The following is a 42,249-nucleotide window of genomic DNA, read 5'->3' as shown; positions in this document are numbered from 1 at the left end:
CATCCTGCGGGAGGACCGCGCGAAGGACCTTCAGGCCCTGAGCCACGACTTCCCGGCCGATGCCGTCACCGGGGATCACTGCGAGATTGATGCTGCGAGACATGTCGGCACCCTACTCCCCGTCCCATAGCCTGACACTCACGGTCCACCATGTGGACGCGGTCGTGGTGGGTCCCTCCGGCGCCGGCTCAGTGGCCGGTGGCGCCGCCGTTGTCCCGGCGGTCGAGGGCGCGCTGGAGCGCGGCGGCGGCGTTCTCGCGCTCGGTGTCGGTGGGGCGGGGGGCGGCGTGACGGACGCGACGGCGGGCGGTCTCAGCGGCCATGGTGGTCGACTCCTCGGGATCAGAGCGAGATCAGAGCGGGATCAGAGCTGATCGGAGCGCCGGAAGGGGCGGGGAGCGCTGCCGCAGGGGTGACCTGCCGGGGGCACGCGCGCTCTCGACCGCCATTCGCTTGATGGAGCGAGACGTTCGGCTCCTACAACGCTACGCGCGGGCGGAGTCTCTGTCTCCACAATTACTCGGACTTCCTACTATCTGAGACGGCACCTGCCCTGACCTGGGCAAGCCGTTGTCACAGCACGTCGCCGTCGCGCCAGTCGAACACCAGTGACCCGCTTTCCGGACCCGGCAGCGCCCGCCCGGCCGCCGGGCGCAGATACGTCGAGTCCTCCTCGTCCGGCAGGTGCGCGACGCCGCCCGGCCCGTACACCTCCACCCGGCCGTTCCACAGCTGCCAGCCGCGCGCCCGGTACAGCTCGGCGCCCTCCTCCGACGCGGACAGCGCGCCGAACGCGTACGCCCCGTCGACGACCTCCTCCAGCGCCGCCATCACCCGGCCGCCCATCCCCTGCCGGCGCCGGTCCGCGCGTACCGCGACCGCCTCCACGTACCCGACGCGGTACGCGCGCCCCGCGTGCACCACGCGCCGCATGATCACGCTGCCGTGCGCGGCGATGCCGTGCTCGTCCTCGACGTAGGCGTGGACGCCGCCGAGCCCGTGGTCCCAGTCCTCGTCGCCGAAGTCCCCGTCGTACGCGGCGGTCAGCATCTCGCGTATCGCGGCGAGGGTGGCACGGCTGAGCTCGTAGGTGTGGGCGGTGCGCAGTGACTCGGTCATACGGCCACTCTGGCAGCACGGGTACTCGGAGGTCATGCGAGTACGCGGCGCGTGGTGGTGATCCGGCCGTCGGTCGGGGGTTAGGGCATGCCCACGAACGGCCTCTGCGCCCTCAAGCCCTGGTACGCGGACCGGCCCGCCGGAGCGCGCGGTGCGCTCGCCCGCCGCGCGGTGTCGCCCGACGCCCTCACCGCGGCCGGTCCCGGGTGCACGCCGGGCCGGTCACTGATCGTCGCCGGCCGGCGGTGACACGAAGACCGCCCCCGCCCGGCGTGGGGGCCGGAGGGGGGCGGTGCTCGGAGGGGCCGTGGCCCGGGGGGGGCGTCAGCCCATGTGCGGGTACGTGTAGTCCGTCGGCGGGACCAGCGTCTCCTTGATGGCGCGGGTCAGCGTCCAGCGCATCAGGTTCTGCGGGGCGCCCGCCTTGTCGTTCGTACCCGAGGCGCGGCCACCGCCGAAGGGCTGCTGGCCGACGACGGCGCCGGTCGACTTGTCGTTGATGTAGAAGTTGCCCGCGGCGTACCGCAGCTTCTCCATCGTGTACGCGGCGGCGGCGCGGTCGCCCGCGATGACCGAGCCGGTCAGCGCGTACGCCGACGCCGACTCCATCTGCTCCAGCATCGCGTCGTACCGGTCGTCCTCGTAGACGTGGACGGCGAGGATCGGGCCGAAGTACTCCGTGGTGAAGACCTCGTTCTCCGGGTCCGTGCACTCGATGACGGTCGGGCGGACGAAGTACCCGACCGAGTCGTCGTAGGTGCCGCCGGCGACGATCGTGCAGGACGGGTCGGCCTTGGCCCGGTCGATGGCGGCCTTGTTCTTGGCGAAGGCACGCTCGTCGATGACGGCGCCCATGAAGTTCGTCAGGTCGGTGACGTCACCCATGCGGATGGAGTCGACCTCGGCCGCGAACTCCTCCTTGAAGCCGGAGTTCCAGATCGAGGCCGGGATGTACGCGCGGGAGGACGCCGAGCACTTCTGGCCCTGGTACTCGAAGGAACCACGGGTCAGCGCGGTCTTCAGGACGGCGCGGTCGGCGCTCGGGTGGGCGACGACGAAGTCCTTGCCGCCCGTCTCACCGACGATGCGCGGGTAGGAGCGGTACTTCTCGATGTTGGTGCCGACCGTCTTCCACAGGTGCTGGAAGGTCTTCGTCGACCCGGTGAAGTGGATGCCGGCGAGCATCGGGTGGTGCAGGGCCACCTCGGAGACGGCGATGCCGTCGCCCGTCACCAGGTTGATGACGCCCTTGGGCAGCCCGGCCTCCTCCAGCAGCCGCATGAGCAGCACGGCTGCGTGGGTCTGCGTCGGGGACGGCTTCCAGACCACCACGTTGCCCATCAGGGCGGGGGCGGTGGGCAGGTTGCCCGCGATGGCCGTGAAGTTGAACGGCGTGATCGCGTAGACGAAGCCCTCCAGCGGGCGGTGGTCCAGGCGGTTCCACACGCCCGGCGAGTTCGCCGGCGGCTGCTCCGCGAGCAGGTCACGGGCGTACTTGACGTTGAAGCGCCAGAAGTCGACGAGCTCGCACGGGGTGTCGATCTCGGCCTGCTGGACGGTCTTGGACTGGCCGAGCATGGTCGAGGCGGCCATGGTCTCGCGCCACGGGCCGGCCAGCAGCTCGGCGGCGCGCAGGATGATCGCCGCGCGGTCGTCGAAGGACATCGCGCGCCACGCCGGGGCGGCGGCCAGCGCCGCGTCGATCGCGTCCTGCGCGTCCTGCCGGGTGGCGCCGGCGAAGGTGCCGAGGACCTTGGCGTGGTTGTGCGGCTGCACGACGTTCACGCGCTCACCGCCGCCCATCCGCTTGACGCCACCGATGGTCATCGGGAGGTCGATGGGGTTCTCGGCCAGCTCCTTGAGCCTGGCCTCCAGACGGGTGCGCTCGGCCGAGCCGGGGGCGTAGGTGTGGACCGGCTCGTTGACGGGAGCGGGGACCTGGGTCACAGCGTCCATGAGTTCCGTAACTCCTTCAGTTCTTGGTGATCATCGAGCGGACGAAGAACAGCAGGTTGGCCGGCTTCTCCGCGAGGCGGCGCATGAAGTACCCGTACCAGTCGGTTCCGTACGCGGTGTAGACGCGCATCCGGTGACCTTCGGCGGCGAGCCGTACGTGCTCGTCGCTGCGGATCCCGTACAGCATCTGGAACTCGTACTCGTCCAGTTTGCGCCCGGCGCGGCGCGCGAGCTCCTGGGTGATGGCGATGAGCCGCGGGTCGTGCGACCCGATCATGGGGTAGCCGTCGCCCTCCATGAGGATCTTCAGGATGCGGACGTACGCCTTGTCGATCTCGCCCTTGTCCTGGTACGCGACGGAGGCGGGCTCCTTGTAGGCGCCCTTCACGACGCGGACGCGGCTGCCGTTCGCGGCGAGGCGGCGGGCGTCCTCCTCGGTGCGGAAGAGGTACGCCTGGATCACGCAGCCGGTCTGCGGGAAGTCCTTCCGCAGCTCCTCGTGGATGGCGAACATCGAGTCGAGGGTGGTGTGGTCCTCCGCGTCCAGGGTGACCGTGGTGCCGATCGCGGCTGCCGCGTCGACGACCGGGCGGACGTTGGCGAGCGCCAGTTCATGGCCGCCCTCCAGCGCCTGGCCGAACATGGACAGCTTCACCGACATCTCGGCCTTCGGCCCGTAGCCCAGGTTCTTGAGGTGCTCGATGAGCTCCAGGTACGCGTCGCGAGCGGCGAACGCCTGCTCCCGGGTGGTGATGTCCTCGCCGACCACGTCCAGGGTGACCTCCAGGCCCCTGGCGATGGTCTCCCGCACGATCGGTACCACCTGCTCGACCGTCTCCCCCGCGATGAAGCGGTCGACGACCTGCTTGGTGCCCGGCGCGGCAGAGACGAAACGGCGCATTCTGTCGCTGCGCGACGCGGCGAGGATCACGGGACCCAGCACGGGGCACCTCCACGGAACAGGTGTCGAAGGGGGCTGAACGGAACGCGTCCGAAACAGCACGGAGAACCACCGTGAAACCTAAGGATCGCTCCGATGCTCTGCCATCGACACCTGTCACGCATCCGTGCCACTCATCTCATACAGATGTATGAAGACCTGTTCGTCCGGTGCGAGAATGTCCGGGTGAAGGCGGATTACCAGGACCTGGTCGACGAGATCTCGGCGCTGCTCGGCGCTCCCGCCACGCTGGAGAACCGGGACTTCGGGCTCATCGCCTTCGGCGCCCACGACAGCGACGACGACACCGCGATGGACCCCGTCCGCACCCGGTCGATCCTGACCCGGAAGTCCACCCCCGCGGTGCGCGCCTGGTTCGAGGGCTTCGGCATCACCCGGGCGCCCGGCCCGGTCCGCATCCCGGCCGCCCCCGACGCGGGCGTCTTCCGGGGCAGGATCTGTCTGCCGGTACGCCATCGGGGCGTCGTCCTCGGGTACGTCTGGCTGCTGGACGCCGACCCCGGGCCCTCGCCCGACCGGCTGACGGCGGCGATGGAGGTGGCGTCGCGGATCGGGGCGCTGCTGGCGGACGAGGAGCGGGCGGGCGCGGACCTCTCGCGCGAGCTGCGCGCGGTGCTGACGGCCGAGCGGGGCTGGCAGTACGACATGGCGCTGACCGCCCTGCGCACGGCGCTCGGCCCGGACGCGGACGGCCTGCACGCCCTGGTGTGCGTCGCCCCCTGGCCGGACGGCGACAGCCCTTCGGTGCGTACGGCCCCGGGGGCGGCGGCCCTGTGCGCGGTGGAGTGGCGATCCCCGGCGACGCACGCCCTGGCGGCCCTGATCCGCCTCCGGTCGGCCGACGCCCTCTCCCCCGCCCTCACCGCGGCGGACCGCCTGCGCGACGCGGCGACGGGCACGGGGCCCGCTCCCGGCCCCGTCGCCGGGATCGCCGAACCGCGGCGCGGGCTGGCCGGCCTCGGCGACGCGTGGCGCGAGGCCGGCTCCGCCGCCCGCGCGGCCGTGGCCCAGCCCCGGCTCGGGCCGGTCGCGCGGTGGTCGTCGATCGGGCCGTACCGCCTCCTGACCGCACTCCCCCCGGCCCCTGACGACGACCCGGCGGTGCGCGCCCTGCTCACCCCCGCCCACCGGGAACTGGCCCGCACCGCCGAGGTGTTCCTCGACAGCGCCGGCCAGGCGGGCCGCACCGCCGCCGCCCTGGGTATCCACCGCCAGACGCTCTACTACCGCCTCTCCCGCGTCGAGCAGCTGACCGGCCTGGACCTCGACGACGGCGAGGACCGGCTGCTCCTCCACATGGCCCTGAAGTCCGCCCGGCTCTGACGCCCCGCCCCGGCCGCCCCCGGTTCTCACGCCCCCGCATACGCGCCGGCCCCCGGACGACGGGCGTCCGGGGGCCGGGGGAGTTGCTGGTGTACGGGCGTCAGACGAGGTTCACCGAGCGGGCCGACGTCGCGCCGACCTCCTCCGCGACCTCCGCCAGCACGTGCGGCGGGACCGTGTCGTCGACGGTGAGGACCGCGAGCGCCTCGCCGCCCTCCTCCGCGCGGGCGACCTGCATGCCCGCGATGTTGAGGCCCGCCTCGCCGAGGATGCGGCCGACGGTGCCGACGACACCGGGACGGTCCTCGTACCGCAGGACGACCATGTGGTCGGCGAGGGCGAGGTCCACGTCGTAGTCGCCGACGGCGACGATCTTCTGAAGGTGCTTCGGGCCGGCCAGGGTGCCGGAGACCGCGACCTCCTCGCCGCCCGAGAGGGTGCCGCGGACGGTGACCACATTGCGGTGGTCCGGGGACTCCGAGCTCGTGGTGAGACGGACCTCGACACCGCGCTCCTGCGCGAACAGCGGGGCGTTGACGTACGACACCGTCTCGTCGACGACGTCCTCGAAGACGCCCTTGAGCGCGGACAGTTCGAGCACCTTGACGTCGTGCTGGGTGATCTCGCCGTACACCTCGACGTCGAGCCGGACCGCGACCTCGCCCGCCAGCGCGGTGAAGATCCTGCCGAGGCGCTCGGCGAGCGGCAGACCCGGCTTGACGTCCTCGGCGATCACCCCGCCCTGGACGTTGACCGCGTCCGGGACGAGCTCACCGGCGAGGGCGAGCCGCACGGAGCGGGCGACGGCGATACCGGCCTTCTCCTGCGCCTCGTCCGTCGACGCGCCCAGGTGCGGGGTGCAGACGACCTGGTCGAGCTCGAACAGCGGCGAGTCGGTGCAGGGCTCCTTGGCGTACACGTCGAGGCCGGCGCCGGCGACCCGGCCCTCCTTGAGCGCCGCGTACAGCGCCTCCTCGTCGACGATCCCGCCGCGCGCGGCGTTGACGATGCGGACCGTCGGCTTGACCTTGTGCAGCGCCTCGTCACCGATGAGGCCGAGCGTCTCGGGGGTCTTCGGCAGGTGGACGGTGATGAAGTCGGAGACCTCCAGCAGCTCGTCCAGCGAGAGCAGCTTGACGCCCATCTGCGCGGCGCGCGCCGGCTGGACGTAGGGGTCGTAGGCCACGATCTTCATGCCGAAGGCCGACATGCGCTGGGCGACCAGGACGCCGATGCGGCCGAGGCCGACGACGCCGAGGGTCTTCTCGCTGAGCTCGACGCCGGTGTACTTGCTGCGCTTCCACTCGCCGTTCTTCAGGGCGGTGTTGGCCTGCGGGATGTTGCGCGCGGTGGCGACGACCAGGCCGCAGGCGAGCTCCGCGGCGGTGACGATGTTGGACGTCGGGGCGTTGACGACCATGACGCCGGCCTTGGTGGCGGCGGGGACGTCGACGTTGTCCAGACCGACGCCGGCGCGGGCGACGACCCTCAGCTTGTTCGCGGCGGCGATGGCCTCGGCGTCGACCTTGGTGGCGGACCGCACCAGGATCGCGTCCACATCCGCGATGGCGGGGAGCAGTTCGGCCCGGTCGGCGCCGTTGCAGTGCCGGATCTCGAAGTCCGGGCCCAGCGCGTCGACCGTGGCGGGCGACAGCTCTTCAGCGATCAGTACAACCGGCTTTTGGGGGGGATGCGAGCTCACGTGGGTCCTCACAAGTCCAGTGCGGACGGCCGTCCCGACGGCCGCAGGCGGTGGAGGGGGCTTGCCGCGTGGAAGACGCACGACGCTGTGGGCCTGACGCGTTGTTGTTGAGAAGTGTAGTGCGGGTGGGTGGGATCTTTTCCGCCATGGCGGAAGGATCACCCGTCCGTGGTTGGCCTGGGTGTCCAACGACGGGGGCGGCGGGTCCGGACGTGTTCCGGACCCGCCGCCGCGAGGCTTACGCCTCCTCGTTGTCCACCCAGCTCATGAGCTTGCGCAGCTCCTTGCCGGTGGTCTCCAGCAGGTGCTCGGAGTCCTGCGTCTTGTACTCGTTGTACTTCTTCAGACCGCCGTGGTACTCGTCCATCCAGTTCTTGGCGAACGTGCCGTCCTGGATCTCGGCGAGGACCTTCTTCATCTCGGCCTTGGTGGCGTCCGTGATGATGCGCGGGCCGGTGACGTAGTCGCCCCACTCGGCGGTCTCGGAGACCGACCAGCGCATCTTCTCCAGGCCGCCCTCGTACATCAGGTCCACGATCAGCTTCAGCTCGTGGAGGCACTCGAAGTACGCGATCTCCGGCTGGTAGCCGGCCTCGACCAGGGTCTCGAAGCCCGCCTTCACCAGAGCGGACGCTCCACCGCACAGCACGGCCTGCTCACCGAACAGGTCGGTCTCGGTCTCCTCGGTGAAGGTCGTCTTGATGACACCCGCGCGGGTGCCACCGATGGCCTTGGCGTACGACAGGGCCAGCGCGAACGCGTTGCCGCTGGCGTCCTGCTCGACGGCGGCGATCGCGGGGACGCCGCGGCCCTCCTCGTACTGACGGCGGACCAGGTGGCCCGGGCCCTTCGGGGCGACGAGGGCGACGTCGATGCCCGCGGGGACCTTGATGAAGCCGAAGCGGACGTTGAAGCCGTGGGCGAAGAACAGCGCGTCGCCGTCCTTCAGGTTGTCCTTGATGGACTCCTCGTAGACCTGGGCCTGGATCGGGTCCGGGATCAGCACCATGATCAGGTCGGCCTCGGCGGCGGCCTCCGCCGGCGTGACCACGCGCAGGCCCTCCTCCTCGGCCTTCGCCTTGGACTTGGAGCCCTCGTGCAGACCGACGCGGACGTCGACACCCGAGTCACGGAGCGACAGCGCGTGGGCGTGGCCCTGGCTGCCGTAACCGATCACCGCGACCTTGCGGCCCTGGATGATGGACAGGTCGGCGTCGTCGTCGTAGAACAGCTCGGCCACTGGGTTTCTCCTTGTTGACTGGTCTTGCTGGTTGTGCGCCCCACCGTACGGTGGGGAGGGAGGACGGGGTTGGGGGGTCTCGCCACGCGAGAAGCGCCGTGGCTACGCCGACCGGTCGAGGGCGCGCAGGCTGCGGTCCGTGATGGACCGGGAGCCACGCCCTATGGCGATCGTGCCGGACTGGACCAGCTCCTTGATGCCGAACTGCTCCAGCATCTTCAGCATCGCGTCCAGCTTGTCACTCGAACCGGTGGCCTCGATCGTGACCGCCTCGGGCGACACGTCCACGGTCTTGGCGCGGAACAGCTGGACAATCTCGACGATCTGGGAGCGCGTCTCGTTGTCGGCGCGGACCTTCACCAGGACGAGCTCGCGCTGGATCGCGGCGCTGGGCTCAAGCTCGACGATCTTCAGGACGTTGACCAGCTTGTTGAGCTGCTTGGTCACCTGCTCCAGCGGCAGGTCCTCGACGTTGACCACGATGGTGATGCGGGAGATGTCGGGGTGCTCGGTGACGCCGACGGCGAGCGAGTCGATGTTGAACCCGCGGCGGGAGAAGAGGGCGGCGATCCGGGCGAGGATGCCGGGCGTGTTCTCCACCAGGACGGAGAGCGTGTGCTTGGACATGTTCTTTGACTCAGCTCTCTCTCAGTCGTCTTCGCTGTCGCCGAAGTCGGGACGGACACCACGGGCGGCCATGACCTCGTCGTTGGAGGTGCCGGCGGCGACCATGGGCCAGACCTGGGCGTCCTCGTGGACGATGAAGTCGATGACGACCGGGCGGTCGTTGATGGCGTTGGCCTCGGCGATGACCTTGTCCAGGTCCTCCGGGCGCTCGCAGCGCAGGGCCACACAGCCCATGGCCTCGGACAGCTTGACGAAGTCCGGGATCCGGGTGCCCGCGCTCGGCTCCCGGCCGGTCGCCTCCGGGCCGGAGTGCAGCACGGTGTTGGAGTAACGCTGGTTGTAGAAGAGGGTCTGCCACTGGCGGACCATCCCGAGGGCGCCGTTGTTGATGATGGCGACCTTGATCGGGATGTTGTTCAGGGCGCAGGTGACCAGTTCCTGGTTGGTCATCTGGAAGCAGCCGTCACCGTCGACGGCCCACACGGTGCGGTCCGGCATGCCTGCCTTGGCGCCCATGGCGGCCGGCACGGCGTACCCCATCGTCCCGGCGCCGCCGGAGTTCAGCCAGGTGGCGGGCTGCTCGTAGTCGATGAAGTGGGCGGCCCACATCTGGTGCTGGCCGACGCCGGCCGCGAAGATCGTGCCCTCGGGGGCGAGCTGCCCGATGCGCTGGATGACCTGCTGCGGGGCGAGCGAACCGTCGTCGGGCTGGTCGTAGCCGAGCGGGTAGGTCTCGCGCCAGCGGTTGAGGTCCTTCCACCAGGCGGTGTAGTCGCCGGTGTTGCCCTCGGTGTGCTCGGCCTGGACGGCCTGGACCAGGTCGGCGATGACCTCGCGGGCGTCGCCGACGATGGGCACGTCCGCCGCGCGGTTCTTGCCGATCTCGGCCGGGTCGATGTCCGCGTGGACGATCTTGGCGAAGGGGGCGAAGCTGTCCAGCTTGCCGGTGACGCGGTCGTCGAAGCGGGCGCCCAGGGCGACGATCAGGTCGGCCTTCTGGAGGGCGGTGACGGCCGTGACGGCACCGTGCATGCCGGGCATGCCCACGTGCAGCGGGTGGCTGTCGGGGAACGCGCCCAGCGCCATCAGGGTGGTGGTGACGGGCGCCTGGGTCAGCTCGGCGAGGACCTTCAGCTCGGCGGTGGCGCCGGCCTTCAGGACGCCGCCGCCGACGTACAGGACGGGGCGCCTGGCCTGGATGATCAGCTTGGCGGCCTCGCGGATCTGCTTGGCGTGCGGCTTGGTCACCGGGCGGTAGCCGGGCAGGTCGAGCTGCGGCGGCCAGCTGAAGGTCGTACGGGCCTGGAGGGCGTCCTTGGCGATGTCGACCAGGACCGGGCCGGGGCGGCCGGTGGAGGCGATGTGGAACGCCTCGGCGATCGTCTTCGGGATGTCCTCGGCCTTGGTGACCAGGAAGTTGTGCTTGGTGATCGGCATGGTGATGCCGCAGATGTCCGCCTCCTGGAAGGCGTCCGTGCCGATCGCCTTGGAGGACACCTGACCGGTGATCGCGACCATCGGGACGGAGTCCATGTGGGCGTCGGCGATCGGGGTGACCAGGTTGGTGGCGCCGGGACCGGAGGTCGCCATGCAGACGCCGACCTTGCCGGTGGCCTGGGCGTAACCGGTCGCGGCGTGGCCCGCGCCCTGCTCGTGGCGCACCAGGATGTGACGGACCCTGGTGGAGTCCATCATCGGGTCGTAGGCCGGGAGGATGGCACCGCCGGGGATGCCGAACACCGTGTCGGCACCCACTTCCTCGAGAGAGCGGATGAGGGACTGCGCACCCGTGACGTGCTCAACGGTGGCGGAGTGCTGTCCGCCGCTACGGGCCCGCGGCTGCGGATGGTGGGCCCCGGTGGCCTGCTCGGTCATCGGCATTCTCTTCTCGAAGCTGAGGGTTTTCGCTGGGTGGTTCGCGAGGTTCGACTGGTGTGGCGGGGTGCCAGTGCAACAAAAAACCCCTCGTGCCGTGAGGCAAGCGAGGGGAGCGCGCCGGTGTGGGTCCGCACGGCCATCAAGAGGCCGTGCTCAGCCGACGCGCTTTCCAAGTACGAGAATTCGGGTGCGCATGGCATTGACCCTCCACCCGGCGCGCTACCAGTGTCAAGTGGGTGGGACGCGCGTCTCATTATGTGAGCGCATCGAGGGAAGCCCGGCGGGCAGTGGGGCCGGCAGGCGGCCCGGCCCGGTGCAGCCGGCGAGGACGGGCGGGGTGACGCCGTCGGGGACGGTGAAGGCGTTCCTCGCGAGCACGCGGCGCAGCCGGTACTCGTCGAGCGGCCCCGCGAAGGCCGTTCCCTGCCCATGTCCGCATCCCATCGCGCGCAGCGCCAGCACCTGCTCCGGTGCGTCGACGCCGTCGGCCACCGACTGCATGCCGAGGTCGCGGGCGATCCGGAGCAGCCCGCTGGTGATCTTGTGCAGTCGAGCGGACTCGGCCACACCTTCGACCAGACCTCTGTCCAGTTTCAGTATGTCCACCGGGAGGCGGCGCAGCGCGGTGATGGCGGCGTAACCACTGCCGAAGCCGTCCAGGGCGATGCGTACGCCCAGCCTGCGCAGGGCCACCAGGCGCTGTTCCAGCCCGTCGAAGGAGATCCGCGGGTCGCTGTCGGCGAGCTCGACGATGAGCGCGCCGGGGGGCAGCGCGTGGTGGGTGAGCAGGGCTTCGACGACCGGGACCGACAGCGACCGGTCGAGCAGCCCGCCGGCGGTGAGACGGACGCTGACGGGCGCGTGGTGGCCCAGCCGGCGGCGCTCGGCTGCCTGCTCGACGGCCTGCTCCAGCAGCCACGGGGCGAGTTCGCCGACGCGCTCGCCCTCATCGGCCGCCCGGAGGAAGTCGGCGGGGCTGAAGAGGATGCCCTGGCTGGAACGGCGGCGCGGATGGGCGGCGACGGCGGCGACCCGCCCGGTGGCGAGGTTCACCACGGGCTGGTGCAGGAGCGTGAAGTCGCCGCTCCCCAGGGAGGTGCGCGCCGCGTCGTCCCCGAGCGCGGCACGGGGGATCTCGCCCTTGAGGGGGGTGCGCGGCCGGGCCTCGGCCTTCGGGCGGCGTCCCGCCTCCGCCTGCATGTGCGGGGCGTACAGCTCCACCCGGTTCTTGCCGCCGGCCTTGGCCCGGTACATGGCCAGGTCGGCGTTGCGCAGGAGGTCCCCGGCGCTGATGCCGGGCTCGGCGAAGGCGACGCCGATGGAGGCGGCGATGCGCACCTCGCGGCCTTCGACGCGGTAGGGCTCCGAGAGCGTGAGCCGGAGCCGGTCGGCGATCTCGTGGACCTGGAGCTCGCGGGCGACCTGGTCCTGGCCGCCGTCGCCCACGATGAGCGCGGCGAACTCGTCGCCGCCGAGGCGGGCGGCGGTGTCCCCGGCCCGTACGGAGTCCTGGAGGCGGCGGGCCGCCTGGACGAGCAGCTCGTCACCGGCCTGGTGCCCGAGCCGGTCGTTGACGCCCTTGAAGCCGTCGAGGTCGATGAAGAGCACGGCGGTCCCGGAGTCGCCGGAACGGCGCCCGCCGAGGGCCTGGCGGACCCGCTTGGTGAACAGGGCCCGGTTGGGCAGTTCGGTGAGCGGGTCGTGTTCGGCGTTGTGCTGGAGCTGGGCCTGGAGGCGTACCCGTTCGGTGACGTCCCGGCTGTTGAAGATCAGGCCGCCCTGGTGCCGGTTGACGGTCGACTCGACGTTGAGCCACTCGCCGGTGCCGGACTTGAAGCGGCACTCGATCCGGGTGGTGGGCTCCTCCGCGGGGGATGCGGCGAGGAAGCGGCGTACCTCGTGGACCACGGCGCCGAGGTCGTCCGGGTGGATGAGGGAGGCGAGCTCGGAGCCGATGAGCTCGTCGGCCTCGCGTCCGTACACCCCGGAGGCGGCCGGGCTGACGTAGTGCAGGACACCGGTGGGCGCGGCGATCATGATGACGTCGCTGGAGCCCTGCACGAGGGACCTGAAGTGGTTCTCCTTCTGGGCCAGTTCGTGGGTGAGGGCGATGTTGTCGACGAGCATGATGCCCTGCCGGACGACGAGGGCGAGCACGACCGTGCAGCCGGTGAAGACCACGACACGGTCCACGCGGCGCCCCTCGATGACGTTGTAGAGGATCCCGAGGGTGCAGACGGCCGCCGCCAGGTACGGCGTGAGGGCGGCGAGCGAGCCCGCGACCGGCCGGCTGGGGTGGCGGGGATGGTGGCGCGGGCCGCGGCGCGGGGCCGCCCTGTCCACGGTGCGGCGCGCCCCCCAGGGGGCGTACGCGAGGAGCAGCGACCCGGCGAACCAGCCGGCGTCCAGGAGCTGGCCGGAGCGGTAGCTCTCGCGCAGCAGCGGCGAGGTGAACAGGGCGTCGCACAGGACGGTCAGGGCCAGGGCCGCGATGGCCGTGTGGACGGCGGAGCGGTTGGCCTGGGAGCGCCGGAAGTGCAGCGCGAGCACCATGCTGACCAGCACGATGTCGAGCAGCGGGTACGCGAGGGAGAGCGCGGCCCGGGCGACGCTCTCGCCCTGGAAGCGCGCCGTGTGGGTGAGGGCGAGGCTCCAGGAGAGCGTGAGCAGGGAGCCGCCGATGAGCCAGGCGTCCAGCCCGAGGCACACCCAGCCGGCCCGGGTGACCGGGCGCTTGGCGAGCACCAGCAGGCCGACGATGGCGGGCGGCGCGAAGAGCAGGAAGAACAGGTCGGCGACGGAGGGGCTCGGGACCGGCCGCTCCAGGACCACTTCGTACCAGCCCCAGACGCCGTTCCCCGCGGCGGCCATGGCGGAGGAGAACGAGAACAGCAGCCAGGCCGGCCGGAAGCGGCTGCCAGGCGCGCGTGCGTAGAGGAAGCACGAGACGGAGGCGGTGAGGGCGGCCAGGCTCAGGCCGAAGTCCCCCATGACCAGGGCCGTTTCCTCGGAGCCCCAGCCGACCGCGGCCCCGGTGGCGTAGGCCGCGCTGGCGAGGGCGAGCGCGAGCTGCCAGAGCAGCGCCCTGGGCGCCGCACCGCCGGCCGGGCGGCCGGTTCCCCGTCCGGGCCCGCCGCGCGGGGCGGGCGGTCGCTCGATGAGCGCTCCCGGGGCGTTCACCGGAACGCCCCGGTGAACGCCTGCCGCCGGGGCCGCCGCGCCACGGGGCGGGGCGCTGTCCGCGTCCCCGCGCCGGACGATCGCAGCCGAGTGCCCCGTCGCGTCGGTTCGTTGGTCCATCGACCGTGCATCGCCCGTCGCCCCCCTCGGTTTCTGATCGCAATCACGTCGCTCCCCCGCGTCGTTACTGGCTCGACGCGTCCCCCCAGATCGGGACGATACACCAGATCCGTCACTCAGGGACAGGGGTTCTCTACGCTCCGTGACGATCATCGGAGTTACGGCCGCGTACCGCGCGCATTCGGCTCCGGAGCGTGGTCATGTGGTAGTGAGCACCTCGTTCCGCAGCGGCTCTGCCTGTGCGAATCGGGTGAGCTGCGCGGCGAGCAGCCGCTTGGCGCGCGGCATGAAGGCCGACGTGGAGCCGCCGACGTGGGGGCTGATCAGCACACCGCGCGCGTGCCACAGAGGGTGGCCGGCGGGCAGCGGCTCCGGGTCGGTGACGTCGAGGGCCGCCGTGATCCGGCCCTGCCCGGTCTCGGCGAGGAGCGCCTCGGTGTCGACGACGGGGCCGCGGGAGACGTTCACCAGCAGCGCGCCGTCCTTCAGCCGGGCGAGGAACGCGGCGTCGGCCAGGTGGCGGGTGTCGGGGGTCAGGGGGGTGGAGAGGATCACCACGTCGGCGCCGGGGAGGAGCCCGGGGAGGTCGCCGAGCGCGTGGACGGGGCCGCGCTCGGTGGCGCGGGCGGAGCGCGCGACGCGTACGACCCGCGCGCACTCGAAGGGCGCGAGCCGGTCCTCGATGGCGGCGCCGATGGAGCCGTACCCCACGATCAGGACGGACTTGTCGGCCAGCGCCGGGTAGAAGCCGTCCCGCCACTCCTCGCGGTCCTGGCCGCGCACGAAGCCGGGGATGCCGCGCAGCGAGGCCAGGATCAGCGCCAGGGTGAGCTCGGCCGTGCTGGCCTCGTGGACGCCCTTGGCGTTGCAGAGCGCCACGCCGGGCGGCAGGGAGCCGAGGCCCGGGGTCACGTGGTCTATGCCGGCCGAGAGCGTCTGGACGACGCGTACGGAGGTCATGGCGGCGAGCGGGCGGACCGCGACCCCCATGGGCTTCATGTACGGCACGACGTAGAAGGCGCAGTCGGCGGGGTCGGCGGGGAAGTCCGGGTCACCGTCCCAGAAGCGGTAGGTGAGGCCGGACGCGGCCGGGTCGGGGAGCCCGTCGATCTCGTCGGCCGGAATGGGGAGCCACACGTCGGTAGTCATGGTCAGGAGGTTAGTTTGGGGAGCGGCACGAGGAGGGGTACGGGGAGTTGGAGCGCAGGACAATCGGGGCGACGGCGCTCGAAGTGGGTGCGATCGGCCTGGGCTGCATGCCGATGAGCTGGGCCTACAGCGCCTCTCAGCAGCGCGGCGACCGCTCCGTGCGTACCGTGCACGCCGCGCTCGACGCCGGTGTGACCCTGCTCGACACGGCCGACATGTACGGGCCGTTCACCAATGAGCTGCTGTTGGGGCGGGTGCTCAAGGAGCGGCGCGGGGAGGCCTTCGTGTCGACGAAGTGCGGGCTGCTCGTCGGGGATCAGCACATCGTCGCCAACGGCCGTCCCGGGTACGTGCGGCGGGCGTGCGACGCCTCGCTGCGACGGCTGCAGACGGACGTCATCGATTTGTACCAGCTGCACCGCGCCGATCCGGAGGTGCCCGTCGAGGAGACGTGGGGCGCGATGGCGGAGCTGGTGACGGCGGGGAAGGTGCGGGCGCTCGGGCTGTGCGCGATGGGGGTGCGCCCGGTGCGGCGCGGCGGGGCGGACTCCGGTGCGGACTTGTATGACGGAACGATTCGCCAGCTGGAGCGGGTGCAGCAGGTGTTCCCGGTGAGCGCTGTGCAGGCGGAGCTGTCGGTGTGGTCCCGGGAGGCGCTGGGGCGGCTGCTGCCGTGGTGCGATTCGCGGGGCGTGGGCTTCCTGGCGGCGATGCCGCTGGGCAACGGTTTCCTGACGGGGACGCTGACACCGGGCGGCGGTTTCGAGCCGCAGGACCTGCGGGCCCGGCACCCGCGTTTCACGGCCGAGATGATGGCCGCGAACCAGCCGGTGGTGGCGGGCCTGCGGCGGGTGGCCGAACGGCACGGCGGCGCGGCGGCGGGGGTGACACCGGCGCAGGTGGCGCTGGCGTGGGCGCTGAGCCGTGGGCGGCACGTGGTGCCGGTGCCGGGTACGAAGCGGGAGCGGTGGGCGGTCGAGAACGCCGGTGCGGCGGCCCTGACGCTGACGGCCGAGGACCTGGCGGAGATCGGGGCGCTGCCGCCGGCGCGGGGTTCGTGGGACTGACGGCCGGCCGATCGCGTGGGGACGGGGCCCCGGTCCGCGTGAGCCGTGTATCAAGAGTGTCATGCAGCTCGCACCGCCCCGGCGGAAGGGATTCGTACTGTGCAACGTCCTGCTGTGACGGCCGTGTTGGCCGCAGCCGCGCTGGTGTTCGCGGCCGGTTGTTCGGGTGGCGGCGAGGAGAGACCGGAGGACGGCCGGAGCGCCGCGTCGCGGACCGCCTCCCCTTCCGCCGCGCCGGCTTCGCCCTCCCCCACGGCGCCGCCCGCGAAGGGTGCCGTGAAGGTGGTGCGGACGCTCACCGAGGGGCTGAAGTCGCCCTGGGGGCTGGCGGCGCTGCCCGACGGGGACCTGCTGGTCTCCTCGCGCGACGAGGGCACGATCACGCGCGTCGACGGGGAGAGCGGCAAGCAGACCGTGATCGGGTCCGTGCCGGGGGTGGCCCCGGCGGGCGAGGGCGGCCTGCTGGGGCTCGCGCTCTCCCCCTCGTACGCCTCCGACCACCTGGTCTACGCGTACTTCACCACCGAGTCGGACAACCGCGTCGCCCGCATGCTGTACGACGAGAAGAAGCCGGCCGGGCAGCAGCTGGGCGCGCCGGACACGGTCCTGCGCGGCATCCCCAAGGGTGTGGTCCACAACGGCGGGCGGATCGCCTTCGGGCCCGACGGGATGCTGTACGCGGGCACGGGCGAGACCGGTGAGACGGGGCTGGCGCAGGACAGGGCGTCCCTGGGCGGCAAGATCCTGCGGATGACCCCGGACGGGCGGCCGGTCCACGGCAACCCGTCCGCGGACTCCGTCGTCCACTCCTGGGGGCACCGCAATGTGCAGGGTCTGGCGTGGGACGCGGACAAGCGGCTGTGGGCGGCGGAGTTCGGGCAGAACACCTGGGACGAGCTGAATCGCGTCGAGCCCGGCAAGAACTACGGCTGGCCGGAGGTGGAGGGCAAGGGCGGCAGGTCCGGGTTCGTCGACCCGGTGGCCCAGTGGAGGACGGCCGACGCCTCACCGAGCGGCATCGCGTACGCCGCGGGCTCCATCTGGATGGCGGGGCTGCGGGGCGAGCGGCTGTGGCGCGTCCCGCTGGCCGGAGCGGAACCTTCCGCGGAGCCCCAGGCGTTCCTCGGCGGGGAGTACGGCCGGCTGCGCACGGTGCTGGCCGCGGGCGGGAACAAGCTCTGGCTGGTGACCAGCGAGACGGACACCCGGGGCACCCCGGGACCGGGCGACGACAGGATCCTCCTGCTGGAGGTGGTCTGAGAGGCGGCAGCCGGTGTTCAACCCGATCGAAGAGCTCTTCGCGCCGGGGCGCAAGCACACGGACGACGAACAGCGCCGCACCGCGCTCACGAGGGAGGACGCCGGCGACGGCGACCCCTCGCGCGGCCCGATCGACCTCGCCTCGGGCACGGTGACGATCCGCGTCGCTCCCCCGCCGCAGGAGCCTTGACGGGCCCGGCGCCGGCACCCGGCCGGCACCCGGTGGCCAGGAGAGCCCCTCCCACCGTGGCTAGCAGCTAGCTCCGCACCGCCGCCGGGAGCAGGTGGAGGCGGTGGGCCAGGGCCGCCGCCTCACCGCGGCCGGAGACGCCCAGCTTGGCGAGGATGTTGGAGACGTGGACGCTCGCCGTCTTCGGCGAGATGAACAGCTCCTCCGCTATCCGACGGTTGGTGCGGCCCGCCGCGACCAGGCGCAGCACGTCCAGTTCGCGCGGGGTCAGGCCGAAGCCGTCCCCCGGCTCGGGGTCCGGCTCCGGCTCGGCGGCCGGTGCCGTCAGCGAGAGACGGGCGCGGGCCGCCAACAGCTCCACGTCCTCGCACAGCGGGCGGGCACCGAGGTGGACGGCGACCAGGTGGGCGTCGCGCAGCAGCGCGGCGGCGCGGTCGCGGTGACCGCCCCCGGCGAGCAGGGCGTCCGCCCAGCGGTGCCGGACGCGGGCGAGGTCGTACGGGCGCTCCAGCGGGCCGAAGGCGACGGTGACCTCCGCCCAGCGGTCGGCGTCGGCGCTCCCCTCGGCGCGGGCGAGTTCGGCGGCGACGAACAGCGCGTGGGCGTGCCACACCGGGACGGGCGTGGCGAGCTGTTTCGCGTACGTGCGGATGAGCTCCAGCGCCTCGGGGCGCCCCTCCGCCGCGGAGGGCAGACCGCGGGCGTCCGCCTCGGCGGTGGCGGCGACGAGCAGCAGCGGCCACGCGTACCGGTGGCTGCCGGTGGGGAACCCCGCCTTCGCCGCCTCGGCGAGACCGGCCCGTACGGCGGTGATGCGGCCCTCCGCGGCGGCGACGCCGAGCTCGACCTGGGCCATGGGCAGCAGGTACTGCATCATCGGGTCGTGCGTGCCGTACGCCTCGCGGGCGAGCGCCAGGCGTTCACGGGCCACCGCCGGCTCGCCGCGGAGCCAGGCCAGGTGGGCGCGCTTCAGGTGCGCTCCGGCCCGTGGCTTGGAGCTGTAGGCGATGCGCTGGAGGCGGTCGGCGCCCTCGCTCGCCCGGTCCCAGTGGCCAAGGGAGATCCGTGACTCGACGAGGTTGTTGAGGACCCAGCCCTCGCTGTCCAGGAGGCCGCTGCGCTGCGAGTAGGCGATGCCCTCGGCGGCCACGTCGGCGGACTCCCGGGAGCGCCCGACGGCCTCCAGGCAGGAGGAGATGTTGGTGTACGAGCGGCCCGCCTCATTGCGCAGGCACAGCTCGCGGGTGCGGTCCCGTACCGCGTACATCTCGGCGAGGCCCGCCTCGATGTCGCCCGCGTCGACCATGAGGCCGCCGAGGGTGAGGCGGGCGTTGAGCTCGATCGGCTCTGCCCTGACGAGGCGGGCGTACTCGACGGCCCGTTGGGCGGCGGCCAGGCTCTCGCGGCCGGGCGCGTGCAGCATGCCCCAGCCGGCCGCGACGGCCAGGACCTGGGCGTGGACGGCGGACGGTGGCAGGCCGCGGACGAGCTCCTGCGCGGTGGCGATCTCGGCCCAGCCGTCGCCGCGGCCCAGGTTCGACATGAGCCGGGAGCGCTCGGTCCAGAACCAGGCGGCGCGCAGGTGGTCGTTCTCCTCCTCAAGGAGCCGCAGCGCGCGCTTGACGATCTTCAGGGCCCGTTCCCGCTCGCCGCACAGGCGGGCGGCGACGGACGCCTCCGCGAGCAGGTCGAGGTAGCGCAGCGCGGTGGTGTCGGATTCGCAGCCGCACGCCGGGTACGCCTCCGCGTGGTCGATGGGCCGCAGGGACTGGCGTACGTCCCCGGGGACGTCGTCCCACAGCTCCATCGCCCGCAGCAGCAGGCCCAGTTGCTCGGCGTAGGCGTGCCTCTTGCGGGTCTCCACGGCGGCGCGCAGGACGACGGGCAGGGCCTTGGCGGCGTCATGGGCGTGGTACCAGTAGCTGGCGAGCCGGGCGGTGCGCACGTCGGCCCGTACGAGCGCGGGCTCCGCCTCCAGCGCCTCGGCGTAGCGCCGGTTGAGGCGGGAGCGCTCGCCGGGCAGCAGGTCGTCGCTGACGGCCTCGCGCACCAGGGAGTGGCGGAAGCGGTAGCCCTCGCCGTCGGGGACGGCGAGCAGGATGTTGGCGTTGACGGCGGCCCGCAGCGCCTCGATGAGGTCGTCCTCGGGCAGCCGGGCGACGGCGGCGAGCAGACCGTACTCGACGGTGGAGCCGCCCTCCGCGACGATCCGGACGACCTTCTGGGCGTCGTCGGGGAGCCGTTCGACGCGGACGAGCAGCAGGTCGCGCAGGGAGTCGCTGAGCTCGCCCCCGTCGCCGCTCTCCTGGCAGACGACGAGCTCCTCGACGAAGAAGGCGTTGCCGTCGGAGCGGCGGAAGATGTCGTCCACGAGGGCGGGGGCCGGCTCGGCCCCCAGGATGCCGGTGAGCTGGCGGTGGACCTCGGTGCGGGTGAAGCGGGCCAGCTCGATCCGGAGCACGGTGCGCGTGCGGTCCAGCTCGGCGAGCAGGGGCCGCAGCGGGTGGCGGCGGTGGATGTCGTCGGCGCGGTAGGTGCCGACGACGACGAGCCGGCCGCGCCGCAGCGTGCGGAAGAGATAGGCGAGCAGGTGGCGGGTGGAGGCGTCGGCCCAGTGCAGGTCCTCCAGGGCGAGGACGACCGTGCGGTCGGTGGCGACGCGCTCCAGGAGACGGACGGTGAGCTCGAAGAGCCGGGCGGTGCTGTCCTCGTTGTGCGGCTCGTGGCCGCCGGCGTCGGCGCTCAGTTCGGGCAGCAGGCGGGCCAGTTCGCCCTCCTGGCCCTCCGCGGCGGCGGCCAGTTCGTCGGGCAGCGTGCGGCGCAGTGAGCGCAGCGCGGTGGAGAACGGCGCGAAGGGCAGGCCGTCCGCGCCGATCTCGACGCAGCCGCCGACGGCGACGACCGCGCCCTGGCGGCGGGCCTCGTCGAGGAACTCCTCCAGGAGCCGGGTCTTGCCGACACCGGCCTCGCCGCCCACGAGCAACGCCTGCGGCTCTCCCGCGGCGGCGCGGGAGAGCGCATCGGTGAGCGCGGTCAGTTCACCGGCTCTGCCGACGAACACCGGGCTGACGGACCTGGTTTCCACGCCGCCGAGCATCGCACAGCCCTGCGACCACGCGGCACCCCATTTCGGGACGGTCGGCGCCGGCGCGGGTCTCACGCGGCCCGGACGAGGCGGCTCCGGGTGGTGTTCACCCGCCCTTCGGGGTCGTTGCCGCCGGACCGGCGGGCGGTGCGGCGCGCCTTGCGCCCGGCCCGCGCGAGCCCGGCCAGCCGGCGCGCGTCGGCCTCCCGGACGAGCTCGGCGTGGCGGGTCAGGTGGAGTTCGTACGCGAACATCGTGTGCTCCCTGGTTGAGGCGGGACGTGCTGTGTGCCTCAACTCTCGCTCTGCGAGGGCACCTCCCACATCGGGAGAGTGACGCATCCTGGGCCCCCGGGGGGCCTTAGGGAGGTCGGCGGGGCACCCGGGGGGCGTCTTGGGGAGTGCCGTAGGAAGGGTGGTCCGGGGGGAGGGCCGCTCAGGGGTGGCGGCCCCGGGGGGCGCGTCGTTCGGGGTGGAGGCGACCGGACCTCCGTGCCGAGGCGCTCAGGGGTGGCGGCCCCGGGGGGCGCGTCGTTCGGGGGTGGAGGCGACCGGACCTCCGTGCCGAGGCGCCCGGCGACGTCGGTGCTCACCGTGGTGCGCGGGGGCAGGAGGCGACCGGTCATGCGACGCGGCGCGTGCCGGGCGCGTCAACCGCCCGGGGCATCGCGCGGGCCGCGCGGGTGACCGGGCCCGCGTCCGGCGGCGGAGGGTTCCGGCCGGCAGCCCGCCCCACGGCACGAGCTCGCCGCCCTCGCTCGCGGGCTGTCCGGCGGTCCTCGCCGGGAGGTCGCACGGCGCTCGGGGGCTTCGACGCTGAGGCGCGGCGGGATGCGGTCGAGCCGGCCCGGCAGCCACCGGTTGGCGCGTGAACGGTGGGCCCGGCGGCCGGTACACGCCAGGCAGGCATGATCCATCGAACACCGGGCAGGAGCACCTCACCCCCCACGGGACGGAACCGGTCCCGCTGATGGCCCCGCCGCCGCCTTCGAGGACGCGGCGGGGCCATCACCACGAGAGGGCTCGGCTCAGGTGCGCGGGTGCTCGCCGGGCCCGGTGGGGGTCGGGGCGAGCGGCGTGGGCGACAGGGCGCTGTCCTCCTCACCGGGCTCCAGCAGGGTGTCCGCGGCTCCGACGATCAGCGGGTCGGGCTTCCCGACGACCGCGGGGTCCTTCCGCGCGTAGTCGACGCGCCACAGCAGATGCCGCATGGCCTCCAGCCGCGCCCGGCGCTTGTCGTTGCTCTTGACGACCGTCCACGGCGCCTCGTGCGTGTCGGTCGCCCGGAACATCGCGACCTTCGCCTTGGTGTAGTCGTCCCACCGGTCGAGAGAGGCGAGATCGGTCGGGGACAGTTTCCACTGCCGCACCGGATCCACCTGCCGTATCGCGAAACGCGTACGCTGTTCCGACCGGGAAACCGAGAACCAGAATTTGACCAGGATGATCCCGTCGTCGACCAGCATGCGCTCGAATTGCGGGCATTGCCGCAGGAACAGCTCGTACTGCTCCGGCGTGCAAAAACCCATCACCTTTTCCACCCCGGCCCGGTTGTACCAGGAGCGGTCGAAGAAGACGATCTCGCCCGGAGCGGGCAGATGGGCGACGTAACGCTGGAAATACCACTGCCCGGTTTCCCGCTCACTGGGTTTGTCCAACGCGACGACGCGGGCGCCGCGGGGGTTGAGGCGTTCCATGAACCGCTGGATCGTCCCGCCCTTGCCCGCGGCGTCCCGGCCTTCGCAGATCACGATCAGCCGTCCACCGGTGTCCTTGACCCACCGCTGGAGCTTCAGCAGCTCTATCTGCAGCACCCGCTTGGTGCGCTCGTACTCGGCGCGCCGCACCTTGCGGTCGTACGGGTAGTTCTCCCGCCAGGTCCGGATCGGCTTGCCCTCTCCGTCCAGCAGGATCGGCTGCTCGGGCCGGCTGTCGTCAACGGACAGACCGTCCAGCAGCTCGTTGTCCCGGTCCACCGGAATCGCCTACCAGCGATACCAGCGGCCGCGTGTCCCACTGGGTCCTGTGGAGCGCATCACGAAGCCGAGCAGCCAGACCACCAGAACGATCACGGCGATCCACCACAGAGCCTCCAATGCGAATCCCGCACCGAAAAGGATCAGGGCCAGCAGAAGAACGAGAAGCAAAGGAACCATTGTTGTCCACCTCCGCTCCGCCTTATGCCCCGGAAGGGTGACGACACACCTTGAGAACATTCTGTTTGATGACGCCGTCGACGGCTACACGAACGGTGTTCATCGATCCCCCGTCGAAGGAGTGGTCCTCGTGTCCGCAAGCGAAAAGGCCAAGGCCAAGACCGAGCAGGGCAAGGGCAAGCTGAAGGAAGCCGCAGGCCGGGTGTCGGGTGACGAGGAGCTGACCGCGGAAGGCCGGGCCGAGCAGTCCAAGGGTGACGTCCGTCAGGCGAAGGAGAAGGGCAAGGACGCCTTCAAGCGGTAGCCGGACGATTTCCCGTATGACGCGGGCATGACCCACGCGATACGGGGCACAAGCACGGCACCCCCCTGGGACAGCGAGCTGTCCCCCCTCGGCCCCCTGCCGCCCTCCCCCCCCTCGGCGGCAGGGGGCCGTGCGTGTGCCACCGCGTCGGTGGGACGCGCCCGGCCCCCGTACGTGTGACGTACGGGGGCCGGACGGCGTGTGCGCGGTGGGCGTCAGCCCTCGCTCACACCCAGCTTCTGAAGGATGAGCTCACGGACGCGCGCCGCGTCCGCCTGGCCCCGGGTGGCCTTCATCACCGCGCCCACCAGGGCGCCGGCCGCCGCGACCTTGCCGGCGCGGATCTTGTCCGCGATGGCCGCGTTGGCGGCGATCGCCTCGTCCACGGCCGCGCCGAGCGCGCCCTCGTCCGAGACGACCTTCAGGCCGCGCTTCTCGACGACGGTGTCCGGGTCGCCCTCGCCGTTCAGCACGCCCTCGATGACCTGGCGGGCCAGCTTGTCGTTGAGATCGCCGGACGCGACGAGCTCGGTGATGCGCGCGACCTGGGCCGGTGTGATGGGCAGCGCGTCCAGCGACGTGCCGGATTCGTTGGCGTTACGCGCCAGCTCACCCATCCACCACTTGCGCGCCTGGTCGGCCGGGGCGCCCGCCTCGGTCGTGGAGACGATCAGGTCGACCGCGCCCGCGTTCAGAATGGACTGCATGTCGTGCTCGGAGACGCCCCACTCCTCGCGCAGCCGGTTGCGGCGCACGCGCGGCAGCTCCGGCAGGCCTGCGCGCAGCTCCTCGACCCACTCGCGGGACGGGGCGACGGGGACGAGGTCGGGCTCCGGGAAGTACCGGTAGTCCTCGGCCTCCTCCTTCACACGGCCGGACGTCGTGGAGCCGTCGTCCTCGTGGAAGTGGCGGGTCTCCTGGACGATCGTGCCGCCCGCGTTCAGCACGCCGGCGTGGCGGCTGATCTCGAACCGTACGGCCCGCTCGACGCTGCGCAGCGAGTTGACGTTCTTCGTCTCCGAACGCGTGCCGAACTTCTCGGTGCCGTGCGGGCGCAGCGACAGGTTCACGTCGCAGCGCATCTGGCCCTGCTCCATGCGGGCCTCGGAGACGCCGAGCGCCTTGATGACCTCGCGCAGCTCCGCGACGTACGCCTTGGCGACCTCGGGAGCGCGCTCACCGGCGCCGACGATCGGCTTGGTGACGATCTCGATCAGCGGGATGCCGGCGCGGTTGTAGTCGAGCAGGGAGTGGGACGCGCCGTGGATACGGCCGGTGGCGCCGCCGACGTGCGTCGACTTGCCGGTGTCCTCCTCCATGTGGGCACGCTCGATCTCCACGCGGAAGACCTCGCCGTCCTCCAGCTGGACGTCCAGGTAGCCGTTGAAGGCGATCGGCTCGTCGTACTGCGAGGTCTGGAAGTTCTTCGGCATGTCCGGATAGAAGTAGTTCTTCCGGGCGAAGCGGCACCATTCGGCGATCTCGCAGTTGAGGGCGAGGCCGATCTTGATGGCGGACTCGACGGCGGTGGCGTTGACCACCGGCAGGGAGCCCGGCATGCCGAGGCAGGTGGGGCAGGTCTGCGAGTTGGGCTCGGCGCCCAGCTCGGTCGAACAGCCGCAGAACATCTTGGTGCGGGTGCCGAGTTCGACGTGCACCTCGAGGCCCATGACGGGGTCGTAGGCGGCGAGGGCGTCCTCGTACGACACCAGCTCAGTGATGACGGTCACGGTGAAACTTTCCCTCTCAGCCGAACAGGACGTCGTCGTCGCCGACGCGCTTCAGCTCGCGCACCAGGATGGCGAGGCCGGTCGCGATGGCGGCGGCGGACACGACGGCGTCCAGCAGCAGAAGCGTGTCGCTCTCGGTGCGGGCCTTGCGGGCCTGCTTGATGATGCTGAGCGCGCCGAACGCGGTGGTGCCGATGGACAGATACGTTCCGGCCCTCGACTTCTTGAAGCCCTTGGCCTTGGTCAGTGCGCTCACTGTGCTCCTCCGTTCTCCCCCAGAGCTGACGCCCGGGAGGGGCCCCCGTCTCCGCCCACGCGGCGCGGAGGTGCGGCTTTCGTCGTCGTCTGCGGCCCGGAGGCCGCGTGTGCGTCGCTCACAGCGACGGAGCCTCCTCCAGCAGCGGGTGTCCCCAGCGTGCCACGAAGGCCGCTTCGACGGCCGCACCGACCTGGTACAGACGCTCGTCCTTCAGGGCGGGGGCGATGATCTGCAGGCCGACCGGCAGGCCGTCCTCCGGCGCGAGGCCGCAGGGCAGGGACATGGCGGCGTTTCCGGCCAGGTTGGTCGGGATGGTGCACAGGTCCGCGAGGTACATCGCCATCGGGTCGTCGGCGCGCTCGCCGATCGGGAAGGCGGTGGTGGGCGTGGTCGGCGAGACGATCACGTCGACCTGCTCGAAGGCCTTCTCGAAGTCCCGCGTGATGAGGGTGCGGACCTTCTGGGCGGAGCCGTAGTACGCGTCGTAGTAGCCGGAGCTGAGCGCGTACGTGCCGAGCATGATGCGGCGCTTGACCTCGTCGCCGAAGCCCGCCTCGCGGGTGAGGGCGGTGACCTCCTCGGCGGAGCGCGTGCCGTCGTCGCCGTTGCGCCGGCCGTAGCGCAGGCCGTCGAACCGGGCGAGGTTGGAGGAGCACTCGGACGGGGCGATCAGGTAGTACGCGGAGAGGGCGAGGTCGAAGGACGGGCAGTCCAGCTCGACGATCTCGGCGCCCAGCTCCTTCAGCAGCTCGACGGACTCGTCGAAGCGCTGGAGGACGCCGGCCTGGTAGCCCTCGCCGCGGAACTGCTTGACGACGCCCACGCGCATGCCCTGGACGGAGCCGTTGCGGGCGGCCTCGACGACCGGCGGGACCGGGGCGTCGATGGACGTCGAGTCGAGCGGGTCGTGACCGGCGATGACCTCGTGGAGCAGCGCCGCGTCCAGGACCGTACGGGCGCAGGGACCGCCCTGGTCGAGGCTGCTGGAGAACGCCACCATGCCGTAGCGGGAGACGCCGCCGTACGTCGGCTTGACGCCGACCGTGCCGGTGACGGCGGCGGGCTGGCGGATGGAGCCGCCGGTGTCCGTGCCGATGGCGAGCGGCGCCTCGTACGAGGCGAGGGCGGCGGACGAGCCGCCGCCGGAGCCGCCGGGGATCTTGGTGAGGTCCCAGGGGTTGCCGGTCGGGCCGTAGGCGCTGTTCTCGGTGGAGGACCCCATGGCGAACTCGTCCATGTTGGTCTTGCCGAGGATGACGACGTCGGCGGCGCGGAGCTTGGTGACGAGCGTCGCGTCGTACGGCGGGATCCAGCCCTCGAGGATCTTGGAGCCGACGGTCGTCGGCATGGACCGGGTCGTGAAGATGTCCTTCAGCGCGAGCGGCACGCCCGCGAGGGGGCCCAGCTTCTCGCCGTTGGCCCGCTTCTCGTCGACGGCGCGGGCCTGCGCGAGGGCGCCCTCGCGGTCGACGTGCAGGAAGGCGTGGACCTTCTCGTCGATGGCCTCGATCCGCGCGAGGTGGGCCTCGGTGACCTCGACGGCGGTGAGCTCGCCGGACGCGATCTTCGCCGCGATCTCGGCGGCGGTCAGCTTGATGATGTTGCTGTCCGTCATGGTGGTCTTAGTCCTCCCCCAGGATCTGCGGCACCTTGAAACGCTGCTGCTCCTGGGCAGGGGCACCGGAGAGCGCCTGCTCGGGGGTGAGCGAAGGACGGACCTCGTCCGCGCGCATGACGTTGGTCAGCGGCAGCGGGTGGGAGGTCGGGGGTACGTCTTGGTCGGCGACCTCGGAGACGCGGGCGACCGCGCCGATGATGTCGTCGAGCTGTCCGGCGAAGTGGTCGAGCTCTTCGTCCTTCAGCTCAAGACGTGCCAGCCGGGCGAGGTGGGCGACCTCCTCGCGCGTGATGCCAGGCATGCAGCGATCCTCAGGGTGAGTGTGTTGGTTTTGGCCCAATCCTATGGGTCGGGGCGCCCTGCCCGTGAAACGGTTTCCACCGGCCCCCCGCCCGCCCCCTCCCAGAACCGGGCGGCTCGGCCTCCGGCCCCGGGGTGAACCCACCCTTCACCGGGCCGCGGGCGGCAGCGGAACCCGGGGCCGGAGGGGGCGCGGGGCGCCGCGGCGCGGGCCCCGGAGCCGGGCAGCGGGGGCGGCCGGGCACGGAACCCGCAGCCCGGCGGCGGGGGCGACCGGGCACGGAACCCCGGAGCCCCGGGCGGCCGGGGCCGGGGCTACTGGGTCACCCGGTTCGCGTTCACCGGGGGCGGCGGAGCGCGGGCCGCCGAGCCGGGCAGCGGGGGCCGCCGGGCACGGAACCAACAGCCGGGCAGCGGGGGCCGGGACTACTGGGTCACCCGGTTCGCGTTCGTCGGGGGCGGCGGGAGCTCGGCGACCACCGGCGCCTCGTGGGCGTCCCTCGCCCGCAGCCACGCCGTCGTCTCGCCGGGCGGCATCGCCGCGGCGACGAGCCAGCCCTGGACCGCGTCGCAGCCCAGGTCCCTGAGGCGCTCCCAGGTCTCGTCGTCCTCGACGCCCTCGGCGACCACGAGGAGGCCGAGGGAGTGGGCCAGGTCGACGGTGCAGCGGACGATCTCGGCGTCCTCGGTGTCGACGGCCAGCCGCGCCACGAAGGAGCGGTCGATCTTGAGCTCGCTCACCGGGAGGCGGCGCAGGTGGACCAGGGAGGAGTAGCCGGTGCCGAAGTCGTCGAGGGACATCTTCACGCCGTGGCCCGTGAGCCCCGCGAGGGTGTCCGCGGCGCGCTGCGGGTCCTCCAGGAGGACGTGCTCGGTTATCTCCAGCTGGAGGGAGCCGGCCGGGACCCCGTGCCGGGCCAGCCGCGCGGCGACGGAGCCCGCGAAGCCCGGGGTGTGGACGTCCCGCGGGGAGACGTTCACGGCGACGGGGAAGTCCAGGCCCTGGGCGCGCCACTTCGCGACCTGGCCGAGCGCGGTGTCCAGGACGTACTCCGTCAGGTGCGGCATCAGGCCGGACGACTCGGCGATGGCGATGAACTCGTCCGGGGGGACGCGCCCGCGCTCGGGGTGCACCCAGCGGACGAGGGCCTCCAGCCCGGCCACGTGGCCGTCGAAGCCGACCTTGGGCTGGTAGTGGAGCTCGACTTCGCCGGCGTCCAGCGCGCGCCGCAGGTCGCCGAGGAGGCCGAGGCGGTCGGGCGTGTTGGAGTCCCGCTTGGACTCGTACACCTCGACGCCCGTGCGGTCCCGCTTGGCCTGGTACATCGCGACATCCGCGCGTTGCAGCAGGCCCTCCGCGTCCAGGGCGTGGTCGGGGAAGACGGCGACGCCCGCGCTGGCCTCCAGGACGAGGGTCAGCCCGTCGAGGTCGAGGGGCGAGGAGAGTTCGGCGGCGAGCTGGCGGGCCACCCGCTGGGCGCTGGTGGTGGAGTCGGCGGTCGGCAGGAGGACGGCGAACTCGTCGCCGCCCAGCCGGGCCGCCTCCGCGCCGCGCGGCAGTGCGAGGCGCAGCCGGTCGGCGATCTGGAGGAGCAGCCGGTCGCCCGCGAGATGTCCGAGCGTGTCGTTGACGGACCGGAAACGGTCGAGGTCGATCAGGACGAGCGCCGCCCGGACGCCCTCGCCCTCCGCCTCCTCCAGCGCGGTCCAGGTCCGCTCCAGCAGCCACTGGCGGTTGGGCAGGCCGGTCAGCGGGTCGCGCAGCTGCTCCTCGGCTCGCGCGCGGGCGATCCAGAGCGTGGAGTCCAGGGCGATCAGCGGGACGGCGAACAGCGGCAGCAGCACCGGCAGGGAGACCGCGACGGCGCAGATCAGCGGGGCGATGCCGAGCAGGGCCACGGCCACGAGCCCTTGCCGCAGCAGCGCGGTGCGGGCCGCGGTGGGCAGCCCGCCGCTCTGCGGGGCGAGCGTGTACCACAGGAGCAGCCGGGTCACCACCAGGTACGCCGTGGCCGCCAGCGCCAGTTCGGGTACGGCCTCGATCCCCCATTCGAGGGGCTGCCACGGCCGCTCGACGGTCGGCACGTCCCCGAACGCCGCGAGGACCAGCGCCGCGCCCCCGATGCCCAGGACGTCCGCGGCGCCGTGCAACAGGCCCTGGCGCCAGCGGTGTCGCCGGGCCACTCCGACGAGGACGACGACGGCGAGGCTGACCAGTCCGGCCGGCACCCAGCCGTACAGCAGCAGGACGGCGAGGGTGAGCGCGGCGCCCGACCCGGTGCCGCCCCACCAGCGGTCGCGGCCGAGCGCGACCAGGTGGCCGACGATGATGCCGGTGAGCACGGCGAGTGCCCAGCCGGCCGTGGAGCCGGGGAAGAGCGCATGGCCGCCGCTCACCGCGCCGTACAGCCCGGTGGCGAGGAGGAGCGCGGCGAAGACCACCACGGCGGCGGGGATCCTGGATGCGATGCCCGTGAAGGCCGCGTGTACACGCGGCCGTGAGACCGGGGCGGCACTCTCGGTCGGTTTCATTCCGTCCCTCTCACAGCCGGCGGTGCCGTTGCCACGTGATGGCCCGTTGTCATGCCACCACGGCCGAAACACCGGCCGGGCACGACAGGCGCACACCTCAACAGTAGGCCGCGGAGGGCTCCGACGGGCACCGCTCTACAGGTCTTGCCCGAATGCGACCCGGCCACCCTTATCCATCTGGTATGCGCTGAACGGGTGGCCTTTTCCCGCCGTTCCCGTCCTACTGTCCGACCGGGACCGCCGCGTCCTTCGCGGCGTCAGGACCCTGCTCCAGCAGCACGGCGAAGCCTTTCTCGTCCAGAACCGGAACCTTCAGCTGCATGGCCTTGTCATACTTGGAACCAGGGTTATCACCCACCACAACGAAGGCGGTCTTCTTCGAAACGGAACCGGTCACTTTCGCCCCGCGGCTCTGGAGCGCCTCTTTTGCGCCATCCCTGGTGTAGTTCTCCAGGGTGCCGGTGACGACGACGGTCAGGCCTTCCAGCGGGCGCGGCCCCACGTCCTCGCCCGAGCCCTCCTCCTCCATCCGGACCCCGGCGGCACGCCACTTGCGCAGGATCTCCCGGTGCCAGTCCTCCTCGAACCACTGCTTGAGCGAGGCCGCGATGGTCGGCCCGACGCCCTCGACGGCCGCCAGCTCCTCCTCCGTGGCCTGCTCGATACGGTCGATCGACCGGAATTCGCGCGCCAGCGCCTCCGCCGCCACCGGGCCCACATGACGGATCGACAGGCCGGTGATGATCCGGGCAAGCGGGCGCTGCTTGGCCGCCGCGATGTTCTCCAGCATGGCGAGGGCGTTCTTGCGCGGCTCGCCCTGCTGGTTGGCGAAGACCGTGACGACCTTCTCCTCACCCGTCCTGGGGTCCCGCTTGGGCAGCCCGCTGTCCTGGTCCAGGACGTACGCCTTGATGGGCAGCAGCTGTTCGATGGTGAGGTCGAACAGGTCGCCCTCGTCCACCAGGGGCGGCTCCGCGGGCTCCAGCGGCTTCGTCAGCGCCGCCGCCGCCACATAGCCGAAGTTCTCGATGTCGAGGCACTTGCGCCCGCCCAGGTAGAAGAGGCGCTCCCGCAACTGGGCCGGGCACGTACGCCCGTTCGGGCAGCGCAGGTCGACGTCGCCCTCCTTCATCGGCTTCAGGGGCGTACCGCACTCCGGGCACTCCGCGGGCATCACGAACTCCCGCTCGGTGCCGTCCCGCAGGTCCGCCACCGGCCCCAGGATCTCCGGGATGACGTCACCGGCCTTGCGCAGCACCACCGTGTCACCGATGAGCACGCCCTTGGCCTTCACCACGTCCTGGTTGTGGAGGGTGGCGAACTCGACCTCCGAACCCGCGACCGTGACCGGCTCCACCTGCGCGTACGGCGTCACGCGGCCCGTGCGGCCCACGCCCACGCGGATGTTGACCAGCTTGGTGTTGACCTCCTCCGGCGCGTACTTCCAGGCGATCGCCCAGCGTGGCGCCCGCGAGGTGGACCCGAGCCGCCCCTGGAGCGGGATCTCGTCCAGCTTGACGACCACGCCGTCGATCTCGTGCTCCACGGAGTGCCGGTGCTCGCCGAAGTACGCGATGAACTCCCGTACCCCCTCGATGTCGTCGACCACCTTGTTGTGCCGGGCGGTCGGCAGGCCCCACTCGCGCAGCAGCCCGTACGCCTCCGACAGGCAGGTGATGTCGAGGCCCTGGCGGGCACCGATGCCGTGCACCACCATGTGCAGCGGGCGCGTCGCGGTGATCTTCGGGTCCTTCTGGCGCAGCGAGCCGGCCGCGGCGTTGCGCGGGTTGGCGAAGGGCTTGTCCCCGGCCTCCACCAGACGGGCGTTGAGCTCCTCGAACTTCTCCATCGGGAAGTACACCTCGCCCCGGATCTCGACGAGGTCCGGGATCCGGTCGCCCTTGAGCCGGTCGGGGACGTCCGCGATCGTCCGTACGTTCGGCGTGATGTCCTCACCCGTGCGGCCGTCACCGCGCGTCGCCGCGCGCGTCAGGCGCCCCTTCTCGTACGTCAGGTTGACGGCGAGGCCGTCGACCTTCAGCTCGCACAGGAAGTGGTATGCCGAGGTGCCGACCTCCTTGGCGACCCGGTCCGCCCAGGCGGCCAGCTCCTCGTCGTCGAAGGCGTTGTCCAGCGAGAGCATGCGCTCGCGGTGCTGGACGGCCGTGAACTCCGTCTCGTACGACCCGGCGACCTTCTGGGTCGGCGAGTCGGGCGTCCGCAGCTCCGGGTACTGCTCCTCCAGCGCCTCCAGCGCCCGCAGCAGCTTGTCGAACTCGGCGTCGCTGATGACCGGCCGGTCCTTCACGTAGTACCGGAAGCGGTGTTCCTCCACCTGCTCGGCCAGCTGCGCGTGCTTCTCCCGTGCCTCGGCCGGCACCGCGTCCTGCTGTTCGACAGCCACCGTATTCCTCCCGTTACGACGTTACTCAGGGTTGTCCGCGAGCGATCTCGCCGCCCTGACGCAGTGGGCGAGCGCAGCCCGGGCGTACGCGGGCGAGGCGCCCGCGAGCCCGCACGTCGGGGTGATCACCAGCGACTCGGCGAGAGTCCCCGGATTCAGCCCCAGCCTGCGCCACAGCGTCCTGACACCCATGACGCTACCGGCAGGGTCCGACAATGGGCCGTCGGTGGACGCCACCACGCCCGCGAGCAGCTTCGTACCGCCCTCGACCGCCTCCCCGATCTGATCCTCGTCACGTTCCGTGAGCACGTTGAAATCGAACGAGATGCCCGCCGCGCCCGCCCGGCGCAGCAGCGCGAACGGCACGTCCGGCGAGCACGAGTGCACGATCACCGGGCCGTCGCTCGCCGCCATCACGCCGCGCAGCGCGCCCTCGACGGCCTGGCGGTCCACCGCCCGGTACGTCCGGTAGCCGCTGGCCGTCCTGACCTCCCCGCGCAGTACGCCGGTGAGGGACGGCTCGTCCAACTGGAGCACCACCCGGGCGCCCGGCACGCGGCGCCGTACCTCCGCCAGGTGGGCGCGCACCCCCTCGGCCAGCGACGCGGCCAGGTCCCGGCACGCGCCCGGGTCACCGAGCGCCGCCTCGCCGCTCCGCAACTCCAGCGCGGCGGCCAGCGTCCACGGCCCCACGGCCTGGACCTTCAGGACGCCCTCGTACCCCTGGGTGAACTCCTCCAGCGCGTCCAGGTCCTCGCCCATCCAGGATGTGGCCCGCCGGGTGTCGCGGCCGGGACGGTCGCTGATCCGCCAGCCGCTCGGCTCGACGTGCGCGTACACCTCGACGAGCAGGCCGATGGTCCGCCCGATCATGTCGGCGCCGGGTCCGCGCGCGGGCAGCTCCGCGAGGTGGGGGAAGTCCTCGAAAGTGCCGGTGACGGCTCTGGCCGCCTCCCGGGCGTCACCGCCCGGCATGGACCCGACCCCGGTGGCCGGGCCCCAGCTGACGTCGTTGTTCCCGCTCATCGCCGTCAACGCCCCGGCCGTACCGTCAGGTCGTTGATCTCCGCGTCACGCGGCAGGTCGATGGCCGTCAGGATGGCCGTGGCGACCGACTCGGGGTCGATCCAGCGGGACGCGTCGTACTCCTTGCCCTCCTGCTGGTGGACCTTGGCCTGCATGGGACTGGCGGTGCGGCCCGGGTAGACGGAGGTGACGCGTACGCCGTTGGCGTGCTCCTCCTGGCGCAGGGCGTCGGCCAGCGCCTTCAGGCCGTGCTTGGAGGCGGCGTACGCGGACCACTCCGCGTGGGCGTTCAGTCCGGCGCCGGAGTTGACGAAGACGACGTGCCCCTGGGAGAGGCGCAGCTGGGGCAGGAAGTGCCGGGTGAGCTCGGCGGGGGCGATGAGGTTCACCTCGAGCTGGGCGCGCCAGGTCTTGGTGGTCAGGTCGCCGACCCGGCCGAGGTCGACGACTCCCGCGATGTGCAGCAGCGAGTCGAGCCGGTCCGGAAGGGACTGGTGCGAGAAGGCCCAGGAGAGCCGGTCGGGGTTGGCGAGGTCGCCGACGAGCGTGCGGGCGCCGGGATAGGTCTCCGCCAGCTCCTTGGCGCGTCCCGCGTCGCGGACCAGCAGGACGAGCTCGTCGCCCCGCTCGTGCAGCCGGCGCGCGACGGCCGCGCCGATGCCGGAACCTGCCCCGGTGATCAGATGTGTAGCCATACGGGCCATGCTCGCATCAACGGGGCGGCTACTGGATTCCGGCCGTCTCCTCCAGGTACGCGAGCGCCGCGACGCCGTCCTCCGCGAAGAACACCAGGTCGGTGAGGGGCACCGGCAGGAAGCCCTCGGCGTCCATCCGCCGGAACTGCTGCTTCAGCCCGTCGTAGAAGCCCGCCGTGTTGAGCAGCACCACCGGCTTGGTGTGGAGGCCGTGCTTCTTCAGCTCCAGGATCTCGGTGGCCTCGTCGAGCGTGCCGGTACCGCCGACCATGATCACGACGACGTCCGACTTGGCCAGCATGAGCGCCTTGCGCTCGGCAAGATCCTTGGCCACGATCATCTCGTCGACCCCGTCCCGGGCCTTCGCGGACAGGAACTTAACGGATACGCCGACGAGCCGGCCGCCCGCGTCCTGGACGCCGTCCGCCACCACCTTCATCAGGCCGACGTCGGAACCGCCCCAGACGAGGGTGTGCCCGCCCTTGCCGAGCAGCTCGGCGAACTCGCGCGCGGGGGCGGTGTAGCGCTCGTCGAGGTCGGCGGCGGAGAGGAAGACACAGATGTTCATGGCGCCACGGTACGGGGAATCGACGGCCGCCCGCGCTCGTTGGGCCGGTCATGACGACAGGACACCGCATCACGGTCGAGCCGGGCACGGACCATGTACGCGTCGTTCTCGGCGGGCGGCTGATCGCCGAGAGCCGACGGCCCCGGGTGCTGCGCGAGACGGGCTGTCCCGTGCGCTACTACCTGCCGGTGGAGGACGTGCGCATGGACCTGCTGTCCCCCTCGGACACGCGGACGCGCTGCCCGTTCAAGGGCACGGCGTCGTACTGGTCGCTCGACGGGGCGAAGGACGTGGCATGGGCGTATCCCGATCCCAGGGAAGGGGTTGCCGCGATCAGGGATCACCTCTGCTTCTACGAAACGGAGGTCGTGCGCTGAACCGACGTACTGGGCGACGGTCCGGTGCCGTCCGGCCGCCGTCCACGCGCGTGCTGGTCCTTCACGGCGGCGCGAGCCCGGTGGGGACGCGCGAGGCGGCCCGCGCGGTGGCCGGCGCCCTTCCGCGCGGGCGCCACAGCACGCCGACGGGCCGGACGCACCCAGGCCCACACGGTCGCGCCGCACGTCCTGGCGCCGGCCCTGGAGGAGTTCTTCGCGGACGAGCGGTGAGCCCGTGGCGCCCCATGGCCCTCGACGCCGGTGGGCTGAGGACCCGTGGCCCTGTGGACCCGTGGACCCGTGGCCCTGTGGACCCGTGGGCCTGTGGGTCAGGCGCTGACCGCCGTGCGCCGCGTCGTCGTCGCGATGGTCGCCGAGCCGACCACGCGGGTGCCGTCGTAGAGGACGATCGCCTGGCCCGGGGCCACGCCGCGGACCGGCTCCGCGAAGGTCACCTTCAGCTCGTCGCCCTCCAGGGAGGCCGTCACCGGCGTCTCGCCGCCGTGGGCGCGGAGCTGGGCGGTGTACGTGCCGGGACCGGAGGGCGCGGTGCCGCACCAGCGGGGCTTGATCGCGGTCAGGGCGGTGACGTCCAGGGCCGGGGCGGGGCCGACCGTCACCGTGTTGTCGACGGGCGAGATGTCGAGGACGTAGCGCGGCTTGCCGTCCGGCGCCGGGTGGCCGATGCGCAGGCCCTTGCGCTGGCCGATGGTGAAGCCGTACGCGCCCTCGTGGGTGCCCAGCTTCGTGCCGGACTCGTCGACGATGTCGCCCTCCGCCTTGCCCAGGCGCGAGGCCAGGAAGCCCTGTGTGTCGCCGTCGGCGATGAAGCAGATGTCATGGCTGTCGGGCTTCTTCGCGACGGCCAGTCCGCGCCGCTCCGCCTCGGCGCGGATCTCGTCCTTGGTGGTGAGGGTGTCCCCCAGCGGGAACATCGCGTGGGCGAGCTGCTTCTCGTCGAGGACGCCGAGGACGTACGACTGGTCCTTGGCCATGTCGCTCGCCCGGTGCAGCTCGCGCGTGCCGTCCTCGCGGACGACCACGGTCGCGTAGTGGCCGGTGCAGACCGCGTCGAAGCCCAGCGCGAGCGCCTTGTCCAGCAGCGCCGCGAACTTGATCTTCTCGTTGCAGCGCAGGCACGGGTTGGGGGTGCGCCCGGCCTCGTACTCGGCGATGAAGTCGTCGACGACGTCCTCGCGGAACCGCTCGGCCAGGTCCCACACGTAGAACGGGATGCCGATGACGTCGGCCGCGCGGCGGGCGTCGCGCGAGTCCTCGATGGTGCAACAGCCCCGGGCGCCGGTGCGGAAGGACTGCGGGTTCGCGGACAGGGCGAGGTGCACCCCGGTGACGTCGTGGCCGGCTTCGGCGGCGCGGGCGGCGGCGACGGCGGAGTCCACGCCGCCCGACATGGCGGCGAGCACGCGGAGAGGGCGCTGGGGAGTCTGAGTCATAGCCCTATCAGGGTACGGGGCCGTGGGAACCGTCCGGGAACCGAATACGCACGCGCGTGCGTTCACGATCACATGGGGAGTGAGCGAGAGCGGGGGGTCGGCCGTCGCGCGGTGCTGATCGGCGGCGGGGTCGCCGTGGCCGGTGCGGCGGTGCTGGCACGGGACGAGCTGAGACGTGCCTGGTGGCGGCTGCCCGGCACGGAGAAGAAGCGCGCGGAAGGAGAGCTCGACCACAAGGGCGCGGAGTGGACGGCGGCGTCCCGGGCGAACTGGCGGCGGGCGGACCGCCCGGACGACTTCACCATCGACCGGGTCGTCATCCATGTCGTCCAGGGCAGCTATCCGACCGCGCTGAAGGACTTCAAGAACCCGGGGCACGGCGCGGCCACGCACTACGTCGTACGCAAGGACGGGCACATCGCCCAGATGATCCGCGAGCTGGACGTGGCCTTCCACGCGGGCAGCCGCGACATGAACGAACGCAACATCGGCATCGAGCACGAGGGCTTCGTGGACCGGCCGCAGGACTTCACGGCGGCGATGTACGCGGCGTCGGCGCGGCTGACTGCCGGGATCTGCGCCCGGTACGGCATACCGGTCGACCGGGAGCACATCATCGGCCACGTGGAGGTCGAGGGCACGGACCACACCGATCCGGGCCCGCACTGGGACTGGGACCGGTACATGAAGCTGGTGCGCGCCGCGGCGACGTCCCGCGCGGGCGCCTAGCTAGGTCAGGCCGGCTGTCCTCGCCCGTTCCACCGCGGGGCCGATGGCCTGGGCGACCGCCTCGACGTCCTCGTGGGTGGAGGTGTGGCCGAGGGTGAAGCGCAGGGTGCCGCGTGCCAGGTCCGGCTCGGTTCCGGTGGCGAGGAGGACGTGGCTGGGCTGGGCCACGCCGGCCGTGCAGGCCGAGCCGGTGGAGCACTCGATGCCCTGGGCGTCCAGGAGGAGCAGCAGGGAGTCGCCCTCGCAGCCGGGGAAGGAGAAGTGGGCGTTGGCGGGCAGGCGGCCCGCGGGGTCGGGGTCGCCGCCGAGGACGGCGTCCGGGACGGCCGCGCGTACGGCGTCGATCAGCGCGTCGCGCAGGGCGCCGACCTCGCGGGCGTGGTCCGCGCGGCGCTCGGCGGCCAGTCGTGCGGCGACGGCGAAGGCGGCGACGGCCGGGACGTCGAGCGTGCCCGAGCGGACGTGGCGCTCCTGTCCGCCGCCGTGCAGCACGGGGACCGGGCTGTGATCGCGGCCCAGGAGGAGGGCGCCGATGCCGTACGGGCCGCCGATCTTGTGGCCGGAGACCGTCATGGCGGCGAGGCCGGACGCGGCGAAGTCCACCGGGAGCTGGCCGACCGCCTGGACGGCGTCGGCGTGCAGGGGGACGCCGAACTCCTGGGCCACGGCGGCCAGTTCGCGGACCGGCAGGACGGTGCCGATCTCGTTGTTGGCCCACATCACGGTGGCGAGCGCGACGCCGTCGGGGTCGCGCCCGATCGCCTCGCGCAGCGCGTCGGGGTGGACGCGTCCGTACCGGTCGACGGGGAGGTACTCGACGGTCGCGCCCTCGTGCTCGCCGAGCCAGTGCACGGCGTCGAGGACGGCGTGGTGCTCGACGGGGCTGGCCAGTACCCGCACGCGGCGCGGATCGGCGTCCCTGCGGGCCCAGTAGAGGCCCTTGACGGCGAGGTTGTCGGCTTCGGTGCCGCCGGAGGTGAGGACGACCTCGCTGGGGCGCGCCCCGAGCGCCTCGGCGAGGGTTTCGCGGGCCTCCTCGACGGTGCGGCGGGCCCGGCGGCCGGCGGCGTGCAGTGAGGACGCGTTGCCGGTGACGGCGAGCTGGGCGGTCATCGCCTCGATCGCCTCCGGGATCATCGGAGTGGTCGCGGCGTGGTCGAGGTAGGCCATGGTGCCTCGATTCTACGAGGCGCGGAAGCGAGGGGTGTCCTCAGCCGACACTCCACGACACGGTGTGGTCGAGGGAGACCAGGGCGGCGAGGATGACCAGGTCGGCGACGCCGAGTCCGAGGCCGAGCAGGGCCCGGCCGCGGCGGGTGGTGCCGCGGCGCAGGGCGAGAGCGGCGAGCCCGATGGCGATGGGCCCCAGGAGCACGTTCATCACCAGCAGGCCCACCAGTCCCAGTACGAACGCGGCGACGGCCATGCCGTCGGCGTCGCGGGCACGGGAGCGGATGCGGGTGGGGGTTCGGGCGGTACGGACCCGGGCGCCGGGGCGCTCGCCGGCGTCGCCGCCCGCGCCGTCGTCCGCGACGGCGCGGTGGCGGGTGCCGCTGCGGTGTGCGGTGAGCTCCATGACTGCACTCCTCTCGGTGGCGGTGTCAGTGATGGTGACGGCGGCGGCGCTCACGAGCCGCGAAGACGAGCAGCCAGGCGCCGATGACGCCGGCCGCGACGACGCTGACCGGGACGGGCACGTGGGCCACGGTTCCCATGAGGACGCCCAGGAGGAGCAGGGCGGCGACGAGGAAGATCATCGGGGTTGGCCTCCTTGAGGGAGGGAGACGATGGGAAACAGTTGTTTACTGACTACCCAGTCTAACGACTTCCGCACTATCGCCGTTCGGAGAACGGTTGTTTACTGAATGGCATGAGTCACACCGCCGGGACCGGAATCCGCCAGGCCCAGAAACAGAAGACCCGTCAGGCCCTCCTGGACGCCGCGCTCCTCCTGCTGGAGGAGCAGAGCCTGAGCAGCCTCGGCCTGCGCGAGGTGACCCGCGCCGTCGGCGTCGCGCCGACCGCCTTCTACCGTCACTTCCGTGACATCCCCGACCTCGGCGTCGCCCTTGTCGACGAGGCCCTGGGCAGCCTGCACGCCACTCTTCGCACGACCCTCGCCGCCACCGGCGACAGCGACGAACGGATCGCCGGAGCCGTCGAGTTGATCGCCGGCCTGGTGCACGCGTACCCCGCGCATGTCCGGTTCATCACCCGCGAACGGCACGGCGGTGTGCAGGTTGTGCGGGAGGCGATCGGCGCGCAACTCGGGCTGTTCGTCCGGGAAGTGGCCGACGAGCTGGCCGTACAGCCGGAATCCCGGGGCTGGGAGCGGGACGACCTGCTCATGCTCGCCGGGCTGTACGTCGACCACATGGTGATGACCGCCTCCGCGCTGCTGGCCGCGGGGCCGGGCGAGGAGGAGCGGGAACGGGTGGCGCGGACCGCGCGTCGGCAGCTGCGGCTGGTCAGCCTGGGGCGCCGTCACTGGCTGGACTGACGTCGGCCCCGTAGAGCTCCACCACCGCGGCGGCCCGCCGCGCCAGTTCGGCGCGCGCCTCGGGAGGGTCGAGGACCTCCAGGTCCGGCCCGAACGCCAGCAGGGAGCGGGTGTGGCGTACGTCCGGGAACGCCAGCTCCACGAGGGTCCACTCCCCCGCCGGCTCGGGTCCCGCCGTCAACCGCCCGCCGTGCAGGCGCACGAAGAGGTCGAGACGCGAGGTGTGCACCCGCGCCCGCACCCGGAGGCCGGCGGGGCGGTCCTCCACCTGGCGCCGCAGCACCTCCCACGCGTCGGCGAGCTCCACCCCGGCGCGGCGGCGCACCCGCTCGCCGGTGACCGTCGCCCGCCGGATCCGGTCCGCGCGGTACAGGCGCGGCGTGCCGCGGTGGTCGGCGACCAGGTACCAGACGCCCGCCTTGGCGACGAGTCCGTACGGGTCGACGGTGTACGTCCTCGGTGTCCGCGCACCGCTGTGGCGGTAGCGCAGCCGCAGCCGCCGGTCCGCGAAGACCGCGTCGTGGAGGGTGCCGAGGTCCACCGCTGGCGCCGGGCCGCGCAGCCAGCGGTCGGGGTCGACGAGGATGCGGCGGCTGGTCAACTCGGCGGCCGGGCGGTGCGGTTCGGGCAGCGCGGCCATGACCTTGCGCAGTGCCGACCCCAGGGCCTCGTCCAGCCCGAGCGCGGCGTGCGCCCCCTGCGCGGCCAGCACGAACAGTGCGCGGGACTCGTCGGCCGTCAGGCCGGTGACGTCCGTACGGAAGCCGGGCAGCAGGGCGATGCCACCGTGCCGGCCGCGTTCGGCGTAGACGGGGACGCCGGACGCGGAGAGCGCCTCGACGTCCCGGTAGATGGTGCGTACGGAGACGTCGAGGCGCTCGGCGAGCTCGGTGGCGGGGACGAGGCCCCGCGTCTGGAGCAGGAGGAGGATCGAGAGCAACCGGTCGGACTTCACCCGGCCGAGGTCAGCCGCGCGGTGCGCGGGCCAGTTGGCGGGACTGGGCGACCAGGCGGTCTGCGCTGTCCCAGACTTCGGCGTCCTCCTCCAGGAAGCCGCCGGCGAGGTTACGGGTGGTGATGGCGACCCTCAGCGGTCCGGGCGCGGGGCGGCAGCGTATGTGGGTGGTGAGTTCGACGGTCGGCGTCCAGCCCGTGAGGCCGAGCTCGAAGGAGGTCGGCGGCAGCGCGTCGACGGTCAGGAGCAGGGACAGCGGGTCGGGGTCGCGGCCGTCGGCCAGCCCGAACCAGCCGCGCATCTCACCCTTGCCGGAGGGCATGCCGACGGCCCAGCCGCAGGTGGCCGGGTCCAGCTTGATGTCCAGGCGCTCGGTGATGGCGGACGAGCCGGGGATCCGCGGGTCCTGGCCGTCGGAGGGGCCGAAGCAGTGCTCGCGCGGCGGGATGGCGGGCGGCTTGGCGGTGGTGCGCACGTCGTCGGGGAGCGAGTCGAGGTCGCCGTAGGAGGCGAGGACCCTGATGCGCTCGACCTCGGTGCCGTCGTCCGCGTACTGGAAGAGGGACGCCTGGCCGGTGGAGAGCGTCCGGCCGGTGCGGACGGTCTCGGTCCGGATCACGGCGGGGCCGGGGGTGGAGGGCGTGAGGTAGTGCGCCGAGATGGTGAACGGGTCGGGGTGCGGGAGGGCGTCCCCGAGGGCGCGGCCGAGCAGGGCGAGCAGGTAGCCGCCGTTGACCGCGTGGATGATCGTCCACCCGGCGGAAAGCTCTGCGTCGTAGACCCCCGGCTCGCGCAGGGTCACCGCGGTGTCGCGGTCGAACTCGCTGTACTCGCTGTCCATGGCAGGAAACCGTACAGCAGGAAACTACTAAGCGGTAGCTTTCTGTGCTTTCCCGGTCTTGTCGGGGAGGTCGTCCTCGGAGCGGCCGGAACGGCGGTTCCAGGCGCGGGGCGCCCGCCAGTGGAAGCGCATGGCGAGCAGCCGCAGGACGAAGGTCGTCAGCGCGGCGAGGCCGCTGGTGAACGGGTTCAGCACCTCGAAGCGGATGCAGAGCGCGGCCATGGTGGCGCCGACGATGGCCGGCACGGCGTACAGGTCACGGTCCCAGCGGAGCAGCGAGGGCACCTCGTTGGCGAGGACGTCGCGCAGGACGCCGCCGCCCACGCCGGTCGCCAGGCCCAGCACGGCCGAGAAGGTGAGCCCGAGGCCGTGCTCGTACGCCTTGGTCGTGCCGGCGACGCAGAAGAGGCCGAGGCCGGCGGCGTCGAAGACGTTCACGGCGTTCTGGGTGCGCTCGACCTGCGGGTGCAGGAAGAAGACGAGGACCGTCGCGACCAGGGGCATCACGAAGTACCCGAGGTCGGTGAACGCGGCGGGGGGTACGGCGCCGATGACGAGGTCCCGGAAGAGCCCTCCGCCGAGCGCGGTGACCTCGGCGAGGACGGCGATGCCGAAGACGTCGAAGTTCTTGCGGACCGCGAGGAGCGCGCCGGAGATCGCGAAGACGAAGATGCCGGCGAGGTCGAGCGCGTGTTGGACGGAGGGCGTGAACAGATCCTGGAGCACCGCCCAATTGTGCCGCCTCCCCTCGGGGCTCCGCCCCCGCCGGAGGCCCGTCCCGGGGCCGCGCTCCTGGGGGCCGTGCGCCCGGAGTCCCCGTGGCGCCCCCGGAGGGCCTCTCCCACGCCCCCGCAGATGTCCGTGGCCATTCTCTTGAACTCGCTGGACAGTCCGCCCTCGGCGTCCGTCCCATCGGACTCGAAGGGCATCGGCTCGTGCGGCGAT

39 protein-coding genes are annotated in these 42,249 nt (G+C 72.2%); 9 read left to right on the top strand and 30 right to left on the bottom strand.

Annotated elements, in window-relative coordinates:
* Nucleotides 1–188: 188 nt before the first annotated feature.
* Entirely contained in the window at nt 189–323 is a 135-nt protein-coding gene (locus ABZZ38_RS27060; RefSeq protein ID WP_356744569.1) for a hypothetical protein, read from the bottom strand.
* A gap of 250 nt (nt 324–573) precedes the next feature.
* Entirely contained in the window at nt 574–1,119 is a 546-nt protein-coding gene (locus ABZZ38_RS27055) for a GNAT family N-acetyltransferase (RefSeq protein WP_356744568.1), read from the bottom strand.
* A gap of 87 nt (nt 1,120–1,206) precedes the next feature.
* On the opposite strand from ABZZ38_RS27055, the gene ABZZ38_RS27050 reads away from it, so the two are divergent.
* Nucleotides 1,207–1,368 carry a hypothetical protein gene (locus ABZZ38_RS27050; RefSeq protein ID WP_356744566.1) on the top strand — a complete coding sequence of 54 codons (162 nt, stop codon included), beginning with the start codon at nt 1,207–1,209 and terminating at the stop codon, nt 1,366–1,368.
* Nucleotides 1,369–1,443: 75 nt separating this feature from the next.
* On the opposite strand, the gene pruA is transcribed toward ABZZ38_RS27050, so the two are convergent.
* Nucleotides 1,444–3,075 (bottom strand): L-glutamate gamma-semialdehyde dehydrogenase, encoded by a 1,632-nt coding sequence (gene pruA, locus ABZZ38_RS27045; RefSeq protein WP_356744564.1) that lies wholly within the window; start codon nt 3,073–3,075, stop codon nt 1,444–1,446.
* A gap of 16 nt (nt 3,076–3,091) precedes the next feature.
* Entirely contained in the window at nt 3,092–4,018 is a 927-nt protein-coding gene (locus tag ABZZ38_RS27040) for a proline dehydrogenase family protein (RefSeq protein WP_356744562.1), read from the bottom strand.
* A 183-nt stretch (nt 4,019–4,201) separates the two neighbouring features.
* Between ABZZ38_RS27040 and ABZZ38_RS27035 the strand changes: the two genes are divergently transcribed.
* Complete coding sequence (locus ABZZ38_RS27035) at nt 4,202–5,359, top strand: helix-turn-helix domain-containing protein (protein ID WP_356744560.1); 1,158 nt, start codon at nt 4,202–4,204, stop codon at nt 5,357–5,359.
* A gap of 100 nt (nt 5,360–5,459) precedes the next feature.
* Here the strand turns inward: ABZZ38_RS27035 and serA are convergent, their stop codons facing one another.
* From serA to ABZZ38_RS27005, 6 genes are all read right to left on the bottom strand, one after another.
* Complete coding sequence (serA, locus tag ABZZ38_RS27030; RefSeq protein WP_356744559.1) at nt 5,460–7,061, bottom strand: phosphoglycerate dehydrogenase; 1,602 nt, start codon at nt 7,059–7,061, stop codon at nt 5,460–5,462.
* Nucleotides 7,062–7,299: 238 nt separating this feature from the next.
* On the bottom strand, nt 7,300–8,301 hold the full coding sequence (gene ilvC / locus ABZZ38_RS27025; protein ID WP_356744557.1) for a ketol-acid reductoisomerase: 1,002 nt from the start codon (nt 8,299–8,301) through the stop codon (nt 7,300–7,302).
* Between the two features lie 102 nt (nt 8,302–8,403).
* Nucleotides 8,404–8,928 (bottom strand): acetolactate synthase small subunit, encoded by a 525-nt coding sequence (gene ilvN / locus ABZZ38_RS27020; protein WP_137993189.1) that lies wholly within the window; start codon nt 8,926–8,928, stop codon nt 8,404–8,406.
* A 21-nt stretch (nt 8,929–8,949) separates the two neighbouring features.
* The gene (locus ABZZ38_RS27015) at nt 8,950–10,803 is read right to left on the bottom strand and encodes an acetolactate synthase large subunit (RefSeq protein WP_356744555.1); all 1,854 of its coding nucleotides are present in this window, start codon (nt 10,801–10,803) and stop codon (nt 8,950–8,952) included.
* A 231-nt stretch (nt 10,804–11,034) separates the two neighbouring features.
* Nucleotides 11,035–13,986, bottom strand: a complete 2,952-nt coding sequence (locus tag ABZZ38_RS27010; protein ID WP_356744553.1) for an EAL domain-containing protein — start codon at nt 13,984–13,986, stop codon at nt 11,035–11,037.
* 318 nt (nt 13,987–14,304) lie between these two features.
* The gene (locus tag ABZZ38_RS27005; protein ID WP_356744551.1) at nt 14,305–15,255 is read right to left on the bottom strand and encodes a 2-hydroxyacid dehydrogenase; all 951 of its coding nucleotides are present in this window, start codon (nt 15,253–15,255) and stop codon (nt 14,305–14,307) included.
* 47 nt (nt 15,256–15,302) lie between these two features.
* Here ABZZ38_RS27005 and ABZZ38_RS27000 point away from each other — a divergent pair, with 47 nt between their 5' ends.
* The 3 genes from ABZZ38_RS27000 (at nt 15,303) to ABZZ38_RS26990 (ending at nt 17,772) form a co-directional block, all read left to right on the top strand.
* The gene (locus ABZZ38_RS27000) at nt 15,303–16,322 is read left to right on the top strand and encodes an aldo/keto reductase (protein ID WP_356744549.1); all 1,020 of its coding nucleotides are present in this window, start codon (nt 15,303–15,305) and stop codon (nt 16,320–16,322) included.
* 114 nt (nt 16,323–16,436) lie between these two features.
* Complete coding sequence (locus tag ABZZ38_RS26995) at nt 16,437–17,582, top strand: PQQ-dependent sugar dehydrogenase (protein ID WP_356744547.1); 1,146 nt, start codon at nt 16,437–16,439, stop codon at nt 17,580–17,582.
* Nucleotides 17,583–17,595: 13 nt separating this feature from the next.
* A complete protein-coding gene (locus tag ABZZ38_RS26990) occupies nt 17,596–17,772 on the top strand; it encodes a DUF6191 domain-containing protein (RefSeq protein ID WP_356744545.1) in 177 nt (58 codons plus the stop codon).
* A 67-nt stretch (nt 17,773–17,839) separates the two neighbouring features.
* Here the strand turns inward: ABZZ38_RS26990 and ABZZ38_RS26985 are convergent, their stop codons facing one another.
* The 4 genes from ABZZ38_RS26985 to ABZZ38_RS26970 all read right to left on the bottom strand — a co-directional run bounded on the left by ABZZ38_RS26985 (nt 17,840) and on the right by ABZZ38_RS26970 (nt 23,012).
* Nucleotides 17,840–20,869 carry an AAA family ATPase gene (locus ABZZ38_RS26985; RefSeq protein WP_356744543.1) on the bottom strand — a complete coding sequence of 1,010 codons (3,030 nt, stop codon included), beginning with the start codon at nt 20,867–20,869 and terminating at the stop codon, nt 17,840–17,842.
* Between the two features lie 59 nt (nt 20,870–20,928).
* Nucleotides 20,929–21,111 carry a hypothetical protein gene (locus tag ABZZ38_RS26980; RefSeq protein ID WP_356744541.1) on the bottom strand — a complete coding sequence of 61 codons (183 nt, stop codon included), beginning with the start codon at nt 21,109–21,111 and terminating at the stop codon, nt 20,929–20,931.
* A 773-nt stretch (nt 21,112–21,884) separates the two neighbouring features.
* Nucleotides 21,885–22,832, bottom strand: coding sequence for a polyphosphate kinase 2 (ppk2, locus tag ABZZ38_RS26975; protein ID WP_356744539.1), 948 nt, complete (start codon nt 22,830–22,832; stop codon nt 21,885–21,887).
* 9 nt (nt 22,833–22,841) lie between these two features.
* A complete protein-coding gene (locus tag ABZZ38_RS26970) occupies nt 22,842–23,012 on the bottom strand; it encodes a DUF5670 family protein (RefSeq protein WP_356744537.1) in 171 nt (56 codons plus the stop codon).
* A gap of 130 nt (nt 23,013–23,142) precedes the next feature.
* Here ABZZ38_RS26970 and ABZZ38_RS26965 point away from each other — a divergent pair, with 130 nt between their 5' ends.
* Nucleotides 23,143–23,316 carry a CsbD family protein gene (locus tag ABZZ38_RS26965; protein ID WP_356744535.1) on the top strand — a complete coding sequence of 58 codons (174 nt, stop codon included), beginning with the start codon at nt 23,143–23,145 and terminating at the stop codon, nt 23,314–23,316.
* 215 nt (nt 23,317–23,531) lie between these two features.
* Here ABZZ38_RS26965 and gatB read toward each other — a convergent pair whose 3' ends face one another.
* From gatB to ABZZ38_RS26920, 9 genes are all read right to left on the bottom strand, one after another.
* Nucleotides 23,532–25,046: an Asp-tRNA(Asn)/Glu-tRNA(Gln) amidotransferase subunit GatB gene (gene gatB / locus ABZZ38_RS26960; protein WP_356744533.1), complete on the bottom strand. Its 1,515-nt coding sequence runs from the start codon at nt 25,044–25,046 to the stop codon at nt 23,532–23,534.
* Between the two features lie 16 nt (nt 25,047–25,062).
* Nucleotides 25,063–25,302 (bottom strand): hypothetical protein, encoded by a 240-nt coding sequence (locus ABZZ38_RS26955; protein WP_290113174.1) that lies wholly within the window; start codon nt 25,300–25,302, stop codon nt 25,063–25,065.
* A gap of 118 nt (nt 25,303–25,420) precedes the next feature.
* On the bottom strand, nt 25,421–26,920 hold the full coding sequence (gatA, locus tag ABZZ38_RS26950; RefSeq protein WP_356744531.1) for an Asp-tRNA(Asn)/Glu-tRNA(Gln) amidotransferase subunit GatA: 1,500 nt from the start codon (nt 26,918–26,920) through the stop codon (nt 25,421–25,423).
* A gap of 7 nt (nt 26,921–26,927) precedes the next feature.
* A complete protein-coding gene (gatC, locus tag ABZZ38_RS26945; RefSeq protein ID WP_016642027.1) occupies nt 26,928–27,224 on the bottom strand; it encodes an Asp-tRNA(Asn)/Glu-tRNA(Gln) amidotransferase subunit GatC in 297 nt (98 codons plus the stop codon).
* Nucleotides 27,225–27,649: 425 nt separating this feature from the next.
* The gene (locus tag ABZZ38_RS26940; protein ID WP_356744529.1) at nt 27,650–29,755 is read right to left on the bottom strand and encodes a bifunctional diguanylate cyclase/phosphodiesterase; all 2,106 of its coding nucleotides are present in this window, start codon (nt 29,753–29,755) and stop codon (nt 27,650–27,652) included.
* Between the two features lie 220 nt (nt 29,756–29,975).
* Nucleotides 29,976–32,159 (bottom strand): NAD-dependent DNA ligase LigA, encoded by a 2,184-nt coding sequence (gene ligA / locus ABZZ38_RS26935; protein ID WP_356744527.1) that lies wholly within the window; start codon nt 32,157–32,159, stop codon nt 29,976–29,978.
* 21 nt (nt 32,160–32,180) lie between these two features.
* Entirely contained in the window at nt 32,181–33,185 is a 1,005-nt protein-coding gene (locus ABZZ38_RS26930) for a methionine synthase (RefSeq protein WP_356744526.1), read from the bottom strand.
* Between the two features lie 5 nt (nt 33,186–33,190).
* Complete coding sequence (locus ABZZ38_RS26925; RefSeq protein WP_356744524.1) at nt 33,191–33,889, bottom strand: SDR family oxidoreductase; 699 nt, start codon at nt 33,887–33,889, stop codon at nt 33,191–33,193.
* A gap of 19 nt (nt 33,890–33,908) precedes the next feature.
* On the bottom strand, nt 33,909–34,448 hold the full coding sequence (locus tag ABZZ38_RS26920; RefSeq protein WP_356744522.1) for a TIGR00730 family Rossman fold protein: 540 nt from the start codon (nt 34,446–34,448) through the stop codon (nt 33,909–33,911).
* A 50-nt stretch (nt 34,449–34,498) separates the two neighbouring features.
* Here ABZZ38_RS26920 and ABZZ38_RS26915 point away from each other — a divergent pair, with 50 nt between their 5' ends.
* Entirely contained in the window at nt 34,499–34,825 is a 327-nt protein-coding gene (locus ABZZ38_RS26915) for a DUF427 domain-containing protein (RefSeq protein ID WP_356744520.1), read from the top strand.
* Nucleotides 34,826–35,154: 329 nt separating this feature from the next.
* Here the strand turns inward: ABZZ38_RS26915 and mnmA are convergent, their stop codons facing one another.
* Nucleotides 35,155–36,279 carry a tRNA 2-thiouridine(34) synthase MnmA gene (mnmA, locus tag ABZZ38_RS26910; protein WP_356744518.1) on the bottom strand — a complete coding sequence of 375 codons (1,125 nt, stop codon included), beginning with the start codon at nt 36,277–36,279 and terminating at the stop codon, nt 35,155–35,157.
* A gap of 72 nt (nt 36,280–36,351) precedes the next feature.
* On the opposite strand from mnmA, the gene ABZZ38_RS26905 reads away from it, so the two are divergent.
* Complete coding sequence (locus tag ABZZ38_RS26905; RefSeq protein WP_356744516.1) at nt 36,352–37,008, top strand: N-acetylmuramoyl-L-alanine amidase; 657 nt, start codon at nt 36,352–36,354, stop codon at nt 37,006–37,008.
* Here the strand turns inward: ABZZ38_RS26905 and ABZZ38_RS26900 are convergent, their stop codons facing one another.
* Genes ABZZ38_RS26900 through ABZZ38_RS26890 form a run of 3 tightly spaced genes read right to left on the bottom strand, consistent with a single transcriptional unit; the run spans nt 37,009 to nt 38,765 of the window.
* A complete protein-coding gene (locus tag ABZZ38_RS26900; protein ID WP_356744514.1) occupies nt 37,009–38,178 on the bottom strand; it encodes a cysteine desulfurase family protein in 1,170 nt (389 codons plus the stop codon).
* 40 nt (nt 38,179–38,218) lie between these two features.
* On the bottom strand, nt 38,219–38,584 hold the full coding sequence (locus ABZZ38_RS26895; protein WP_356744512.1) for a DUF4190 domain-containing protein: 366 nt from the start codon (nt 38,582–38,584) through the stop codon (nt 38,219–38,221).
* Nucleotides 38,585–38,609: 25 nt separating this feature from the next.
* Nucleotides 38,610–38,765: a hypothetical protein gene (locus ABZZ38_RS26890; RefSeq protein ID WP_356744510.1), complete on the bottom strand. Its 156-nt coding sequence runs from the start codon at nt 38,763–38,765 to the stop codon at nt 38,610–38,612.
* A 113-nt stretch (nt 38,766–38,878) separates the two neighbouring features.
* Between ABZZ38_RS26890 and ABZZ38_RS26885 the strand changes: the two genes are divergently transcribed.
* Nucleotides 38,879–39,508 carry a TetR family transcriptional regulator gene (locus ABZZ38_RS26885; RefSeq protein ID WP_356744508.1) on the top strand — a complete coding sequence of 210 codons (630 nt, stop codon included), beginning with the start codon at nt 38,879–38,881 and terminating at the stop codon, nt 39,506–39,508.
* On the opposite strand, the gene ABZZ38_RS26880 is transcribed toward ABZZ38_RS26885, so the two are convergent.
* From ABZZ38_RS26880 to ABZZ38_RS26870, 3 genes are read right to left on the bottom strand one after another with little or no spacing between them, the layout of a single operon-like run.
* A complete protein-coding gene (locus tag ABZZ38_RS26880) occupies nt 39,477–40,463 on the bottom strand; it encodes a YafY family protein (protein WP_356744506.1) in 987 nt (328 codons plus the stop codon). The two genes, ABZZ38_RS26885 and ABZZ38_RS26880, sit on opposite strands and share 32 nt — an antisense overlap.
* 10 nt (nt 40,464–40,473) lie before the next feature.
* Complete coding sequence (locus tag ABZZ38_RS26875; RefSeq protein WP_356744504.1) at nt 40,474–41,304, bottom strand: thioesterase family protein; 831 nt, start codon at nt 41,302–41,304, stop codon at nt 40,474–40,476.
* A 27-nt stretch (nt 41,305–41,331) separates the two neighbouring features.
* Nucleotides 41,332–42,030: a trimeric intracellular cation channel family protein gene (locus ABZZ38_RS26870; protein WP_356744502.1), complete on the bottom strand. Its 699-nt coding sequence runs from the start codon at nt 42,028–42,030 to the stop codon at nt 41,332–41,334.
* Nucleotides 42,031–42,249: the final 219 nt, after the last annotated feature.

Origin of the sequence: Streptomyces sp. NPDC006368 (assembly GCF_040612535.1) — a bacterium.
Lineage (GTDB): Bacteria > Actinomycetota > Actinomycetes > Streptomycetales > Streptomycetaceae > Streptomyces.
Note: the sequence above shows the minus strand (reverse complement) of the source record. Positions and strands in the feature narration are given on the sequence as shown.

Coding starts and splice junctions, on each gene's coding strand:
- ABZZ38_RS27060 (WP_356744569.1), bottom strand. CDS start 323: ATGGCCGCTGAGACCGCCCGCCGTCGCGTCCGTCACGCCGCCCCCCGC.
- ABZZ38_RS27055 (WP_356744568.1), bottom strand. CDS start 1,119: ATGACCGAGTCACTGCGCACCGCCCACACCTACGAGCTCAGCCGTGCC.
- ABZZ38_RS27050 (WP_356744566.1), top strand. CDS start 1,207: ATGCCCACGAACGGCCTCTGCGCCCTCAAGCCCTGGTACGCGGACCGG.
- pruA (WP_356744564.1), bottom strand. CDS start 3,075: ATGGACGCTGTGACCCAGGTCCCCGCTCCCGTCAACGAGCCGGTCCAC.
- ilvN (WP_137993189.1), bottom strand. CDS start 8,928: ATGTCCAAGCACACGCTCTCCGTCCTGGTGGAGAACACGCCCGGCATC.
- ABZZ38_RS27015 (WP_356744555.1), bottom strand. CDS start 10,803: ATGACCGAGCAGGCCACCGGGGCCCACCATCCGCAGCCGCGGGCCCGT.
- ABZZ38_RS27005 (WP_356744551.1), bottom strand. CDS start 15,255: ATGACTACCGACGTGTGGCTCCCCATTCCGGCCGACGAGATCGACGGG.
- ABZZ38_RS26985 (WP_356744543.1), bottom strand. CDS start 20,869: ATGCTCGGCGGCGTGGAAACCAGGTCCGTCAGCCCGGTGTTCGTCGGC.
- ABZZ38_RS26980 (WP_356744541.1), bottom strand. CDS start 21,111: ATGTTCGCGTACGAACTCCACCTGACCCGCCACGCCGAGCTCGTCCGG.
- ABZZ38_RS26970 (WP_356744537.1), bottom strand. CDS start 23,012: ATGGTTCCTTTGCTTCTCGTTCTTCTGCTGGCCCTGATCCTTTTCGGT.
- gatA (WP_356744531.1), bottom strand. CDS start 26,920: ATGACGGACAGCAACATCATCAAGCTGACCGCCGCCGAGATCGCGGCG.
- gatC (WP_016642027.1), bottom strand. CDS start 27,224: ATGCCTGGCATCACGCGCGAGGAGGTCGCCCACCTCGCCCGGCTGGCA.
- ABZZ38_RS26940 (WP_356744529.1), bottom strand. CDS start 29,755: ATGAAACCGACCGAGAGTGCCGCCCCGGTCTCACGGCCGCGTGTACAC.
- ABZZ38_RS26930 (WP_356744526.1), bottom strand. CDS start 33,185: ATGAGCGGGAACAACGACGTCAGCTGGGGCCCGGCCACCGGGGTCGGG.
- ABZZ38_RS26925 (WP_356744524.1), bottom strand. CDS start 33,889: ATGGCCCGTATGGCTACACATCTGATCACCGGGGCAGGTTCCGGCATC.
- ABZZ38_RS26920 (WP_356744522.1), bottom strand. CDS start 34,448: ATGAACATCTGTGTCTTCCTCTCCGCCGCCGACCTCGACGAGCGCTAC.
- ABZZ38_RS26915 (WP_356744520.1), top strand. CDS start 34,499: ATGACGACAGGACACCGCATCACGGTCGAGCCGGGCACGGACCATGTA.
- mnmA (WP_356744518.1), bottom strand. CDS start 36,279: ATGACTCAGACTCCCCAGCGCCCTCTCCGCGTGCTCGCCGCCATGTCG.
- ABZZ38_RS26905 (WP_356744516.1), top strand. CDS start 36,352: ATGGGGAGTGAGCGAGAGCGGGGGGTCGGCCGTCGCGCGGTGCTGATC.
- ABZZ38_RS26900 (WP_356744514.1), bottom strand. CDS start 38,178: ATGGCCTACCTCGACCACGCCGCGACCACTCCGATGATCCCGGAGGCG.
- ABZZ38_RS26895 (WP_356744512.1), bottom strand. CDS start 38,584: ATGGAGCTCACCGCACACCGCAGCGGCACCCGCCACCGCGCCGTCGCG.
- ABZZ38_RS26890 (WP_356744510.1), bottom strand. CDS start 38,765: ATGATCTTCCTCGTCGCCGCCCTGCTCCTCCTGGGCGTCCTCATGGGA.
- ABZZ38_RS26885 (WP_356744508.1), top strand. CDS start 38,879: ATGAGTCACACCGCCGGGACCGGAATCCGCCAGGCCCAGAAACAGAAG.
- ABZZ38_RS26875 (WP_356744504.1), bottom strand. CDS start 41,304: ATGGACAGCGAGTACAGCGAGTTCGACCGCGACACCGCGGTGACCCTG.